The organism is Peribacillus asahii, from assembly GCF_004006295.1.
In the GTDB taxonomy this organism is placed as follows: domain Bacteria; phylum Bacillota; class Bacilli; order Bacillales; family DSM-1321; genus Peribacillus; species Peribacillus asahii_A.
Genome location: NZ_CP026095.1, coordinates 4,725,515 through 4,783,185, shown reverse-complemented (window position 1 = coordinate 4,783,185; position 57,671 = coordinate 4,725,515). Strand labels below are relative to the sequence as shown.

General features: G+C 39.2%; 45 protein-coding genes, 23 tRNA genes, 3 rRNA genes, 3 pseudogenes and 1 riboswitch. Of the genes and pseudogenes, 55 read left to right on the top strand and 19 right to left on the bottom strand.

What is annotated here, in order from left to right:
• Nucleotides 1-61 precede the first annotated feature (61 nt).
• The 3 genes from BAOM_RS23610 (at nucleotide 62) to BAOM_RS23600 (ending at nucleotide 4,264) form a co-directional block, all read left to right on the top strand.
• Nucleotides 62-1,501 (top strand): GntP family permease, encoded by a 1,440-nt coding sequence (locus tag BAOM_RS23610; RefSeq protein ID WP_127762352.1) that lies wholly within the window; start codon nucleotides 62-64, stop codon nucleotides 1,499-1,501.
• Between the two features lie 55 nt (nucleotides 1,502-1,556).
• Nucleotides 1,557-2,342, top strand: a complete 786-nt coding sequence (locus BAOM_RS23605; protein WP_127762351.1) for a 3-hydroxybutyrate dehydrogenase — start codon at nucleotides 1,557-1,559, stop codon at nucleotides 2,340-2,342.
• Nucleotides 2,343-2,836: 494 nt separating this feature from the next.
• On the top strand, nucleotides 2,837-4,264 hold the full coding sequence (locus tag BAOM_RS23600; RefSeq protein ID WP_252282873.1) for a sigma-54 interaction domain-containing protein: 1,428 nt from the start codon (nucleotides 2,837-2,839) through the stop codon (nucleotides 4,262-4,264).
• A gap of 252 nt (nucleotides 4,265-4,516) precedes the next feature.
• On the opposite strand, the gene BAOM_RS23595 is transcribed toward BAOM_RS23600, so the two are convergent.
• A complete protein-coding gene (locus BAOM_RS23595) occupies nucleotides 4,517-4,735 on the bottom strand; it encodes a hypothetical protein (RefSeq protein WP_127762350.1) in 219 nt (72 codons plus the stop codon).
• Between the two features lie 163 nt (nucleotides 4,736-4,898).
• Here BAOM_RS23595 and BAOM_RS23590 point away from each other — a divergent pair, with 163 nt between their 5' ends.
• The 3 genes from BAOM_RS23590 (at nucleotide 4,899) to BAOM_RS23580 (ending at nucleotide 8,127) form a co-directional block, all read left to right on the top strand.
• Complete coding sequence (locus BAOM_RS23590; protein ID WP_127762349.1) at nucleotides 4,899-5,981, top strand: CotH kinase family protein; 1,083 nt, start codon at nucleotides 4,899-4,901, stop codon at nucleotides 5,979-5,981.
• Nucleotides 5,982-5,994: 13 nt separating this feature from the next.
• Nucleotides 5,995-6,366, top strand: a complete 372-nt coding sequence (locus tag BAOM_RS23585) for an SET domain-containing protein (RefSeq protein ID WP_127762348.1) — start codon at nucleotides 5,995-5,997, stop codon at nucleotides 6,364-6,366.
• Between the two features lie 444 nt (nucleotides 6,367-6,810).
• Complete coding sequence (locus tag BAOM_RS23580) at nucleotides 6,811-8,127, top strand: sensor histidine kinase (RefSeq protein WP_127762347.1); 1,317 nt, start codon at nucleotides 6,811-6,813, stop codon at nucleotides 8,125-8,127.
• Nucleotides 8,128-8,258: 131 nt separating this feature from the next.
• On the opposite strand, the gene BAOM_RS23575 is transcribed toward BAOM_RS23580, so the two are convergent.
• Complete coding sequence (locus tag BAOM_RS23575) at nucleotides 8,259-9,650, bottom strand: branched-chain amino acid transporter BcaP (protein ID WP_127762346.1); 1,392 nt, start codon at nucleotides 9,648-9,650, stop codon at nucleotides 8,259-8,261.
• A 373-nt stretch (nucleotides 9,651-10,023) separates the two neighbouring features.
• Between BAOM_RS23575 and BAOM_RS23570 the strand changes: the two genes are divergently transcribed.
• Complete coding sequence (locus BAOM_RS23570; RefSeq protein WP_127762345.1) at nucleotides 10,024-10,365, top strand: zinc ribbon domain-containing protein YjdM; 342 nt, start codon at nucleotides 10,024-10,026, stop codon at nucleotides 10,363-10,365.
• A gap of 75 nt (nucleotides 10,366-10,440) precedes the next feature.
• Here BAOM_RS23570 and BAOM_RS23565 read toward each other — a convergent pair whose 3' ends face one another.
• From BAOM_RS23565 to BAOM_RS23555, 3 genes are all read right to left on the bottom strand, one after another.
• On the bottom strand, nucleotides 10,441-11,583 hold the full coding sequence (locus BAOM_RS23565; protein ID WP_127762344.1) for an NADH-dependent flavin oxidoreductase: 1,143 nt from the start codon (nucleotides 11,581-11,583) through the stop codon (nucleotides 10,441-10,443).
• A gap of 148 nt (nucleotides 11,584-11,731) precedes the next feature.
• Nucleotides 11,732-12,574, bottom strand: a complete 843-nt coding sequence (locus BAOM_RS23560; protein WP_127762343.1) for an aldo/keto reductase — start codon at nucleotides 12,572-12,574, stop codon at nucleotides 11,732-11,734.
• A gap of 83 nt (nucleotides 12,575-12,657) precedes the next feature.
• On the bottom strand, nucleotides 12,658-13,833 hold the full coding sequence (locus tag BAOM_RS23555; RefSeq protein ID WP_127762342.1) for an MFS transporter: 1,176 nt from the start codon (nucleotides 13,831-13,833) through the stop codon (nucleotides 12,658-12,660).
• A gap of 206 nt (nucleotides 13,834-14,039) precedes the next feature.
• Between BAOM_RS23555 and BAOM_RS23550 the strand changes: the two genes are divergently transcribed.
• Entirely contained in the window at nucleotides 14,040-14,411 is a 372-nt protein-coding gene (locus BAOM_RS23550) for a winged helix-turn-helix transcriptional regulator (RefSeq protein WP_127762341.1), read from the top strand.
• Nucleotides 14,412-14,579: 168 nt separating this feature from the next.
• On the opposite strand, the gene BAOM_RS23545 is transcribed toward BAOM_RS23550, so the two are convergent.
• A complete protein-coding gene (locus BAOM_RS23545) occupies nucleotides 14,580-16,031 on the bottom strand; it encodes an NAD(P)-binding domain-containing protein (protein WP_127762340.1) in 1,452 nt (483 codons plus the stop codon).
• Nucleotides 16,032-16,648: 617 nt separating this feature from the next.
• A riboswitch (purine riboswitch) is annotated at nucleotides 16,649-16,748 on the top strand.
• A 40-nt stretch (nucleotides 16,749-16,788) separates the two neighbouring features.
• On the opposite strand from BAOM_RS23545, the gene BAOM_RS23540 reads away from it, so the two are divergent.
• A complete protein-coding gene (locus BAOM_RS23540; protein ID WP_127762339.1) occupies nucleotides 16,789-18,078 on the top strand; it encodes an NCS2 family permease in 1,290 nt (429 codons plus the stop codon).
• A gap of 128 nt (nucleotides 18,079-18,206) precedes the next feature.
• Here the strand turns inward: BAOM_RS23540 and BAOM_RS23535 are convergent, their stop codons facing one another.
• A complete protein-coding gene (locus tag BAOM_RS23535) occupies nucleotides 18,207-19,415 on the bottom strand; it encodes an MFS transporter (protein WP_127762338.1) in 1,209 nt (402 codons plus the stop codon).
• A complete protein-coding gene (locus tag BAOM_RS23530; RefSeq protein ID WP_306821283.1) occupies nucleotides 19,412-19,855 on the bottom strand; it encodes a MarR family winged helix-turn-helix transcriptional regulator in 444 nt (147 codons plus the stop codon). Before BAOM_RS23530 ends, BAOM_RS23535 begins: the two co-directional genes overlap by 4 nt.
• 298 nt (nucleotides 19,856-20,153) lie before the next feature.
• On the opposite strand from BAOM_RS23530, the gene htpG reads away from it, so the two are divergent.
• Nucleotides 20,154-22,034 carry a molecular chaperone HtpG gene (gene htpG, locus BAOM_RS23525; RefSeq protein ID WP_127762337.1) on the top strand — a complete coding sequence of 627 codons (1,881 nt, stop codon included), beginning with the start codon at nucleotides 20,154-20,156 and terminating at the stop codon, nucleotides 22,032-22,034.
• Between the two features lie 19 nt (nucleotides 22,035-22,053).
• Here htpG and BAOM_RS23520 read toward each other — a convergent pair.
• Nucleotides 22,054-22,194: pseudogene (locus tag BAOM_RS23520) on the bottom strand (iron chelate uptake ABC transporter family permease subunit); the annotation flags it as partial.
• 106 nt (nucleotides 22,195-22,300) lie between these two features.
• Between BAOM_RS23520 and BAOM_RS23515 the strand changes: the two are divergent.
• Complete coding sequence (locus BAOM_RS23515; protein WP_127762336.1) at nucleotides 22,301-23,350, top strand: NAD(P)/FAD-dependent oxidoreductase; 1,050 nt, start codon at nucleotides 22,301-22,303, stop codon at nucleotides 23,348-23,350.
• 151 nt (nucleotides 23,351-23,501) lie between these two features.
• Entirely contained in the window at nucleotides 23,502-23,987 is a 486-nt protein-coding gene (locus BAOM_RS23510; RefSeq protein ID WP_127762335.1) for a PaaI family thioesterase, read from the top strand.
• A 91-nt stretch (nucleotides 23,988-24,078) separates the two neighbouring features.
• Here the strand turns inward: BAOM_RS23510 and BAOM_RS23505 are convergent, their stop codons facing one another.
• From BAOM_RS23505 to BAOM_RS23485, 5 genes are all read right to left on the bottom strand, one after another.
• Complete coding sequence (locus BAOM_RS23505) at nucleotides 24,079-24,825, bottom strand: amino acid ABC transporter ATP-binding protein (RefSeq protein WP_127762334.1); 747 nt, start codon at nucleotides 24,823-24,825, stop codon at nucleotides 24,079-24,081.
• 15 nt (nucleotides 24,826-24,840) lie between these two features.
• A complete protein-coding gene (locus BAOM_RS23500; protein WP_127762333.1) occupies nucleotides 24,841-25,497 on the bottom strand; it encodes an amino acid ABC transporter permease in 657 nt (218 codons plus the stop codon).
• 72 nt (nucleotides 25,498-25,569) lie between these two features.
• Nucleotides 25,570-26,364 (bottom strand): amino acid ABC transporter substrate-binding protein, encoded by a 795-nt coding sequence (locus tag BAOM_RS23495; protein ID WP_127762332.1) that lies wholly within the window; start codon nucleotides 26,362-26,364, stop codon nucleotides 25,570-25,572.
• A gap of 106 nt (nucleotides 26,365-26,470) precedes the next feature.
• On the bottom strand, nucleotides 26,471-27,013 hold the full coding sequence (gene speG / locus BAOM_RS23490) for a spermidine N1-acetyltransferase (protein ID WP_127762331.1): 543 nt from the start codon (nucleotides 27,011-27,013) through the stop codon (nucleotides 26,471-26,473).
• 347 nt (nucleotides 27,014-27,360) lie between these two features.
• On the bottom strand, nucleotides 27,361-28,443 hold the full coding sequence (locus tag BAOM_RS23485; RefSeq protein ID WP_127762330.1) for a mechanosensitive ion channel family protein: 1,083 nt from the start codon (nucleotides 28,441-28,443) through the stop codon (nucleotides 27,361-27,363).
• A gap of 218 nt (nucleotides 28,444-28,661) precedes the next feature.
• Between BAOM_RS23485 and BAOM_RS23480 the strand changes: the two genes are divergently transcribed.
• Together BAOM_RS23480 and BAOM_RS23475 are read left to right on the top strand one after the other, a co-directional pair.
• On the top strand, nucleotides 28,662-29,288 hold the full coding sequence (locus BAOM_RS23480; RefSeq protein WP_127762329.1) for a DUF305 domain-containing protein: 627 nt from the start codon (nucleotides 28,662-28,664) through the stop codon (nucleotides 29,286-29,288).
• Nucleotides 29,289-29,402: 114 nt separating this feature from the next.
• The gene (locus BAOM_RS23475; RefSeq protein ID WP_164853322.1) at nucleotides 29,403-29,849 is read left to right on the top strand and encodes a LysR family transcriptional regulator; all 447 of its coding nucleotides are present in this window, start codon (nucleotides 29,403-29,405) and stop codon (nucleotides 29,847-29,849) included.
• A gap of 23 nt (nucleotides 29,850-29,872) precedes the next feature.
• Here BAOM_RS23475 and BAOM_RS23470 read toward each other — a convergent pair.
• Nucleotides 29,873-29,986 (bottom strand): annotated as a pseudogene (locus BAOM_RS23470) (IS3 family transposase); the annotation flags it as partial.
• The gene (locus BAOM_RS23465; protein WP_127762327.1) at nucleotides 29,977-31,428 is read right to left on the bottom strand and encodes an alpha-amylase; all 1,452 of its coding nucleotides are present in this window, start codon (nucleotides 31,426-31,428) and stop codon (nucleotides 29,977-29,979) included. The pseudogene BAOM_RS23470 and the gene BAOM_RS23465, both read right to left, overlap by 10 nt.
• A gap of 275 nt (nucleotides 31,429-31,703) precedes the next feature.
• Here BAOM_RS23465 and BAOM_RS23460 point away from each other — a divergent pair, with 275 nt between their 5' ends.
• The 6 genes from BAOM_RS23460 to rbsB are packed head-to-tail and all read left to right on the top strand — an operon-like array spanning nucleotide 31,704 to nucleotide 37,351.
• Nucleotides 31,704-32,681, top strand: coding sequence for a LacI family DNA-binding transcriptional regulator (locus tag BAOM_RS23460; protein WP_127762326.1), 978 nt, complete (start codon nucleotides 31,704-31,706; stop codon nucleotides 32,679-32,681).
• Between the two features lie 6 nt (nucleotides 32,682-32,687).
• A complete protein-coding gene (gene rbsK, locus BAOM_RS23455) occupies nucleotides 32,688-33,572 on the top strand; it encodes a ribokinase (protein ID WP_127762325.1) in 885 nt (294 codons plus the stop codon).
• On the top strand, nucleotides 33,569-33,961 hold the full coding sequence (gene rbsD / locus BAOM_RS23450) for a D-ribose pyranase (protein WP_127762324.1): 393 nt from the start codon (nucleotides 33,569-33,571) through the stop codon (nucleotides 33,959-33,961). Before rbsK ends, rbsD begins: the two co-directional genes overlap by 4 nt.
• A gap of 18 nt (nucleotides 33,962-33,979) precedes the next feature.
• Entirely contained in the window at nucleotides 33,980-35,461 is a 1,482-nt protein-coding gene (locus tag BAOM_RS23445) for a sugar ABC transporter ATP-binding protein (protein WP_127762323.1), read from the top strand.
• A 1-nt stretch (nucleotide 35,462) separates the two neighbouring features.
• Complete coding sequence (locus BAOM_RS23440; protein WP_127762322.1) at nucleotides 35,463-36,416, top strand: ABC transporter permease; 954 nt, start codon at nucleotides 35,463-35,465, stop codon at nucleotides 36,414-36,416.
• Between the two features lie 14 nt (nucleotides 36,417-36,430).
• The gene (gene rbsB / locus BAOM_RS23435; protein ID WP_127762321.1) at nucleotides 36,431-37,351 is read left to right on the top strand and encodes a ribose ABC transporter substrate-binding protein RbsB; all 921 of its coding nucleotides are present in this window, start codon (nucleotides 36,431-36,433) and stop codon (nucleotides 37,349-37,351) included.
• Between the two features lie 145 nt (nucleotides 37,352-37,496).
• Here rbsB and BAOM_RS23430 read toward each other — a convergent pair whose 3' ends face one another.
• Entirely contained in the window at nucleotides 37,497-38,225 is a 729-nt protein-coding gene (locus BAOM_RS23430) for a DUF3784 domain-containing protein (RefSeq protein WP_127762320.1), read from the bottom strand.
• 194 nt (nucleotides 38,226-38,419) lie between these two features.
• Nucleotides 38,420-39,802, bottom strand: a complete 1,383-nt coding sequence (gdhA, locus tag BAOM_RS23425) for an NADP-specific glutamate dehydrogenase (protein ID WP_127762319.1) — start codon at nucleotides 39,800-39,802, stop codon at nucleotides 38,420-38,422.
• A 164-nt stretch (nucleotides 39,803-39,966) separates the two neighbouring features.
• Between gdhA and BAOM_RS23420 the strand changes: the two genes are divergently transcribed.
• From BAOM_RS23420 to BAOM_RS23250, 35 genes and pseudogenes are all read left to right on the top strand, one after another.
• Nucleotides 39,967-40,869: a glutamate biosynthesis transcriptional regulator GltC gene (locus BAOM_RS23420; protein WP_127762318.1), complete on the top strand. Its 903-nt coding sequence runs from the start codon at nucleotides 39,967-39,969 to the stop codon at nucleotides 40,867-40,869.
• A gap of 674 nt (nucleotides 40,870-41,543) precedes the next feature.
• Nucleotides 41,544-42,566 carry a PTS sugar transporter subunit IIC gene (locus BAOM_RS23415; RefSeq protein ID WP_127762317.1) on the top strand — a complete coding sequence of 341 codons (1,023 nt, stop codon included), beginning with the start codon at nucleotides 41,544-41,546 and terminating at the stop codon, nucleotides 42,564-42,566.
• A 132-nt stretch (nucleotides 42,567-42,698) separates the two neighbouring features.
• On the top strand, nucleotides 42,699-43,892 hold the full coding sequence (locus BAOM_RS23410) for a class I SAM-dependent rRNA methyltransferase (protein ID WP_127762316.1): 1,194 nt from the start codon (nucleotides 42,699-42,701) through the stop codon (nucleotides 43,890-43,892).
• Between the two features lie 463 nt (nucleotides 43,893-44,355).
• Nucleotides 44,356-45,905, top strand: a 16S ribosomal RNA gene (locus BAOM_RS23405).
• 167 nt (nucleotides 45,906-46,072) lie between these two features.
• Nucleotides 46,073-49,006: ribosomal RNA gene (locus tag BAOM_RS23400) — 23S ribosomal RNA — on the top strand.
• Nucleotides 49,007-49,071: 65 nt separating this feature from the next.
• Nucleotides 49,072-49,187: ribosomal RNA gene (rrf, locus tag BAOM_RS23395) — 5S ribosomal RNA — on the top strand.
• The 16S, 23S and 5S rRNA genes sit together here with 23 tRNA genes alongside, the layout of an rRNA operon.
• A 24-nt stretch (nucleotides 49,188-49,211) precedes the next feature.
• Nucleotides 49,212-49,286 (top strand) — tRNA-Glu (locus tag BAOM_RS23390).
• A gap of 4 nt (nucleotides 49,287-49,290) precedes the next feature.
• Nucleotides 49,291-49,366: transfer RNA gene (locus tag BAOM_RS23385), tRNA-Val, on the top strand.
• 7 nt (nucleotides 49,367-49,373) lie between these two features.
• Nucleotides 49,374-49,449: transfer RNA gene (locus BAOM_RS23380), tRNA-Thr, on the top strand.
• A gap of 7 nt (nucleotides 49,450-49,456) precedes the next feature.
• Nucleotides 49,457-49,532 (top strand) — tRNA-Lys (locus BAOM_RS23375).
• Between the two features lie 4 nt (nucleotides 49,533-49,536).
• A tRNA-Leu gene (locus BAOM_RS23370) sits at nucleotides 49,537-49,618 on the top strand.
• A 7-nt stretch (nucleotides 49,619-49,625) separates the two neighbouring features.
• Nucleotides 49,626-49,700 (top strand) — tRNA-Gly (locus BAOM_RS23365).
• A gap of 13 nt (nucleotides 49,701-49,713) precedes the next feature.
• A tRNA-Leu gene (locus BAOM_RS23360) sits at nucleotides 49,714-49,802 on the top strand.
• 9 nt (nucleotides 49,803-49,811) lie between these two features.
• A tRNA-Arg gene (locus tag BAOM_RS23355) sits at nucleotides 49,812-49,888 on the top strand.
• Nucleotides 49,889-49,897: 9 nt separating this feature from the next.
• A tRNA-Pro gene (locus BAOM_RS23350) sits at nucleotides 49,898-49,974 on the top strand.
• A 19-nt stretch (nucleotides 49,975-49,993) separates the two neighbouring features.
• Nucleotides 49,994-50,069 (top strand) — tRNA-Ala (locus tag BAOM_RS23345).
• A gap of 29 nt (nucleotides 50,070-50,098) precedes the next feature.
• A tRNA-Met gene (locus BAOM_RS23340) sits at nucleotides 50,099-50,175 on the top strand.
• Between the two features lie 19 nt (nucleotides 50,176-50,194).
• A tRNA-Ser gene (locus tag BAOM_RS23335) sits at nucleotides 50,195-50,287 on the top strand.
• A gap of 30 nt (nucleotides 50,288-50,317) precedes the next feature.
• Nucleotides 50,318-50,391: transfer RNA gene (locus BAOM_RS23330), tRNA-Met, on the top strand.
• Between the two features lie 3 nt (nucleotides 50,392-50,394).
• Nucleotides 50,395-50,471 (top strand) — tRNA-Asp (locus BAOM_RS23325).
• A gap of 22 nt (nucleotides 50,472-50,493) precedes the next feature.
• Nucleotides 50,494-50,566: transfer RNA gene (locus tag BAOM_RS23320), tRNA-Phe, on the top strand.
• Nucleotides 50,567-50,600: 34 nt separating this feature from the next.
• A tRNA-Tyr gene (locus tag BAOM_RS23315) sits at nucleotides 50,601-50,684 on the top strand.
• 13 nt (nucleotides 50,685-50,697) lie between these two features.
• Nucleotides 50,698-50,771: transfer RNA gene (locus tag BAOM_RS23310), tRNA-Trp, on the top strand.
• A 12-nt stretch (nucleotides 50,772-50,783) separates the two neighbouring features.
• A tRNA-His gene (locus BAOM_RS23305) sits at nucleotides 50,784-50,859 on the top strand.
• Between the two features lie 15 nt (nucleotides 50,860-50,874).
• Nucleotides 50,875-50,946: transfer RNA gene (locus BAOM_RS23300), tRNA-Gln, on the top strand.
• A 5-nt stretch (nucleotides 50,947-50,951) separates the two neighbouring features.
• A tRNA-Cys gene (locus tag BAOM_RS23295) sits at nucleotides 50,952-51,025 on the top strand.
• 9 nt (nucleotides 51,026-51,034) lie between these two features.
• Nucleotides 51,035-51,108: transfer RNA gene (locus tag BAOM_RS23290), tRNA-Gly, on the top strand.
• Between the two features lie 4 nt (nucleotides 51,109-51,112).
• Nucleotides 51,113-51,189: transfer RNA gene (locus BAOM_RS23285), tRNA-Ile, on the top strand.
• A 17-nt stretch (nucleotides 51,190-51,206) separates the two neighbouring features.
• Nucleotides 51,207-51,281, top strand: a tRNA-Asn gene (locus tag BAOM_RS23280).
• Between the two features lie 184 nt (nucleotides 51,282-51,465).
• On the top strand, nucleotides 51,466-52,221 hold the full coding sequence (locus BAOM_RS23275) for a threonine/serine exporter family protein (RefSeq protein WP_127762315.1): 756 nt from the start codon (nucleotides 51,466-51,468) through the stop codon (nucleotides 52,219-52,221).
• An 11-nt stretch (nucleotides 52,222-52,232) separates the two neighbouring features.
• Nucleotides 52,233-52,691 carry a threonine/serine exporter family protein gene (locus BAOM_RS23270; RefSeq protein ID WP_373995312.1) on the top strand — a complete coding sequence of 153 codons (459 nt, stop codon included), beginning with the start codon at nucleotides 52,233-52,235 and terminating at the stop codon, nucleotides 52,689-52,691.
• 199 nt (nucleotides 52,692-52,890) lie between these two features.
• Nucleotides 52,891-53,208, top strand: a complete 318-nt coding sequence (locus BAOM_RS25275; protein WP_252282870.1) for a hypothetical protein — start codon at nucleotides 52,891-52,893, stop codon at nucleotides 53,206-53,208.
• Between the two features lie 560 nt (nucleotides 53,209-53,768).
• Nucleotides 53,769-53,870: pseudogene (locus tag BAOM_RS24775) on the top strand (FtsX-like permease family protein); the annotation flags it as partial.
• 134 nt (nucleotides 53,871-54,004) lie between these two features.
• The gene (locus BAOM_RS23255) at nucleotides 54,005-54,676 is read left to right on the top strand and encodes a response regulator transcription factor (RefSeq protein WP_127762710.1); all 672 of its coding nucleotides are present in this window, start codon (nucleotides 54,005-54,007) and stop codon (nucleotides 54,674-54,676) included.
• Between the two features lie 10 nt (nucleotides 54,677-54,686).
• Nucleotides 54,687-55,910 carry a sensor histidine kinase gene (locus BAOM_RS23250; RefSeq protein ID WP_127762313.1) on the top strand — a complete coding sequence of 408 codons (1,224 nt, stop codon included), beginning with the start codon at nucleotides 54,687-54,689 and terminating at the stop codon, nucleotides 55,908-55,910.
• A 37-nt stretch (nucleotides 55,911-55,947) separates the two neighbouring features.
• Here the strand turns inward: BAOM_RS23250 and BAOM_RS23245 are convergent, their stop codons facing one another.
• Nucleotides 55,948-57,606, bottom strand: coding sequence for a glutamine--tRNA ligase/YqeY domain fusion protein (locus BAOM_RS23245; RefSeq protein WP_127762312.1), 1,659 nt, complete (start codon nucleotides 57,604-57,606; stop codon nucleotides 55,948-55,950).
• Nucleotides 57,607-57,671 lie beyond the last annotated feature (65 nt).

The window sequence follows — 57,671 nt, the reverse complement described above, 5'->3', positions numbered from 1 at the left end:
TGATTATAGAAACGTTTATTTAGAAAATGCCCTTTATGGAATTAAATTTAGGGGGATTTATATGGATTTATTAATTATTTTATTAGCGCTCGGATTATTAATGTTTGCTGCTTACCGCGGTTATTCAGTTATTTTATTTGCTCCTATCTGTGCGCTTCTGGCTGTTTTGTTAATCGCACCGCTCCATGTTTTGCCCTTCTTTTCAGGCGTGTTCATGGAAAAGATGGTCGGCTTTATTAAATCGTATTTTGCCGTTTTCTTATTAGGAGCTATTTTTGGTAAGGTCGTAGAAATGTCAGGGATTGCTGAGTCCATTGCTAAGACTATTGTCAGCTGGCTTGGCGCAAAACGGGCGATGCTGACGATTGTGTTGCTTGGTGCAATTTTAACTTACAGCGGTGTCAGTTTATTCGTAGCTGTGTTTGCGATTTATCCATTTGCTGCGCAAATGTTCAGACAAGCAAATATTCCGAAAAGATTGATTCCGGGTACGATTGCTCTTGGTGCTTTTACTTTTACAATGGATGCATTGCCAGGTACACCGCAAATTCAAAACGTTATTCCGATTGCCTTCTTTAAAACAGATATCTATGCTGCACCAATCCTTGGAATCATAGGCGCCATCATTGTTTTATCTGTAGGCTTATTGTACCTAGAGTCGAGAAGGAAAAAAGCTGAAAGAGCCGGTGAAGGCTATTATGGTTTTGAAGCGGAAACAGCCGCTGCGTTGGAAAAGGAGAAGACAGAATCGAAAGAACCTGCTCTTCTCAATTTAACGACCAAGCAATCGTTAGCTAAACAGATCCTTGCCTTTGTTCCACTTATTTTGGTTGGGGTAACGAATAAACTGTTTGTAACGTATATTCCGACATGGTATCCGAATGGCTTTGATTTTACAGCACTTGGTTTAGATGCTTATAAGGTTGATGTAGCTGTATCTGCCCCGATCTGGGCGATTATTATGGCACTGCTCGTAGGGATTGTGACGTCTATTGCTTATGATTGGAGACGGGTAACGGCAAAATTTAAGGATGGTGTGAATGTGGCCATCGGAGGTTCCCTGCTGGCCACTATGAACACTGGTGCTGAGTATGGATTTGGCGGTATTATCGCCGCACTTCCGGGATTTTCGAAAATCAGTGACGGGATATCTACTGCATTTACAAATCCGCTTGTTAACGGTGCGGTTACGACAACTGCACTTGCCGGGATGACAGGATCGGCATCCGGTGGTATGGGTATTGCGCTAGGGGCAATGGCTGATAAGTATAATCAAGCGATTGCTGCTGCTAATATTCCTCCAGAAGTTATGCACCGTGTAGTGGCGATGGCATCAGGCGGTATGGATACTCTCCCTCATAACGGTGCCGTGATAACCTTGCTTGCGGTAACAGGATTAACGCATAAGCAATCGTATAGAGATATTTTTGCCATCACCGTTATTAAAACATTAACTGTATTCGTGATTATTGCTCTTTATACATTCTTCGGAATTGTTTAATAGAATAAAAATTTACTAGACAACTAGATCGTTTAATATTTTAGGAGGTATGAACGTGGGGAAAACATTAGCAGGAAAAACAGCATTTATTACAGGGTCGGCAAGCGGAATCGGCTTAGAAATCGCTAAGACATTTGCTCAAGAAGGGGCAAATATCGTTATTTCTGATTTAAATGCTGAAAAAAGCGAACAAGTGGTGCTGGAGCTAAAAGAACAAGGATTTGAAGCGATTGCTGCTCCTTGTGATGTTACCAATGAGGAAGCGTTTAAGAATAGTCTTCAATTGGCGCACAGCACCTTTGGAAAAATTGATATTTTAGTTAATAATGCTGGACTGCAGTATGTCTCTCCGATTGAGGAGTTCCCAACAGAAAAATTCGAACTGCTTCTAAAGGTTATGTTAACTGCTCCTTTTATTGGGATTAAGCATGTCTTCCCATTTATGAAGGAGCAAGGCTTTGGCCGGGTTATCAACATGGCTTCGATCAATGGTCTTGTTGGCTTTGCCGGCAAAGCGGCCTACAATAGTGCTAAACATGGGGTCATTGGTTTGACGAAAGTAGCAGCATTGGAAGGAGCTCCGCACGGAATTACAGTAAATGCCTTATGTCCTGGCTATGTGGATACTCCGCTTGTAAGAGGACAATTAGCTGATTTAGCCAAGACAAGGAAGGTTAGCCTGGATCGAGCTGTGGAGGAAGTCCTGCTACCGCTTGTTCCACAAAAAAGGTTGTTATCTGTATCGGAAATTGCTGATTATGCTGTCTTTTTAGCAAGTGATAAAGGCAGAGGAGTAACAGGACAGGCTGTCGTACTAGATGGCGGGTATACAGCACAATAAAGTGAAACTTCTACCAGTGAGGGTTTTCCTTCATCCCCCATTGGTGGTTAATCCCGTTCTACGGTCACTAAGACTTCAAGCTTTGCTTTCAATCAAGTAACCGTATGAACCTGATTGGTGAAAGCTTGCCTTTGAAAACCACAAAGGCAAGCTTTCACTGTATTTTATCAATCGGACCTTAACGGGCAGTTGTCCCTCACCTATCTTCTTGGGCTCCTCATAAGCTTAAGGTGGGGGACTTACTGCCCTTTAAATGTGGGATAAAAAGAAAGCTGCCCTGAAAATAAGCAGGGGACTAAGATGAAAATTCTATAGTATGAATAACGCAGCTTATTTCCATGCCTCGCGTTGTGGAATTCGTTAGTGTGAATGCCTCCGTTAAACAATATGATTGATTAGGTAATGGGCGGATTATTTTGGATACGTACCCATACGTAATTTTAGACTGCTTTTGTTATAATAAATAGAACGAGTGCAACAAGGGGGAAGCAAAAGTGAGTCGGGCATTTGACGGAGTACCAATCAGTTGGCATGAGCAAATTATCAATCTGTTAGCAGAACGTGTGGTCATTATCGATGATAACGGAATGATTTTATATATCAATGAGGGATATTGCCAATTTATTGGGACAACTATGGAAAAGGCAATTGGTCAGCCTGTACAGGATGTGATTGAAAACTCGCGAATGCACAGGATGGTCAAAACAGGAAAGGCGGAACTGGCTGCTGTTCAAAAAATCAATGGCAGTGAAATGATTGCCAACCGTTTTCCTATTTTTGAGGATGGGAAAGTTGTTGGCGCTGTGGGAAATGTGATGTTTCGCAATCCTGAGGAATGGCGGATGTATAGAACAAAAATTCAAAACCTCGTCGAAGAATTAAACTATTATCAAGCAAAAGCTCAAAGAGATTTGCGGAGTAAATACAGCTTTGAGGACTTAATTGGCAGCAGCCCTATCTTTCTTGGGGCAAAGACACTCGCCCAAAGAGTATCTGGGAGCAATTCATCGGTGTTATTAATCGGGGAATCGGGCACCGGGAAGGAATTATTTGCTCATGCGATTCACCATAAAAGCACCCGTGCGTCTGCTCCTTTTGTGGCGATTAACTGTTCCTCCATCCCTGAGCACTTATTAGAATCGGAATTGTTTGGCTATGAGGATGGTGCTTTTACAGGTGCGAAAAAAGGCGGTAAGAAGGGACAGTTCGAACTGGCCGGTGGAGGAACGCTTTTCTTGGATGAAATTGGGGACATGCCGCTCTCGATGCAAAGCAAACTATTAAGGGTATTGCAGGAAAAAGAGGTTGTACGTGTAGGCGGCTATAAGTCAATCTCTATTGATGTGCGAATTATCGCTGCTACCCATCGTGATTTAGAAGAGATGGTTGAAAAAGGGGAGTTCCGCCAAGATTTATATTATCGCTTAAATGTCATTAAAATTGATATTCCTCCGCTAAGGGAACGAAAGGCAGATATCCCCCCGATTGCGAAACGGTTATTAAAAAAACTGGAGGCGAGATTTTATCGCAATAGTATTGAGCTGTCTGCTGAAGTAAAAGAAAGGCTGATGCAGCACTCATGGCCCGGAAACATTCGCGAATTGGAAAATGTTTTAGAGCGTTCGATTAATGTGCTGGACGGTAAAACGATTAAGGTATCTGATTTGCCCTTGTATTTGCGCGATTTTGAGCCGGAGGACGGTAGCGCCATTCATTCTAATCAAGAGGTTTCTCCAAGCCTTGTGTCAGCATCGGAACCATTGTTCGTTCAGCCATTGAAGGAGACGCTGGCGCAAGTGGAAAAACAAGCGATTGAACATGCTTTAGCGGTTACGAAAGGCAATAAGCTAGAAGCGGCTCTGCTGCTGGAAATCGGTAAAACGAGTTTTTACGATAAATGTAAGTTATATAATATAAAATAAAGAGATGCTAGTCGTAAAGTTTACTTTTAGTCTAGAGAAATCGCAGTTGGAAATTGGCGTGACATAGGGCCGTTTGATCATCTGAAAATCGAAAATAGCTGTGGTACAGTGGAAACAATAAATCCCCCCTATTAGAAATGGTTTTAGAACTTGTCTAATAAGGGGGATTATTATTTTACGGTAATGTAGATTCTAAATAAACACAAAACAGCTGCCGGGAGGAATTTCCCGACAGCCAGGATAAGGCTAAAATTATCTTTTACCAGGCTTTTTGCCTGTTCCTTTACCAGGCTTTTTACCTGTTCCTTTACCAGGCCCTTTGCCTGTTCCTTTACCAGGCTTTTTGCCTGTTCCTTTACCAGGTCCTTTACCAGTTCCTTTACCTTGTGCTACTGGGTTTTGAGTTAAATACTCACCAAGACCTGCTTTTTTTGCTGTTTCAATTAACTCTAAAATTTGAGCTCCACTCATCGTTAGAACCCCCTTTCCGTAAAATTCCCTTAAAGTGTAAGGTTATGTAGTTTATGAATTCTTTTTTTATTTGTTCTAGGTTTTATTTATTTTATTTATTTTATTATCAAATCCATTCTTCTCTCATAAGATGACAATGTAAAAAAAAAGAGGGAATGATGTTATGCAGCATAATATTCCTACAATGAGTATTTTTTTAGAGCCCAAGCACCTTGAAGTACTGGAAAGCGACATCTGGAACGAGGAGCTTCTTCCTTCCAAGCTATTAGTAAACAACATTCCGTACGAAATCGGTATTACTTATCGTGGAGATCACATACGCAATTTTCCCCAAAAATCGTTTAGAGTCGACTTTGGAACATATAACGAGAGATTTACGGGGCGTGAAATTCACCTTAATGCTGAATATAGTGATCCCTCATTCATTCGAAACAAGCTATCCTTTGATTTTTTTCAAGACATTGGGAGTGTTTCTCCTGATTGTAAGCATGTTTTCGTTGAACTTAATGGAAAGCCTATGGGGATCTACTTACAGATTGAATCGGTCGATGAATGGTTTTTACAAAAAAGGCAGCTTCCATATGGTTCAATTTTTTATGCGACGGAATACCATGCTAATTTTTCTTTATTAACTCCGGAAGAGAATCCGAAACCTTCTCTTCTATCCGGATATGTACGGAAATTAGGTAAGGTTGAGGATGACCTCGATTTAGAAATGCTCATATATAAAATTAATACGATTTCGCGAAATGATTTTGGTAAAGAAATTACAAAATACTTAGATGTTGAAAAATATTTGTTGTGGCTATGTGGAATTGTGTGTACGCAGAACTTTGATGGTTTCATTCACAATTATGCACTATATCGAAATGGGGGAAGTGGATTATTCCAAATAATCCCCTGGGATTATGATGCAACGTGGGGCAGGGATTGGGATGGGGAGATAATGGAATGCGATGATGTTCCCATTGAAGGCTATAATACACTAACTGCACGTTTACTTGATGTAAAGGTATTCCGGGATCAGTACCGTCTTCTCCTTGAGGAAATATTAGAAACCTCATTTACACCTGAGGCATTAGAACCGAAAATTACAACCCTTCATAGACAAATACACCCTTATATAACTTTAGACTCTTATAAAAAGAAGTCCATCGATATATTTGTTAATGAGCCGGAACTTATTCTGGAGTTTATAGCCAAACGTAATAAGTATCTTCGCGAGCATCTAAAAGACTTAACATAAGGAGGGGAATCCTTTGGAACCCATTAGTGTGAGAAATACAAAGAAATATGGCAGAGGGATATTTGCAGAACGTAATATTAAGAATGGCGAGTTCCTTGAGGAAGCGCCAGTAATTGTTATTCCTAAAATTGAATGGAAGCTAATGAGGGAGTGTATTCTTTCAAACTATATCTTCCGTTGGGGAGAGGATAAAGCTCTTGCTTTAGGATACGGTTCTTTATACAATCACTCCTACATTCCTAATGCGAGGTATATTACTAATATTGAAAACCACTCGATAGACTTTTATGCCATGAAAGATATTCATGAGGGAGAAGAGATACTGGTCAATTACAATGGAGACCCAGAGGACCAGTCTCCATTATGGTTTGAAGTTATAGAGTAAAATGCGTGAAGAAAGATAGAATACGTAGATTCAGTTGAAAATAAGAATCTTAAATGATTTTTACTTTTTGATAATTGTAGGAAAGGCGCCAAACGTGTACGCATGTCCCCGCCAACTCGAGTAATCACCTGTAGAATCTTCAATCGATGTAACCTCAAAAAAGAAAACAATCTTTCTTTTAACAAGGAAAAGTTGTTTTCTTCTTCTGATGTTTCCCCTATTTGGTTAATACATCCTTTATAATTATGGCTTATGGATCGAATGTGACAAAAAGGTCATAGTGAATATGGTAAAATAGACTTGCTTTTGCTCAATAGGGACTTTGATATGCCATGCAAATCATATAGCATTTTATTGGGACTCGGCCGATGTATTGGCGGAGGCAGCATAATTAAATGATCGATCTGTTCAATTCTATAAAAAGATGGGGAAGTACAATTTAGTATGAAAGTAAATAAAATAAAATTAATTTGGGTCTTATCTGTTTTTCTATTATTCTTTTTTATAAGTGTAAATATCTTTACTTCTTATGTAAAAATAAAAAAAACGGTTGAGGAATCAATCGCAAACCAAAGTCTGGAGGCAGCAAAGTCAATCGCTGCTTCGATGGATGTAGAAGCGTATAAGCAGTTCCTTCTTAATCCTACAAAAAACAAAGAATATTGGAAAACGAGAAAATACTTGAATGATGCAAGAGAAAAAATAGGGGCTTTATATGTATACACTCTTGTTGTTGATAATCCTAAAGTGTCGACAGCTATGATTATGGGAATGCCTAAAGAAGCTGCAGAGTCTTATCCGATAGGAGAGGCTTGTACCGTACCAGAAGAACAAGTGAAACGAGCGTATGAGGGAAAGACATATGTTACAGGAGTGCTTAAGGACTCTAAATATGAAGACTATTTGTCGGTTGGAGCCCCGATTAAGGATCATGAAGGTAAGATTATTGGATATTTAGGAATTGATATAAGCGCGGATACACTCAATAGTATAGAAAATAAAGTGCTGAAAAATAGTATTTCTAATCTTGCTTTTAACGCTGTATTTGTATTAATCGTATTAGGATCCTTTTTTGTCATGCAGAGATGGTATCAAAGAGAAACAACAAAGGAAATTGAAGATACCGAGGATACATATCAAACAGAAATTAGAACGTTAATATCTTCTGTTCAATCTTTAAGACATGATTTTACAAATCATATTCAGGTTTTACATGGTCTTCTCAAATTAGGAAAAGCAGAGAAAGCGTTAGAGTATTTATCGTCTCTATTTAAAGAGGTTCGTTCTATTGAATCTGTAAAAATAAATATAGATAACCCTGGGCTTTCTGTATTATTTCAAACAAAGAAACTTTCTGCTGAAAACCATAATATCGATATTAATTTTACAGTTTCTAATGTTGCATTCGATACAATTAAAACCATAGATTTAATCAAAATATTATCGAATTTAATTGATAATGCAATTGATGCGGCAATAGTACTGCCTGAGGGTGAGCGGAAAATAAATATTGTATGTAAAGCTAATTCAACCCATTATTTATTTGAAATTACGAATACAGGTCCAAAGATTATTGATAAGGAATTGATTTTTAAAAGTGGGTATTCAACTAAAAAGAAAGAATCGGGAAAAATTAGAGGACAAGGTTTATTTATTGTTAAGGAAATAGTTCATAAATATGATGGGCATATAGTAATGGAGTCAACGGAAACAGAGACTACAGCAACTGTGAATATTCCAATAAAAAAATTCACTTCATGAGCTAAGTGTCATCATCATTTGAACGATAAATCTGCTGTATTGTCACGTGTGAAACCGCAGTTTCACACGAATGAGCAAAAAAATAAAGGTGAGTTACATTGTCTCTGCATTACAATGTAAGCTCACTATTTTTAATTTTTATTCATTAAGCTATGTTTTTTACCATAGCTAAAATAGACGAACAGTCCAATGACAAACCAAATCCCGCATGCAATCCATGTATCAATGGAGAGCTGAGAAAGTAAAAATAAACATAATAGGAATGATACAATCGGTAAGACTGGAAAGAATGGTACCTTAAAACTGCCAGATGGTATACTTTTATCTTTTCGTAAGTAAATAATTCCGATTGATACTACTGTAAATGCAAGTAATGTTCCCATATTCACCAGCTCTGCCAGTTTAGATAATGGAATAAAACCAGCAAAAAAAGCTACAATCACTGCAAAGACCCATGTGTTTTTTATAGGCGTTTTGTATTTTTTATGCAACTCATACATACTTTTCGGAAGCAATCCATCACGACTAAGTGCATAAAGAAGTCTTGTCCCGCCATAGGACATTACAAGTATAACGGTCGTCATCCCAGTAATCGCCCCAAGGGAAATAACTCCAGCTACCCATTCCTGCTGAATAAGTTGCATAGCATAACTAACTGGGTCACTTACATTAAGGCTTGTATATGGAGCAATTCCAGTTAACACAAGAGCAACCGCTACGTAAAGCAATGTACAAATTAATAATGAACCAATAATTCCAATTGGCATACTGCGTTGAGGATTCTTTACTTCCTCAGCTGCTGATGAAACAGCATCAAATCCTAAATAAGCAAAGAAAACAAGGGCTGCTCCACTCGTAACTCCACCTATCCCAAATGGCATAAATGGCTGCCAATTAATAGGTTTGACATAAAAAATACCTACTACAATAAATAAGAGAATAACACTTATTTTAATAAAAACCATGATTTTATTAAATTTCGCAGATTCTTGTACCCCGATTGTTAATAAACCCGCAATGGCTAATACAATGGCTATTGCGGGTACATTTAAATATGTTCCGTTTGCTGGATTAAAAGCTTCAGAAATTGCATTTGGAATCATGATATTAAAGCCTGCTAATAAAGAATGCAGATAGGAAGACCAACCAGTTGCAACCGCAGCCACCGCTAAACCGTATTCTAATAGTAAGGCCCAACCAATTAACCAAGCGATTAATTCACCAAATACAATATAGCCGTATGTATATGCACTACCCGTTACTGGTACAGATGAAGCAAATTCCGAAAAACACATGGCTGCTAATGCGCAGACGATAGCGGCGATTATAAACGATAATATGATAGCTGGTCCAGCATGATTTGCTGCTACTGTGCCAGGAAGAATGAATATGCCTGTTCCGACAATAGCACCAACACCGAGTAAGATTAAATCAAATGATCCTAATGTTTTCTTCAGCTGTGACTCCCCGCTTTTTTTCAATAAATCTCCGATAGGCTTTTTTCGAAATACTTCACTTTTCATTTTTAACACCCTTTTTTAATTATGATTATTTGAGGTTAAAGTGTAGAAAAATCTGCATGCTTAGTATTCTTTAGTATGGATAAATCTATACGATATGTAAGCTGACCTAGTAAAAGGAAACAACAATATAAAGATTTCCTAATTCATATGAGGCAGGGGATAAAATTGCTTTTGATATAAAGAAATAAATGTAGAAGGGGAGGCTTGTCAATATGGGAAGACTATGACAGTATATAAGCATATAACGAACTCTCTATCTGTTTTCTGTGAATTTCAAGTTCGTAGCAGCTCTTCCTATGAAGCAGCAAAAAGGGAATTGAAACTAACTTATACATTAGGAGAGTAACCGATTACGAATGGAGGAAATAGAGTTATGTCAAATTTGCCAAATTGTCCAAAGTGTAATTCAGAATACACATATGAAGACGGCAGCCTTTTAGTTTGTCCAGAATGTGCTCATGAGTGGACGCCAGGCTTAGAAAATGAAAATAGCGAAGAGCAAAAGGTTGTCAAAGATTCAAATGGAAATGTTTTAAACGATGGAGACGCAGTAACGGTTATCAAAGATTTAAAAGTAAAAGGAAGTTCATCGGTTTTAAAACAAGGTACAAAAGTGAAAAGTATTCGTTTAGTCGATGGGGACCATAATATTGATTGTAAAATTGATGGTTTTGGAGCGATGAAATTAAAATCCGAATTTGTTAAAAAGATATAAATGTGATTTTAATATAAAAAATGGTCAGCCCCTAAACCTGGATATCATGATTGTTTGAGGGCTGACCTATTTTAATTAAACACCTGGGAACCAGCCTGGTGTATGAATAATGGCATTCCATAATGGATCAGGTATAACTAATTGTTCCTGTTTACTTTTGTCAATCTGTGTTACGATTTCATCTTCTCTTCCTTCTGCTACTTTTTGCACCCAATCAGGGTCAATAATTAACTCTCTACCAAGTGCTAGTAAAGGGACTCCTGTCTCAAATGCTTTCCGAGCGTCATCAGCAGAATAAATAGAACCTACACCGATAAGAGGAACCCGATTATTAATCGTTTCTAGCAGGTATTCAATGCGTATTTTATTGACATCATCTACGCCTCTTCTAGCTGTAGAAAAGAATTCAGTTAATGAAACATGTAGATAATCTAAGTCTTTATCGGCTAAAGCGTCTACTAAGGCTAGTGTATCCGCCATCGTAATTCCCGGTGTTTCTGGTTCTTCCGGTGAAAAACGATATCCAACAATAAATGGAGATTGAGCATGCTCCTTAACTACATTCTTTACCTTATCTACTACAGCTAAAGGGAAGGTCATACGCTTTTCGAGACTACCCCCAAATCGATCTTCACGACGATTAGAATGTGGGGAGAAGAATTGTTGAATTAAATATCCGTTTGCTCCATGAATTTCAACTCCATCGAATCCTGCTTCAATCGCACGTCGAGTCGTTTCTCCAAAAGCATGAATAATCTCCTCAACTTCTGATTCTGTCAAAGCTCTTGGCTTTACAGCTGGTTCTTCTGTTGAAGCGCCGCCTTTTTCTGCAGGTATATCACTTGCACTTACAATTTCACCATTAGGGACTAGCTCTGGAGGACACATTCTTCCACCATGGAACATTTGTAAGACAGCTTTAGCACCTTGATCTTTAATTCCTTTTGCTAACTGCTTTAAGCTTGGTATCATTTCATCACTGTCACCACCAAATTCACCATGAAACCCTTTTCCATTTGGCGTAACATATGTACAAGCAGTAATCACCATGCTGACTCCTTTAGAGCGGCGAGCGTAATAATTTACTTCTGCCTCTGTTACTGTTCCATCCGGATTAGACGAGAAGTTTGTCATAGGTGCCATAACAATTCGATTTTTTAACTCAACTCCATTTGTAAATGTATATGGAGATAATAAATGTTGGTCATTTTTATTCATGCTTACTTTCCCCCTTCATTAAGATATAGTTAACATACTAAATAAAATAAATATTTTACAATGTTATGCTTAGCTAATAATCTGAATCTTATTAAAAATAGACGCTGCCTTATGAAAGGGGAGCGCCTATTTTGGGATGTTCTATATTTTAAAAATCAAAGTTGTCAGGGTCTGGTCCTACTCGATGATTTTGATTTAGTTCATCAATTCTCTGCATTTCTTCTTTCGTTAACTCAAAGTCAAATACAGTCGAGTTTTCAACAATTCGATGTTCTTTCGTAGATTTCGGAATGGTTACAACACCGTTTTGTAAATCCCAACGTATAATAACTTGAGCGATGGTTTTATTATGTGTATGAGCAATTTCTTGTAGAACCGGGTTATCCAGTAATTGACCTTGCATTAAAGGTGACCAAGCTTCTAACCGAATTCCGTGTTCTTGACAAAAGGCTTGAACTTCTTTTTGCGTTAAACGTGGGTGATATTCTACTTGGTTAACCATCGGTTTAATTTCTGCATCTTTCATTAAGTCTTCAAGATGATGGATTTGGAAGTTACTTACGCCGATTGCTTTTACTTTCCCTTCCTTATAAAGAGTTTCTAATGCTCGCCATGCTTCTTTGTATTTCCCTTCTACAGGCCAGTGAATAAGATATAAATCTAAATAATCTAGACCAAGTTTCTTTAGGCTCGTTTCATAAGCGGCAATCGTTGATTCGTAACCCAAATCAGAATTCCACACTTTCGACGTAACAAATAATTCTTCTCTAGAAATGCCCGTTTCATCTAGCCCTTCGCGGATAGCTTGGCCAACTCCTTCTTCATTTTCATAAATGGCAGCTGTATCAATACTACGATATCCATGTTTAATGGCGAATTTAACAGCATTCACTAATTCAGGGCCTTCTTCTACTTTAAATACTCCAATACCAAGCCAAGGCATTTTAACACCGTTATATAAAGTTGTTGTATCTTGTAAGTTTCTAGTCATTATCAATAAACCTCCCATTGTTGTTATAAGAAAATAGAGTTGTTCTATACTTGTTTAATATTTGGTCAACCACCTCCTTTAATTTATCTTTTTTCAAGAATTCTACTCCAACCTGTAAGTATTGCGGCCATTAGTACCATTAGTGCTCCTATCCAAGAAGTATGAATTAGTCCGATAGAGTTTGTGATAACCCCACCTAAATACGATCCAAGCGCAATTCCAGCATTAAATGCAGCGATGTTAATAGCTGATGCCACATCGACTGCTGTTGGTACGAAACGCTCTGCTAACATGACTACATAGACTTGTAAGCCTGGCACATTCATAAAAGCCATAAGTCCCATTAAGAAAATGGTCATTAATCCTGCTATTTTAAATGGTGCCGTGAACATTAAGATAAATAGTATAACAGCTTGTACAATAAACATATAAAATAATGCTTTAATCGGATTTTGATTAGATAGCTTTCCGCCTACCATGTTACCAATTGCAATCGCAATACCGTAAATAAACAGAATCACTGCAACGGTTCCTTCCTTAAATCCTGTGATAGTCTGCAGTAATGGTGATAAATAAGTAAAGACAACGAATGTTCCTCCATAGCCTAAAGCGGTAATGATAAACATAAGCAGTAAGCGACCGTTTGTTACCAACTTGAACTGATCCTGCAGTGTTGTACGCTTGCCCTTTCGCAGATCAGATGGAACCAGGATACTATTTGCGATTAGTGCAAGAACACCCACCGCTACTATGACGATAAAGGCCATTCTCCAGTCGAATTGCTGACCGATGAATGTTCCGAATGGGACTCCTGTAACGGTAGCTACTGTCAGCCCAGTGAACATAATGGATATTGCACTAGCCCGCCGATTTTCTGGTACTAAATCAGCGGCAATCGTGGAGCCAATTGACATGAAAATACCATGTGAAAAGGCAGAAATCACACGGGCTGCAAGTAAAACCCCAATACTGGAAGCTCCAGCAGCGATACTGTTTCCTATAATAAAAATAACCATAATCCAAAGCAATAAAGCTTTACGTGACATCCTCGAAGTAAGAGAGGTGAGAATGGGTGCTCCAAATGTTACTCCTAAAGCATATAAAGAAACAGTTAAACCAGCTGTTGTAACAGGTATTTGTAAATCCTTCGCGATGAGAGGCAGTAGACCAACACTGATAAATTCTGTCGTTCCAATTGCAAATGCACTGACTGCTAATGCAAGCAGTGCGAATGTACTTCTTTTTTTATCTATAGACATTTTTTTCCCTCCAAAGTGATTGTGACACTGTATTAATGAAGTCAGTTAAAGTAAACTATATAAATTAATGAATACGATAACTTTTAACTGGCAAATGTTATTATGGGATATATATAAGTTAAAGAAAAGTACGTACTTTAAAGTAATATAGATACCTAAAGGTTCTATAGGTACTTTTAAGTACCTATTAATTTGGAGGAGAAATTATGAAGAAAAAGAAATACAATATATCAGTAGAAGCGACATTAGAAGTGATAGGCGGGAAGTGGAAATGTGTGATTCTATGCCATCTAACCCACGGAAAGAAACGAACTAGTGAATTGAAGCGTCTTATGCCAGATATTACTCAGAAGATGTTAACCCAGCAATTACGTGAATTAGAAGCGGATGGAGTGATTAATAGAATTGTGTATAATCAGATTCCTCCGAAAGTGGAATATGAGTTAAGTGAATATGGGTGGAGTTTACAAAGTATTTTAAATTCTCTTTGTGCGTGGGGAGAAAAGCATATTATGAAAGTATACGGTGATAAATTTGCTGTGTTAGAAGAGAATGTTTTAAATGAACATTTGAAGTAAGGAGATCTTAGCTTTATCATAAAATCCTTGGCTGTAAATGATTGAAAGGCCTACTGCTGAATATACACAACAGTAAGCCTTTTTTTAGTGATATTGTACAAGGATATTCATTTAAATGTTCCACTTGTCATAGGTCAGGTACTGTTTAAGTTTTTAAGACGGAATCTTTTATTTCTGGGAAGCTAGAGTGGCATTAAGTGCCTGCCCTTTTTTTGGCCAGTCACCGATAAACTCAAGTTCATTATAAGTAAAGTAGTTATGAAGAATTTCCTCGCGATTATCTAAGAAAAGCTGATCTGCTACGGCTGATACGAGCTTAGGGATACCAAACTTCATACCCGAAAGCGCAGAGGCTGAAATGCCGCAACTGATTAATGCTGAATAGTTAAAAGCAAAAATTCCATGAAGGAACTTTTTATTCCTTTCATCACGGCTTAGGAAAGCAAAGCCAGGACTGAGATAAGGATGAGCATTGAGCAAAGGATTGCTTATCTCTTCTGGTGCTTTATATCGATCCTCCCAGCGAGCGATATAGTTTTCAATTAGTCTCAATTCTGGACGTAAAGCAGGGTTAGTTAGAAGACCAGTGCTGATGAGGAGGAAATCAAAGGTGAACGTTCCTTGAGGCGTAGCGACTACCGCACCTTCGTCTGCTGCTTCTACATTAACCCAAGGTGCTCCTATATGCAGCTGAAAACCGGACCACGAGGATGCACGTTCAAAAGTATCATTAGTCGGTGGTTGATTATGTTTAAAGAAGTGAACCATAGCAGCGTATTTATCGGTGTCCGATAGACTATGGAAACGTTCAATCATCCCTGAGACTTCCATCTGGCGAATTGGGTTGATACGTGGAAGCTCCTTGCGACGAACAAAGACATGCGCTTCGGCTACACCTTGGGATAGTGCAAAATTGGCATTATCAAAAGCCGAGGCACCCCCTCCCAAGATTCCAATTTTTTTATCTTTAAGTGTTTCAAAATCAATAAATTCAGAGGTATGAGTATAAAGCTGACGTGGTAACTTCTCGGAAATCATAGGTGGTACATGCCATTCACCGCCACCTTGAATACCAGTAGCTAGAACGACTTTACGTGCAAGTAATAGATTAGATGGAGTTCCTGGCCCTTCGATATGCAATCGGTGAATGCCTTCGTCTGTAGGTTCAATGAGCTTAAGCGTTACTTCATTCATGACGGGGAGATTGAGAACCTTTCGATACCAGCGTAAATACTTCATCCAGTCACTGCGGGGGATTTTCACGATTTGTTCCCAGCCCTCTGATCCAAATTGTGCTTCCCACCATGAACGGAAAGTAAGTGAAGGGATTCCGAGGTCAATGGAGGTTAGATGTTTGGGTGTTCGCAATGTCATCATACGAGCGTAGGTTTCCCAAGGCCCTTCTAGACCTTCCTGGTTTTCATCGATTACAAGGATATTAGATATTCGCTCACGCATAAAACCAAAAGCAGCACCTAAGCCACTTTGACCGCCGCCGACAATGACTACATCATAAACATGTCCTTCAGAATGATTGAGTGGGCGAACCCAATCTTCACCTCCAAAGGCAAGATAGGAAAGGTCTCTTTTTACTTGTTCGTTTAAAGCCTCTAATTCCATAGTTTGTTCATTCCTTTCAATTGTATGTTTAATCGATACTCTAATTCTTTTCTTTCTTTCATTCGTTTTAATCTGTAATAATGGCTTTTTTAACTGTATAAAAAGTGTTTTTCTCTAAATTAGAATTCATTATTGAGAAGAATAGGAAACAAAATGTTCTGTTAATTAATATACTAAGCAATGTTATTTTTTATAACATAGTTTTGTTTGTGTTCTTATAGTATCATGTTTATTTTCATATTTCATTGTAATTTCATCTAAAATTTCCTTTTTTTATTGTGCAAATATACTAGATTTATAATTTTTTTGTCATAACAGATAAAGTAGAGGTTAAAGAAAATTGTAAAATGATCAAAAACAATATTTTATGTTATAAAATATGACGTGATAATTGTTGGATAGGTAATTTTTGTGGCAAATGCTTTAATCTTTGATAAAAAAGGTATATCGATACCTAATGAAGCGAACCCTATAGTTTAAGTAATTTTATTCGTGTTTTTTATACGGTTATCTAAAATTAAACTCGTCAATGGTGAAAATAAACATAATAAAACGAACGATGTGTATTGACGTAATTTTAATATTCGTTTAATATAATTTGCGGAGTTAAAAAATAAAAAAGAAAAATCATGTTCATTCGTATATTCTCAGTGATACGGTCTGAGAGTTTCTACTAGGAGCCGAAAATTCCTAACTACGAATGGGTAGTTCAACCTGCCCATTTATAGTTAGGAATTTCTTTTATTAGGGAGGATATATGGAACGTTTATTTAGATTGCGCGAATTAGGAACAAATGTAAGGACGGAAATATTAGCTGGTTTTACAACCTTTTTAACGATGGCTTACATTATTGTTGTGAATCCTGCCATCTTGTCCGCTGCGGGTGTGCCATTTAATCAAGTATTCATTGCGACCATTTTGGCTGCAGCTATTGGAACATTAATCATGGCTCTCTTAGCAAATTATCCGATTGCTATTGCTCCTGGTATGGGGATGAATGCTTATTTTACAAGCGTTGTTGCTACCCAAGGAGTAAGTTACCAAGTTGTTTTTGGTACGGTTTTTTTAGCAGGGATTTTATTCATCATCTTGTCGTTGACTAAATTTCGTCAATTGCTTATTGAATCAATGCCTACTTCCTTAAAATATGGAATTACAGCAGGGATTGGTTTATTTATTGCATTTATTGGATTGAAAATGTCGGGGATTGTTGTAGCGGACCCTAATTCGGTTGTAGTTTTGGGTGATTTACATAAGCCTGTTACAATCTTATCGATTGTTGGCCTGTTTATCACATTCATTTTAATTGCTCGTAAAATAAAGGGTGCTTTGTTTATTGGTATGCTTATTACGGCAATTATCGGTTATTTTATGGGGATGTTACAAATGGAAGGCGTTGTATCCACACCACCGGCAATTGTATTTTTTGATTTAGATATTACAGGTGTTTTTTCGAATTCGTTATATACAGTAGTGTTTGCCTTTTTGCTTGTTACTATTTTTGATACAACGGGAACAATGGTTGGAGTAGCGGAGCAAGCGGGTCTAATGAAAGATGGAAAGCTGCCAAGAGCTAAATCAGCTCTTGCTGCAGATGCTGTTGCGACAACCGTTGGTGCGACGCTAGGTACGAGTCCATCTAGTGCTTATGTTGAATCATCGTCAGGGGTGGCAGCTGGAGGTCGTTCTGGACTGACTGCTTTCGTAGTTGCGATTCTTTTCTTAATTGCTCTATTTTTCTCACCATTAGTAGCAGCTATTTCATCACTTTCAGCTATTACAGCTCCAGCTTTAATTATTGTTGGCTGTTATATGATGGAAGGGTTAGCTAAAATTGATTGGAAGGAATTTGATGAAGCATTCCCGGCTTTTGCGGTTATTTTGACTATGCCTTTAACGGGGAGTATTGCAACTGGAATTGCAATTGGATTTATTACATATCCAATTATTAAGCTTGTAAGTGGTAAAGGGAAAGATGTACATCCAATCATTTATCTTTTCGGAATTATTTTTGTCATTCAGATGGCCTTTTTTCCAGGGCATTAAGTCATGAGATATTCTCATAATACATGCTTTATGAATAACACCGATATAGTGAATCGTATTATATTAAATGATGGAAAGTGAAAAGAAAAAGGGATACCCTATCTAGGGTATCCCTTTTTCTGTCTTTCTTAGGCTGAAATTTGATGTTCAGATTCAGATCTTATCATTTTTTCTTTCTTACCATGTAGAAGGAAATAAAGAATAGATGCGACTAAGCTGAAGATACCTAAAATGATATATAAATTTCTATAGCCAGTCATTGGGATAATAAACCCAAGTACATAAGGACCGAAACCGAGTCCTGCATCTAGAAAGATAAAGAAAGTCGATGTAGCTAACCCCATACGATGAGATTCAGTCAATTTTACGGCAATAGCCTGAGTGCAGGATTGCATATTACCAAACCCAAGACCGATAAGGGCACCGGATAATAATAAAGTGATGCTGTTATTTGCTGTACTAAGGAGCAGCAACCCAGCTCCAAGGAAAACAAAGGCAGGGTACATCACAATATTTGCTCCCTTCACGTCCATTAAGCGACCTGTGAAAGGACGTGACACTAATACTGCAACAGCATATACAATGAAGAAAAAGCTAGCCGCATTGACCAAGTTAATTTCAATTGCATAGAAGTTGATAAAGGAAAGGACACTGGAATAACAGAAGGCTACTGCTAGCGTAACAAATGCAATGGGCAGTGCCTTAGGCTCAATAAAGTCCGAAAGTTTGAATCCTTTTACCTCTGATTTTTTTGCTGATTTCTCTAAGATCGGTACATATACAAAGAAGGCGGTAATTAAACTAATTATTCCTAAGGCAAGGCAGAAGCTAAAAATCATATGAAAGCTTGTATGTTGGCTCATATATAGCCCAATAAAAGGACCGATTGCGGTAGCGAGTGTCGCACTCATACTAAAGTAGCCAATCCCTTCTCCCTTTCTTGTCTGCGGAATGATTTGGGCTACAATTGTACCAGCCGCTGTACTTGCCATTCCTAACGTTACACCATGTATAAAACGATTAAACAGCAAGAAGGTGATACCGTAATTTAAAAAATATAAAAATGTCGTCAAAATGAAGAAAATTAAGCCGATAATTAATGTTTTTTTACGGCCAATCGAATCAATAGCACGACCGATAAATAATCGTCCAATTAATGTTCCTATAATGAAAATTCCTGTTACGAGTCCTGCTTGGCTTGTCGAAGCGTCGTATTCATTCACGGCATACACGGCAATGGTAACCATTAATAAATAAAAGATTAACGTTAAGAGAAAATTAACAGAGGAAACAATAATGAAATCTTTTGTCCAAAGTTTAGGTCTTGATGAAGTCAATTTTTATCCTCCCATTCTATAAGGTTATTGTGTATTTCCTTCATGATATGGATAGCATTGAGCTGCTCTTGTTCCGAGATTCCTTTTAAAATGTCCTTCTCAAATTGATCAATTGTTATACGGACATGCTTGTATACTTCTTTGCCTAGCTCTGTAAGCTGTATTCTTTTCTCCCTTTTGTCCTTGCTTGGAATTTGCTCGACATATCCTAATTCCTCTAGGCGGTTTATGGTTCTAGTAACGGTAGGCTTTTCTACGCTTAAATAGTTAGAAAGCTCTACAAGTGTTATTGAACCGTTAAGGGATAAATAGTATAAAATCGTCCATTGCGCTCTTTGGATCTGATGCTGGTTAAGCAGTATATTTAATTTGTTTTCAAAAGGGCGGTATAAAAGCGTGAATTGATGGAAGAATTTTTGAAATGCCTTTATGGGAAACACCTCCTGTATATAGTTAGTTAAGGTAATTATTACTCAAGGTAACTAATTTGATATAACAGAATTCAAGGTGTGTGTCTATGGAATAACAAATTTTTACACAAAATTTGTTATTGCTCAAAATATAGGATAATCGTTTTGTTATGCAAGAAATTTAATTTCATGCAACCTATATATTGACATTTTCCTTTATTATATGTTATTTAAATAATGGTTAGCACTCTAGTATAAAGAGTGCTAATGGCAGCTAATATAAGTATGGATGTTAAGTTACTTTGATTATGAAAGGAGACCCTTTAATATGGCAAAAAAGCAGTTTAAAGCAGAATCTAAAAGATTATTAGATATGATGATTCACTCCATTTATTCTCAAAAAGAGATCTTCTTACGAGAGTTGATTTCGAATGCTAGTGATGCAATCGATAAAATTTATTACAAAGCATTAACAGATGATACATTAACGTTTGATAAAGATAGTTACTACATAAAGGTCTCAGCGGATAAAGAAGGCCGGACATTGACAATTACAGATACTGGAATCGGGATGACCAAAGAGGAACTTGAGCAGCATCTTGGAACCATTGCAAAGAGTGGATCTCTAGCTTTTAAAAGTGAAAATGAATTAAAAGATGGCCACGATATTATCGGTCAATTTGGTGTAGGATTTTATTCCGCTTTTATGGTTGCAGATGTTGTAACGGTCATCAGTAAAGCTTTAGGCAGCGATGAAGCATATAAGTGGGAGTCCGAAGGGGCTGATGGCTATAAAATTGAGCCATGCGAGAAAGAAACAGTCGGCACAGAGATTATTTTAACCATTAAAGAGAATACCGAAGATGAGAAGTATGAGGAGTATTTAGAAGAGTATCGTCTGAAGGGAATTATTAAAAAATACTCTGATTTTATCCGCTACCCAATTAAAATGGATGTTACTGGCCGAAGATTAAAAGAAGGCAGCGAAGATGAATACGAGGACTATCAAGAAGAACAAATAATTAATAGTATGGTTCCTATTTGGCGAAAGAATAAAAATGAACTGACTGCTGAGGATTACGAAAACTTTTATCAAGAAAAACGGTACGGCTTTGATAAACCAATTAAGCACATTCATGTAAAAGTTGATGGTACGGTAAGATATAATGCGATTTTATTTATCCCTGAAAACATTCCTTTTGATTATTATTCAAAAGAGTTTGAAAAGGGATTAGAGCTATATTCTAACGGTGTGTTAATTATGGAAAAATGTCCGGATTTAATTCCAGACTATTTTAGCTTTGTAAAAGGGATGGTTGATTCAGAAGACTTATCGCTTAATATATCCCGGGAAATTTTGCAGCAAGATAAACAATTAAAGTTCATCGCTAAAAATATTAAAACGAAAATTAAGAAGGAACTAGAAAGTTTATTAAAACATGACCGTGAAAAATATGAAGCATTTTATCAATCATTTGGCAGACAATTAAAATTTGGTGTGTATAATAATTTCGGACAAGAAAAAGACGTTTTACAAGATTTATTGATGTTCTACTCATCAAAAGAGAAGAAATTAGTAACGCTAGATGAATACGTATCAAGAATGCCTGAGGATCAAAAGTATATTTATTATGCAACAGGTGAAACAAACGAACGAATTGAAAAAATGCCGCAAACCGAGCTAGTTGCTGATAAAGGATATGAAATTTTGTACTTTACAGATGATGTGGATGAATTTGCGATTAAAATGTTGCTGAACTATAAAGAGAAAGAGTTTAAATCCGTATCCAGCGGTGATTTAGGAATTGAAGAAGAAAACGATAATAAGCATGAAGCAGAGGAGAAGGCAAATAAAGAGCTCTTTGACTTGATGAAAGAGGTATTATCGGAAAAAGTAACAGATGTGAAAGTATCTAAACGATTAAAAACCCATCCAGTCTGTTTATCAGCTAATGGCGAATTGTCAATTGAAATGGAAAAAGTACTGAATATGATGCCGAATAACCAACAGGTTAAAGCAGATAAAACCTTAGAAATTAACGTAAACCATGAGATTTGGAAGTCACTCAAATCAGCTTTTGAACAGGACGATAAAGAAAAGGTTCGATTATATACAAATCTCTTATATAATCAAGCACTGTTAATAGAAGGTTTACCAATTCAAGATCCGTTAGAATTTACAAATGATTTGTGTAAGCTAATGGTGTAATAAACGAAGCAGAGACTGTCTAAGTAAGACAGTCTCTGCTTCGTTTATTTTTTAATAACAAATACATAAAATAAGGGGCACCAATTAAGGCAACGATAATGCCTGCTGGAATTCCGTCAGGTTCGACTACATTCCGTCCAATTATATCGGCAAGTGCAATTTGGTTTTGGGTCAATAATTTTCTGGTTGTAAAAACAAGGGAAAAGGGGTATATTTAAATGAGAATGATAATCATTTTATGTTTGATTACCAAGGAGTGAACGGAAATGGAACAATTCGAATTATTTGATGTGACGGTGATTGGGGGAGGACCAGCAGGTCTTTACTCCACTTTTTATAGCGGACTTCGAGAAATGAAAACAAAGCTTATAGAATACCAACCACAACTAGGTGGGAAAATTCATGTATATCCAGAAAAAATGATTTGGGATGTTGGAGGAATTACTCCTGTTCCTGGAGCAAAATTAATAGAGCAACTTGTAGAGCAAGGACTAACGTTTCACCCGGAAGTCGTGTTAAATGAGAAAGTAGAATCCATTACACGTAATGAAGACGGGATTTTTATTTTACATGCTGCATCTGGAAGAAAGCACTTTTCGAAAACGGTTATTATGGCCGTTGGGGGAGGAATTTTAAATCCACAAAGGCTAGCAATAGAAGGTGCTGAGAGATTTGAAGTATCTAATTTAAATTACACAGTAAAGTCTTTAAAGCGTTTCAAGGATAAGACAGTCATTATTTCAGGCGGTGGAAACTCGGCAATCGATTGGGCCAATGAATTAGAGCCTATTGCGAAAAAGGTATATTTGACGTATCGAAAGGATGTTTTAGCAGGACATGAAGCGCAAGTCACACAATTAATGAATAGTTCGGCTGTTTGTTTTCTGAATACGTCTATTACAAAACTAATCGCTGATTCTAGTCATGAGACAATTGAACGGGTGCAATTAACGAATCATGAAACAGAAGAGGTAACGTATGTGTCGATTGATGAGGTCATCATTAATCATGGATATGAACAGGATAAAATGTTACTTGAAAACAGTAAACTGGATATTAAACTAGTGGATGATTACTATATTGAAGGGAACGCATCTAGCGAATCTTCAGTGGAAGGATTGTATGCGGCAGGGGACATTTTAAAGCATGATGGAAAAGTCCATCTAATAGCGGGTGCTTTTCAAGATGCTGCAAATGCTGTAAATAGAGCAAAGCAATTCATTCAACCTGATGCTAGTCATGCTGGAATGGTCTCTTCGCATAATGAAGTTTTTAAAAAGCGAAATCGAGAGTTAGTTCAAAAAATGATGAAGTAGTAGACTCGTAAGGTATTCAAAAGAAGGACGAAACTTTAATGATAGAGAGCTATCTAGCATTAAAGTTTCGTCCTTTTTGTAAGATTAATGGTTATTATGTAAAAATATAGAATTTTTTATGTTATACTATAGTCTAAAAGGGGGAGATATTATGGAGGAAACATTGGTAAAGGCTATTCAAGATGAATATCCAGATGATTTTGCTTGGTGTTACGGGTGTGGAAGATTAAATAAAGAGGGGCATCATTTTCGAACTGGCTGGGAAGGGGAAAATACGCTGACTATTTACATACCGAAGCCGGAACATACAGCAATTCCGGGATTTGTTTATGGAGGTTTGATTGCTTCGTTCATTGATTGTCATGGAACAGGTTCAGCTTCATTAGCCTTGCACCGTAAAAATGGACATGAACTAGGAGATGGAATCGTACCGCCACCACGGTTTGTAACAGCTGCATTAAATGTAGAATTTATGAAACCAACTCCACAACATGTTCCGTTAAGAGCGGTTGGGAAAGTGACAGAGATTCATCCGAAGAAATGGAAAGTGGAAACGGAAGTATTTGCAAATGATACACTTTGTGCACGTGGAGAAGTGATTGCTGTTGTAATGCCAGCCACTTTCACACAAAAATAAAGAACTAAGTAAGCGTTTTCAGCATATTTTTAATAAGAACGGCAGGGTGTATGCCCCCTGCCGTTCTTATTATATGAAAAAGTATCAACTCTTACTTTAAGTTGCGGTTTAAGAATGCTTTTGTTCGCTCAAATTGCGGATTATTAAATAACTCTTCTGGATGCCCAGATTCGATAATTTCTCCATTATCCATGAACATGACTCGATTGGCTACTTCCTTGGCAAAGCCCATTTCATGTGTTACGACAATCATCGTCATTTGTTCTTCCGCAAGGTCCTTCATAACCTGTAAAACTTCCCCTGTTAATTCTGGATCCAAAGCGGAGGTAGGCTCGTCAAACAGCAAAATTTCAGGATTCATCATCAGTGCTCGGGCAATGGCTACTCGTTGTTTTTGTCCACCAGAGAGATTGGCCGGGTATGCTGTTGCTCGATCAGATAGTCCAATTTTCTTGAGGAGCTCAGCGCTTCGTTGTTGAATGGCTGATATGGGTTCTATTTTTAACATTTTAGGCGCAATTTCTAAATTTTCTTTTACCGTAAGATGCGGGAAGAGATTGAAATGCTGAAAGACCATACCCATTTTGGAAGTGATTTTTTTAACTTCCTGCGCTTTTGAATAAACGCCGTCTTTCACTAAATAGTCGCCTGTTACACGAATGCTGCCGCCGTTAATTTCTTCAAGATGAATGAGACTGCGGAGCATCGTACTTTTACCAGAACCAGAGGGACCGATTACAGCCACTACATCATTTTTATTTACATCAAAAGTAATCTGTTTGAGTACATCTAATTTGCCGTATGATTTTTTGAGATTGGATACTTCAATGATAGCCATATTCACCACTCCTTTTTATTCGAATTTGAATCGTTTTTCGAGCCATTTAAAGAACATCGTTAAGACGAGTGTAATTAAGAGATAGATTATACCCGCGATAAAGAATGGCACGATTGTAAAGTCGCGGTTTACAGCCGTCTGAGCAAAGTGTAATAATTCCGGTACGGCAACAGCATAGAGAAGAGCCGTATCCTTAACTAGCGTAATCGATTCATTTGAAACAGAAGGAAGGGCGATACGGAACATTTGCGGTAAGATAATCCGTATCGTCGTTTGCCATTTATTTAAACCGAGTACTTTAGCAGCTTCATACTGGCCTTTATCAATAGAAAGAAGACCGCCGCGGAAGATTTCAGCAAAATACGCTGCATAGTTTAAAATAAAACCTAAACAAGCCGCAACGAAACGATCCAAAATTAGATATTCCCCGATTACAGGAATAAGCGGCAGACCGAAACAAATTAACAATAATTGCAGTAACAGCGGTGTACCGCGCATTAAATAAATATAGGTTTGCGCAAGCCAGGATAATGGTTTAAAACGGCTATTTACAGCTAGTGTGAGTAGAAAGCCTAGTGGAATGGAGACAGCGATAGCGATTAAAAATAAGAGAATCGTCATCTTTGCCCCTTCCAGCATAGGCATAATCATTGTATTGAAATAATCGGCCATGAAAGGATTCCTCCAAAACAAAACAGGGTTTCCAGAGGAAATCCTGTTTTTGTCATAATTTGTTCAGTCTGTTTACTTTAATACTTTATCTTCGCCAAACCACTTTTCTGAGATTTCAGCAGCTGTACCATCTTCATTCATCTCATCAAGTGCTTTTTGAAGTTTTTCTAATAATTCTTCATTTCCTTTTTTCACACCTACGCCATATTGTTCCGGCGCAAGCGATTCGTCAAGTAGTTTAAATGTATCTTTTTCTTTAGACATATAATAATTAATAACAACCTCATCAATAACGACTGCATCTATACGGCCTGTTTTTAAATCGCTTAGTGCAAGTACATTATCTTTAAACTCTGTTACTGTTTTGATTTTTGATTTAATTGGATTAGCATTTAGGGCATCAGATGCAGAAGAAAGAGCTTGAATACCTACAACTTTGCCTGATAAATCATCCAGTTTTTTTAGCTTTGAATCGGTTAAAGTCACAACAACCTGTGCATTTTCTAAGTATGGTTTTGTGAAAAGAACTTTTTCTTTGCGTTCATCTGTAATCGTATATCCGTTCCAAATCAGGTCAATTCGTCCACTGCTTAGTTCGGATTCTTTTGTTTTCCAATCGATTGGTTGGAATTCAGCTGTCATACCCATTTTTTCAGCAGCAGCTTTAGCATAATCGATGTCGAAACCAACAATTTCATTATTTTTATCTCGGAAGCCCATTGGAGCAAATTGGTCGTCAATCCCGATAACTAAAGTATCTTTTTGGTCTTTAGCTTGATCCGTTCCTTTATCCTCCGCTGTACCGCAAGCCGTAAGGATGGAGAACATAGCTACTAAAGTCAAAATCATAGTTGCTATACGTTTCATATTGAAGAAATTCTCCTTTGTCTACGTTATAATATTCCTTTAGTACGTTACCATGTTATTATGATACCATAATTTTAGGGGGAGCAGTACCCATAATATTATGTTCTTAATTTTGGAAATTTTCTTGCTCCTTCATTTCGATATATTGTTCTTGGAAGATGCACATTCTTAATGCATCATGATATTTACCAGCGACAAAGAATTCATCCTGTAATTCGCCTTCTATTTGAAAGCCGGCTTTTTGGTAAACATGAATGGCTATTTCATTGGTTTTATCAACAATCAAATATAGCTTATGTAAATTTAAAATGAAAAACGCATAATTCATCGCCAAACGAGTAGCGGTTAGTGAATGTCCACAACCTTGGTATTTCGGATCAATAATAATTTGGAATTCAGCTCTGCGATGGATGTAATCAATTTCTACTAGCTCGACTAGACCGAGAATTTCCGTTCCTTGTTGAAGGATAAAGCGGCGTTCCCCTTGATTATGGATATGTTTATCGAACAAGTCCTGTAATTCAACAAAGGCTTCATACGGTTCCTCAAACCAATAAGACATAATTTTAGCATTATTATTCAGTTTATGGACAAATTTCAAATCTTCTCTTTCTAATGGTCTTAATCGCACTTCCTCGTGATTAATCATTGTTTACCCCCTCCAATGTACGCATAGTTCTTATCGAATAAATTTTGTATATCGTGCTCTTTTTATTATTCGTTTTTGCTTAATTATCATGCTTAGAGTACAAATTCTATATAGATGTATGGAATAATTTTACTACCAAAGAAAAAGGGTTGCAAATATTGATACATTAAACTATAGGAAGCAGTCTCGATGAAAAACTATATAGGTTCAACTTGTTAAACCGATAGAAAAGTGTTTATTTGAATACGCTGTTGATTTTTAGCTCCTGCTCGTGTGAGAGATGTCAGAAAATCAAATGGGCTTTATATATAGAATAAACAGGCCTAATAATAAATAGGGCCTGTTTATTATGAGTTTGACACTTGACTCGTCTGTGCCGTTTTATCTTGTTCCACAATAATCGTACTAGTAGGGAAGGCAAGGGATACATGTTCTTCTTCAAGAATTTCCATAATGGCATAGTTGATGTCTTCTTTTACTGTTAAATAGTCTCCAAGCTGTGTCGAATTCGTAAAGAAGTTAATGTAGATCATAAGGCCGCTTATATGTAGCTGTTCCAACTTAACTAAAATAGTTTCTTGGTGAACGCCTGGATGATTACGTAATTCAAATTCTATTTTTTCTAAAACATTTTTTACTTTATGTCTTGGAGTATCGTATTTCAACTCAGGTCTAAAGGTAACACTTCTTTTCCCCATCTTGCTCCAGTTGGTAATGACTTCATTGGATAGTGCTGCATTTGGCACGGTTACTACGGCTTGGGAGAACGCTCTTATAGAAGTACTTCGAAATGTGATATCTTCAACAATTCCCTCTACACTTGCTGTTTGAATCCAATCCCCGATCGAAAAAGGTTTTTCGATAATAATGACAATCCCACCGAAGAAATTGGCAATAGCGTCTTTTGCAGCTAAGGCAAAAGCAAGACCGCCCAGCCCTAATCCTGCTACAAACCCGTTTACGTCATAATTAAACTCTTGGGCAATAATACTGAAACTAATCGCGATAATGATAAAACGTAAACCCTTTGATAAAAATGGGATAAGGATTTGGTCCATATTAATATCAAAGCGGTCTCTTATCTTTTCAAATAAGATTGATGAAGCAGAAGACATATTATATAATCCCCAGCTAATAATAAAAATTACGCTGGCACGAAAGAACTTTAAGAATAATGGATCTTTTTGGTCTAAATAAGGGAAATAACGAAGTGCTACATATACACCAATTACGATGAATAACCAACGAATCGGCTGTTCAAAAGAATTAAAAACATGCGTAAAGAAATTGGTCGGAGATTTTTTGCTGATTTTTAAAATGAATTTAAAGATATATGTAGTAAATATCTTTCTTAACAACAAAAATAAGAGTAGAATCCCGATGGAAATCCCAAGGTTCGTTAATTTGTCTATATCATAATTTAAGGCCATATTACTTTCTCCTCCACATTGCATCGCTTCTTTGTTCTTTCGTTATATAAAATCGTATCGTTTGGCGGGAATAATTTTAATCTATTCCTATACCAAGCTTTTCACACGTGTAAAATTTGTACAAGTAACAGCGACGTGTTTCCTTTTGCGTTTTGTTCAGTATAAGCCCAATCTTTTTCTTCCATAATAAAATCGAGTTAATGATAAGGGGGACTTAGATGAGAGGCTGGACTAAGCGTTTATGGATTGGACTTATAGTTTGGATTGCATTAATAGATAGTGTTGACGCAAAAATGAATTCAAAGGAAGAAGCGTATTTCGATTATTATCATATTGCCTTACAAATGATGAAAACGAAGGTAGAGAATGTTCCAAACACTGGTGATGCAACACTTGATTTCTTGTATGAAATGATTCCGCTTCATGAAGCGTCCATTGCTATGTGTGAAAATATCATGAGGTTTAGTGACCATTCAGAAGTAAAACGGATTGCCAAAAAGATAGTCCATAATCAACTTATTGAATTAGATAAAATGAAGGTACTTTTAGAGGAAATGAAAGAACATCCCAATATAGAGTTAGAAAAGGAAGCAGCTTATTTGGAAGTATATAGAGATTCATTTCAACAAATGATTAAGAAAATGGAAAGAGCTAAAACTAAAGGGGATATTCACCAACATTTTTTAGAAGAGATGATTTCTCTTCATGAAGGAACGGTTGAAATGGAGATTACAATTTTACAATTTACCAACAATGGGGACTTGAGACGTATTGCACGAACGATGCTTGTTGACCAAAAAACACAACTTATACAGATGCAAAGAGTAATGAAGATCATTGAGTAATAGAGAATGGTGTTCTATAAAAATAGACAATAAAAGCAATGGCTGATAAACTTAAATTTGATAATGATTATCATTATCACATTTAAGTTTATCTTTATGGGAAGGGGAGTAGAGATGAATACATTAGAGAAAATGGAGTCCTTTATTGTTTTAGCTGAATGTCATTCTTTTACGGAAGCTGCTCGACGATTGTATTGTTCCCAGCCTACAATTAGTCATCATATAAATAAATTAGAAGAAAATTTTGATTCTAAGCTATTCCATCGTTCTGGAAAAAAAGTAGAGTTAACGAAGCAAGGTGAAATTTTACTGCACTATGCGAGGGAAATTATGAATCTTGTTGATGAAGCGTCAGAAAAGATTAAGAAAGCCGACTATTATGAGCAAACATTTCCAGTGTATGTTAGTCACTATATTGCGGAGAATTACTTTTCAAAGATTATGAGTCAACAGCAACTTGATTCGACATCTCAACAATATTACGAGATTAATAGTCACTGTTATGCTGATTTAAGAAGAAGTCTTCAGGAGAAACAAACAAAATTTACTATTATGAAGTGAACCCAAAAAGGTAGACACAAATGTTAGGCAACCGCTTGGGCATGATTTTGGTATTGTACTGGACTCATGCCCTTTAGTTTTACCTTAATCCGTTTGTGATTATAGTAGTAAATGCCATTCTTTAACTTTAGTTTAAAGCCCAAACAGACACGCTTTTTGCTTGAACAGGGAAAGTAGCAAATCCGTCTTTTTCGATTGTGATTTTTGCAGGGTGAGCGTCTGTGAGGTCGACCCACACTTCTCCAGCGCGCTGTTTACCGACAAACATGCGCTTTTCGGTAGCTTTGTCATTAGAAAGGATAACAGCACATCCAGACTTTTGAATCGAAGGCTTTCCAAATCGAACCCAGCCAATAGCATGGGGATTATCAAAATAGTCTTTTTGTTTTCCATATGCTTTTTCATAACGTGCATATAATAAAGAGTCGAGCATCTCTTTTTTGCCTTGGACTGGTACAGGGCCGCGAATGCCATAATAGTCGCCGAAAAATACGCAAGGGCGGCCAGAGCGTCTTAGCAAAATAAGGGCATAGGCTAGTGGTTTAAACCAATCTAGTACCCAAGATTCAAGTGATTCATAAGGTTGGGAGTCGTGATTATCAACAAATGTAACGGCATGTGAAGGGTGTGATTGAACGAGGGTCTGATGAAAAATAGTTCGTAAGTCGAAGTCGGTGCCAGCTTTGGCGGCATCATAAAATTTATAATGAAGAGCGACATCAAATAAGTTTAATTGATAGTTTGTTTGCTTTAAATAGTGTTGAAGTACATGAGCATCTGCTTGCCAAAACTCTCCTACGATATAAAAGCGTTTATGTGTATGAGAATGGACTGCTTGTAACCATTCATTCATAAAGTCGCTATTAATATGTTTAACAGCATCTAAGCGAAAGCCGTCGCATTTTAATGTATCGATGACCCACTTTGCCCATGAAATCATTTCATGACGTACTTCGAGAATATCATAATCAATATTTGCAAACATGAGATAATCATAGTTGCCTAATTCATCGACAACGTTCTTACTCCATCCTTTATGTTCACCTAGCAAGCGGTAAATTCCAATTTTTTTAGTTCTCTCATCGTAATCCGTTCCGTTGAAATGATGGGCATTCCATGTAAATGAGGAGTATTGTTGATTTCTACCTGGGAATGTAAACTTCGTCCATCCTTCTATTTCAAATGGCTTCGATAGTTCAATCATTCGGTTTTCTGGATCCACTTCGACAACATTGAATAGTTCTGTTTCATCTGCCCCTGCTCTATGGTTCATGACGATATCGATATACACACGGATTTCCTCATGGCGGCAAACTTCAATTGCTTCAAGGAGCTCTTGCTTTGTCCCGTATTTAGTACGAACAGTGCCTTTTTGATTAAATTCCCCAAGGTCATAGCCGTCATAGATCCCGTACCCATTGTCGTTTGCTGATTGCCCTTTTGAAACAGGCGGCAGCCAAACAGCGTTAATGCCAACTGCTTTTAACTGAGGTGCAGCACGCCTTAATCTTTGCCAATGACAGCCATCTGCTGGTACATGCCATTCAAAAAATTGCATCATCGTATCGTTTCTTTTCATTCATTTCCCTCCTTTTTATCTATTTTTGTATATTTTTGTAATTATCATACTGAATATTGTCTGATTAGTAAAAAGCGATTGTTCCCTTTTTCACACTCTTATATGAAAAATACACCATTACCTTCATATAAATAGTAGTCCTGTTTTTTATCTTCTTGATAATGGTCTAAGTTCAAAAATAATGTATAAAAAGAGTTATTGATATCTAAAATAAATCATGCTATCTTTAAATAATGTGGAAACGGTTACACATTTTCAAGATTGAGGTGAGAGATTTGGCAACAATTCGGGATGTAGCAAAGGAAGCTGGCGTATCTGTTGCAACAGTTTCACGCGTGATAAATGGCAGTGGCTATGCTCATGAAGATACAAGAAAGGCTGTAATTGCAGCTGTTGAAAAACTGCAGTACAAACCGAATGAAGTAGCGAGGTCTTTATATAAACGAAAATCAAAACTGATCGGCTTGATTCTCCCTGATATTACAAATCCGTTTTTCCCCGAAATGGCAAGGGGAATTGAAGATTATTTACAACGGGAAGGATATCGTCTCATTTTCGGCAATAGTGATGAAAATAGAAAAAAGGAAAGAGAGTATCTAGATACCTTTTTGCAAAACAATGTCGTTGGCTTGATTATATCGACTAATGAACAAGATCATACGATATTTGATAATTTAACGATTCCAGCTGTATTGCTTGATCGTACAGCAGGACATTTGCCGGCTGTGTATGCCGATCAACAACAAGGTGGTAGACTTGCTGCAGAGATATTACTAGCACGAGGTGCAAAAGAAATCACGATTATTAGAGGGCCTGTTGAAATTAAAACAGTCTATGAGCGATATTTATCAGCATTAAGTGTGCTCGAAGATACTGATGTGAAAGTTCATATCTTAGATTCCACACTCTCTTATCAAGGAGCAAGAAAGTGTGCTAAAGAAGTATTGGCGAAATATCCGGAGACAGATGGCATTATCGCTTGTAATGATATTGTGGCGGCAACCATTTTGCAGGAAGCTTTAGCAATGGGAAAACGCGTGCCGGAGGACATTCAAGTAATTGGTTATGATGATGTTTCATTTACAGCTTTATTACACCCTGCGTTGTCCACTATTCAACAGCCAGCCTATGAAATGGGAGCCAAGGCTGCGGAAATTTTAATTAAAAAAATTAATCAGGAAAAACTAGAAGAGATACACACCGTATTTCCTGTGTCATTTATAGAAAGAGAAACAACAAGAGAGGTGGAGTAGTCAACAATGGTGAAAATAGCAGTTGTCGGAAGTGTGGCCATAGATTTAGTTGTGACAGCAAATAAACGTCCCATCGCAGGAGAAACTGTTCTAGGTGATTCATTTAGAACGGTCCCTGGCGGAAAAGGAGCTAACCAAGCTGTTGCAGCGGCGCGTTTAGGAGCAGAGGTTAGTATGATTGCTTGTGTAGGAGATGATGTTTACGGACAAGCGATTAAAAATAATTTACGAGATAACGGTGTTGATATAACGTATGTGGAACCGGTTACAGGTGTTGCATCGGGTACAGCTCACATTACGCTTGCAGAAGGAGACAACAGTATTATTGTCGTAAAAGGGGCAAATGATTCCGTTACTCTACAATTTGTTCAACAAGCTCAGCCAGTTATTGAACGTGCAGATATTATTTTAGTACAACAAGAGATTCCAGAAGAAACCGTTGTTTATTTAGCGGAACTTTGTACAAAACTGGGTAAAAAATTATTGCTAAATCCAGCTCCTGCGCGTAAAATCAGTGAGGTTGTTATTGAACAGTCCGCTTATATTACACCAAATGAGCATGAATTTGCGCTTTTATTTGAAGGGGAAAATCGTGCTGACGTACTTAAAAGATATCCTAATAAAATTTTCATTACAGAAGGAAAGAATGGCGTTCGCTATTTTGACGGAAATGAAGAGAGGGTTATTTCTAGCTTTATTGTAGAAGCGATAGATACAACGGGAGCCGGAGATACGTTTAATGGTGCGTTTGCGGTAGCTGTTGCAGAAGGAAAGAGTTATGAAGAAAGCGTAAGATTTGCGAATCGAGCAGCTTCACTTTCCGTAACAAAGTTCGGTGCTCAAGGCGGTATGCCGACAAGAGCCGAAGTGGAAGGGAGCTTGAATGGATGAAACGTCACGGCATATTAAACAGTGCTATTGCAAAGGTTCTAGTTGATTTAGGGCATACTGATTATATCGTGATTGGCGATGCCGGATTACCTGTTCCTTCTCATGTACCGAAAATTGATTTAGCGTTAAAAGCAGGCACGCCTACTTTTCAAGAAGTAGTTCGCCTTGTACACGAAGATATGGTCGTAGAGCAAACGATTGCAGCCGAAGAAGTGAAGGAACAGAATCCTGTGCAGCATCAGTTTATCGAACAACAATTTCAAGGCAATGTGGTCTATGTGTCACATGAAGAATTTAAAGAGCTGACGAAAAAGGCGAAGGTCGTTATTCGTACAGGAGAAATAACACCTTATTCCAATTGTATCTTACAGTCTGGTGTATTTTTTTAATGAAACGAGGTGCAGAAGATGAAAATCGAGATGCGCGATATTTATAAAGCGTTTGGTCAAAATAAGGTGCTAGAAGGTGTGGACTTTGATCTGGAACCAGGTGAGGTCCATGCACTTATGGGTGAAAATGGTGCTGGAAAATCAACCTTGATGAATATCTTAACCGGCCTTCATAAACAAGATAAAGGAACGATTAAGATTAATGGCGTAGAGACGGTGTTTAAAAACTCGCTTGAAGCTGAGCGTTCAGGATTAGCCTTCATTCGCCAAGAATTAAATATTTGGCCAGAAATGACTGTTTTAGAAAACTTATTTATTGGTCGTGAGCTTACAAATGCATTTGGTGTTTTAAAAACAAAAGAAATGCAAAAAATCGCGAGTGACATTTTTAAGACGTTAAATATTTCGCTTCCATTTGATAAAGAGGCAGGTCTTTGTTCTGTTGGAGAACAGCAAATGATTGAGATTGCGAAAGCGTTGATGACGGATGCAGAAGTCATTATTATGGATGAGCCAACGGCCGCTTTGACGGATCGAGAGATTGATAAGCTGTTTGAAATCATGAAAGAGCTTACAGCTAAAGGTGTCTCGCTTGTTTATATTTCACACAGAATGGAAGAAATCTTTGCAATCTGTGATCGGATTACCGTAATGCGCGATGGTCAAACCGTAGATACGACTCCTATTCCAGAGACAAGCTTTGAAGAAGTGGTAAAGAAAATGGTTGGCCGTGAGTTAGAAGATCGTTTCCCGCATCGTGAAGCAAAGCTAGGTGAAACGGTTTTAGAGATTAAAGGGTTAAGTCGAAAAGGCGTATTTAACCATGTCGATATGTCTGTACATCGAGGAGAAATTCTTGGTGTTGCAGGGTTGATGGGAGCAGGTCGAACAGAAATTATGCGTGCTCTCTTTGGAGTGGATCAGGCCGATAGCGGTGAGGTTTTCATTGAAGGAAAGAAAGTAAGCATTCGTCAACCGATAGATGCGGTAAAACATGGACTGGCTTTTATTACCGAAAATCGTAAAGATGAAGGCCTTATTCTAGACTTTTCAGTTCGAGAAAATATAGGGTTACCGAATTTAGGAAGCTTTGCTCCAAATGGTATTGTGAAAGCAAACGAAGAAAAGCAGTTTGTGGAGATGATGGTGAAACGTCTTTCCGTAAAAACAGCTTCGCCAGAAACCATTATCGGTAATTTATCTGGAGGAAATCAGCAAAAAGTAGTTATTGCCAAATGGATTGGTACGTCTCCTAAAGTATTAATTATGGATGAGCCAACAAGAGGGATTGATGTAGGTGCGAAACGAGAAATTTATGAACTAATGAATGAACTTACAGAGCGTGGCTTAGCGATTATTATGGTTTCTTCCGAGCTTCCAGAAGTTCTTGGAATGAGTGATCGAATCTTGGTTATTCATGAAGGGAAAATTGCTGGTGAATTAGCTAGACAAGAAGCAACACAAGAAAAAATTATGGCATTAGCGACAGGAGGGAACTAGGTTGAGTACACAAGGAAAACTAAATGATGGTAATACATCGATTTGGCAAAAGTTTGGACCGCTATTCGCATTGCTGCTTTTATTTGTTGTCATCGCAGCATTAAATCCATCCTTTTTGGAACCTTTAAATATTATGAACTTATTGCGTCAAACATCGATTAATGCACTCATTGCATTTGGGATGACCTTTATTATTTTAACAGGTGGGATTGATTTATCTGTTGGTTCTATTTTAGCGTTATCTAGTGCATTAATGGCGGGTATGATGGTGTCTGGGATGGACCCAATTTTAGCTATATTAGTTGGGGTCTTACTGGGTACACTAATGGGTGTATTAAATGGATTGCTTATTACAAAAGGAAAGATGGCACCATTTATTGCAACCCTTGCAACGATGACTATTTACCGTGGTTTGACACTCGTTTATACAGAAGGTAAGCCCGTTACAGGATTAGGGGATTCAGAGTTATTCCATATGCTTGGTCGAGGGTACTTCTTTGGAATACCTGTTCCGGTAGTCATTATGATTATTGCCTTTTTCGTATTATGGTTCCTGCTTCATAAAATGTCTTTCGGAAGAAAAACATATGCAATTGGTGGGAATGAGAAAGCGGCACGAATTTCTGGTATTAAAGTAGACCGTGTCAAAATTATGATTTACGGGATTGCTGGAACAATGGCCGCGTTGGCAGGAGCAATCTTAACATCTCGTTTAAATTCTGCACAACCTACAGCTGGTCAAGCATATGAAATGGATGCGATTGCTGCGGTTGTATTGGGCGGTACAAGCTTAAATGGCGGGAAAGGCCGCCTGTTCGGTACATTAATTGGTGTGCTAATTATCGGTACACTGAATAATGGTCTAAACCTGTTAGGTGTCTCATCTTTCTATCAACAAGTGGTGAAAGGTGTAGTTATCATAGTTGCGGTCTTATTAGATCGTAAAAAATCTTAAAAGAGGTGCATACAATGAAGAAGTTATTCTCAATTTTGATGGTTCTTTCGCTCATGGTTTTAGCAGCTTGCTCATCTGAGTCTAATTTAGAGAACAACAAGGCTGAGCCAAAAGAATCAATGGAAGATGTAACTGTGGGTGTAAGTATTTCAACATTAAATAACCCATTCTTTGTCTCATTAAAAGAAGGTATTGAAGCAAAGGCAAAAGAAAAAGGAATGGAAGTTTCTGTTGTTGATGCTCAAGATGATACAGCAAAACAAGTTAGTGGAATTGAAGACTTAATTCTGAAAAAAGTAGACCTTTTAATTATCAATCCTACAGATTCAGCTGCGATTTCTTCAGCTGTTCAATCAGCTAATGATGCAGGAATCCCGGTTATTACAGTTGACCGTTCTGCAGATGAAGGAGAAGTTGTAACATTTATCGCTTCTGATAACGTAGCTGGTGGAGAACAAGCGGCTAAATATATGGTAGAACAACTTGGTGAAAACGCAAAAGTAGTTGAATTAGAAGGTGTATCAGGTGCTTCTGCTACTCGTGAACGTGGTGAAGGTTTCCATAATATTGCGGATAAGCAACTGGATGTTTTATCAAGCCAAACAGCTGAATTTGACCGTACAAAAGGTCTTAATGTAATGGAAAATATGCTTCAAGGAAATAAAGATATTCAAGGTGTATTTGCTCATAATGATGAAATGGCTTTAGGTGCAATCGAAGCAATTAAAGCAACAGGTAAAGATATTCTTGTTGTTGGTTTTGATGGCAATGAAGATGCACTAAAAGCTGTTGAAGCAGGAGACTTATCAGCAACAGTTGCGCAACAACCTGCTTTAATCGGTGAAGAAGCAATCGCAGCTGCTGAAAAAATCCTTAAAGGTGAAAAAGTAGAAGAAACGATTTCTGTACCATTGAAATTGGTAACAAAAGAATAAAACAGTAAAAAGCAGGCTTTCTTAAAGTTCGTTCTTTAAGGAAGCCTGTTTTTTTGAGGCTTTGTTATATGACGCTGTTGATTGAACACAGCCTTTTTGAAATTGTTTTATTAAGTAATATGGCTGATAAAATAGATAGGTGGATTTATTTATATGTAACTGACTGTAGCTGTTTATACCAGGCTTTGGTTTCTTCTGCATTCTCGCCATTAATGAAGATGTTCTTTCCGTCGACTTCTATGTGTAGAACTTGAGTCGATCCATCTTTATGAATGAACAGTATACTGCGGTTATAGCCCTCTACTTTAAAAGAGCCCTTTGCAACTCGTTCGGTGCCAAAGCCATTTAACTTGGATGTAACTGTGGGCATTTCATTTAGTAAATTCACTTCTGTGATGTCTGAGTAAGACCACTCATCCCCAGACATACCGGTAATCTCAAATGATGTCTTCTTTAAAATGAATTCACTCTTTTTTTCTCCAATAAGAAAAAGTGTGACAACGAACCCTACTATAATGACAAAGAGGATAGAATAAATAATATAGCTTCGCTTACGCTTTGCTGGCAGCTCATATTTCGATAGATAAATGCTACCACTTAATGTGAAAATAAGGAGAAAGCCAAATTGAACTTCGAATGCATAAGGGAAAGACGTAAAGGATAAAGGCAGTAAAATGAGCAAGCCCATTCCAGTGAGCAGAAGCCAAGAGCCTGTTTTTTGAGGATAGCCATTTTGAATTAGCTGTTGTTGTTCTGCATCTGAGCGATTATTAAAGCCGGATATTAACCAATATGCTTTTTTGTGTCGAATACTCCAGCCAAGCAGCAACAATAGGAAAGCTACCCCTAAGTGTACAATCATAAGCCCTGACATGATAGAGCACCCCCTTTTAGGTTTATTTCACCCATATTACCATTCATTTCATGAAATGGTGCATATAAAAGATTCCATTCAGTTTATAAAAGGCTTTTAGCTTGTTTCATGTGAAACAACGTTTTATAAATAGATCAAAATCAATAAAAAAACTGCCGAGAAAATCTCGACAGTCTTAACTAAGTTATATGAAATTAAACAAGTCCTTGGAACATCATAGCGTCTGCTACTTTAAGGAATCCGGCGATGTTAGCACCTACTACTAGGTTACCAGGTTGGCCGTATTCTTCAGCTGCCTCAACGCTGTTTTTATAGATATTTTCCATGATTGCGTGTAGTTTTGCATCAACTTCTTCAAAGCTCCAAGCAATTCTTGCACTGTTTTGAGCCATTTCAAGAGCAGAAACTGCAACACCGCCAGCGTTAGCTGCTTTTGCTGGTCCGAAAAGGATTCCGTTATTTAAGAAGACATCGATTGCTTCAAGTGTTGAAGGCATATTCGCACCTTCACCAACAGCTTTTACGTTGTTTTTAACAAGTAATTTTGCCGATTCTTCATCAATCTCGTTTTGAGTTGCACATGGAAGAGCGATATCACAAGGAATAGACCAAATACCTGTGCTTCCTTCATAATATTCTGCTTCAGGATGAGCATCTACATATTCGCTTAAACGTTTTCTTTCTACTTCTTTTAAGCGTTTTACTGTATCAAGGTTGATTCCGTTTTTATCGTAGATGTAACCGTTGGAATCACTACATGCAACTACTTTTGCACCTAGTTGAGTTGCTTTTTCGATTGCGTAGATTGACACGTTACCTGATCCAGATACAACAACTGTGCTGCCGTGGAATTGTAAGCCTTTATCTTTTAACATTTCTTGCATAAAGTAAACTGTACCGTATCCAGTTGCTTCTGTACGAGCTAAGCTTCCACCGAAACCAAGACCTTTACCTGTTAAAACACCAGCTTCATAAGCGCCGCGCATTTTTTTGTATTGTCCGAACATATAGCCGATTTCGCGACCGCCAACACCGATATCACCTGCAGGTACGTCTGTATCTTGACCAATGTGACGACCTAGTTCAGACATGAAGCTCTGACAAAAACGCATGATTTCTGCATCTGATTTACCTTTAGGATCGAAGTCAGATCCACCTTTACCGCCGCCGATTGGCTGTCCAGTTAATGAGTTTTTGAAAATTTGCTCAAATCCTAAGAATTTGATAATACTTGCATTAACGGATGGGTGGAAACGTAATCCACCTTTGTAAGGTCCGATTGCGCTGTTGAATTGTACACGGAAACCACGGTTTACATGTACTTTACCTTGATCATCTGTCCATGGAACACGGAAAGTAATCATGCGTTCTGGCTCAACGATACGCTCTAGAATACCAGCTTCCATATATTTAGGTTGTTTAGCGAAAACAGGAATTAATGAAAGGAAAATTTCTTTAACAGCTTGGTGAAATTCACTTTCATTTGGATTTCTGTCTTTTACTTGTTGGTATACAGTGCTTACATAATCTTTAGCGATTTGAAGTTCTTGTTGGTTTGTCTCTTGGATAGTTGCCATTTTGTCTGTCTCCCCTTAATTTAATAATTTGGTTATTATATAATGTAAACAAAAGTTATTAATTTAATGTTTTTGATATATGTATCGTATCGTGTAGAATTAATAATAACAATCTGAATATTAGATAAATAAAATGCCGTTTTAAGATGAAAGAGGTTACATATATGGAACTAAGACAGATTGAATACTTCATAGAAGTAGCAAAAAGAGAACATATGACGGAAGCAGCCGCGGCTTTACATGTTGCTCAATCTGCTGTGAGTAGACAAATATTTAATTTAGAAGCTGAATTAGGTGTACATTTATTTTTCCGTGAAGGTCGTACAATTAAACTTACACCAATTGGTAAAACATTCTTAAATCATATGCAACAAGTCGTTGGTGTTATTAATGAGGCGAAAAGGGAATTAGCGGAAAGTCTTGATCCAGAAAAGGGGACTGTTCGAATTGGTTTCCCCAGTAGTTTAGCTGCGAATGTACTACCTAATGTAATTTCTGCCTTTCGAAAGCAATATCCAAATGTTCGTTTTAAATTAAAGCAAGGTGCGTATGTTCACTTAATTGATTCGGTCATTAAAGGTGATATAAGTATGGCGTTACTTGGGCCAACACCACCGAGTGATAAAAAAATTGAAAGTGAAATATTTTTCACAGAAGAACTGGTGGCGCTTGTTTCAGAAAATCATCCTTTAGCTCAGAAATCATCTTTAAATTTAAGTGAACTTCAAAATGATTCTTTTGTATTGTATCCAACGGGATTTATTTTAAGAGACGTGGTGATTGATGCTTGTCGTCAGCACGGGTTTGAACCGAACGTTGCCTTTGAAGGAGAAGATACTGATGCAATTAAAGGCTTAGTAGCAGCAGGACTTGGTGTAACGTTAATTCCAGAAATTACACTAGTGGATAGTTTGCCGCGCTCAACGGTGAAATTACGAATTAAAGATCCTCAAGTAAGGCGCTCTGTAGGGGTGATTATTCCAATTGATAGAAGTTTGATGCCTACGGAACAACTTTTTTATGATTTTATGAGGGACTTCTTTAATCAATTACAAGGGTTTCAATAATATTAGGGGAGAATTCATCTTAGATGGATTCTTTTTTTGATTAGTTGTCTTAGACAATATGGTTGATAAAACGATGGGGGTCTCTCATGTTTTATGAGACCAGAGCGAGCAGAAGCCAAAAATCAACCGTTTTCTATAACAAAGCCTTTTGATTAAAAGTGACTTTTCTTTTTTAGGGATGGATTAGAGAATTGTTCTATAAAGATAACATTGAAAAAAGTTAGTGCTTTTCCTGTATTATATTGGAGTAATTCTTGAGGAAAACTAATAATTATATCGAAATATATCGACGAGTAATTGTTAAACGCAGGATTTTCTGTAAAATGTTTATAAATCAATGGTTTAATGGTTATTATGTAAGCGTTTTTATTTTATCAGAATAGAATTTGTTATTTACATTTTCAGAATATTAATGCTATTATAACAACAGACATTATGGAAGGGGAACATTTCGGTGAGTAATCATACGCATACAGCTACTAATATTATTATTCTCTTATTATGTTAAAAGGACTGAAACAACCATAACATGGAATTGTTTGAGTCCCGCTTATCATTGTTTTACGAAGGCGCTCAAGCAGTAATAAGTGAAAGCGAGCGCCCATCCAAAAGGACGGGTTTTTATTTGATTATATAGGTTTGAAAATTCAGAAAATTCCGGGAGTTGGAATAAGATGAAAGAACGAGGATATGTTAGTGATCGAATGTATAAAGCTTCGACAGGAATTGCGAATGCGGTATTGGTCACGTTAGGAATTGGTTTATTATTCGAATCATTTGGTAAGTATTTAGGATGGGATGTCTTTTTGGCAATCGGTGGCGCAGCGAAAGTTCTATTAGGGCCAGCTATCGGTGCTGGAGTTGCCTATCAGTTAGGTGGTAACTCATTAGTAATCTTTAGTGCAATGGCTTCTAGTGCGGTCGGTGGCGCGGCGATTCAGCGAACAGCTGAGGGTGCTTTTACGATTGTCACAGGACAACCAATTAGTGCGGTCATCGCAGCATTAATTGCAACGTATATTGGGAAACGTTTAGAGGGTAAAACAATCCTTGATATTATGGCAATTCCATTTGCAGCTGTGTTAGTTGGCGGAGTATCTGGTTATTATTTAGCGTTAGTTGTAACACCGTTTTTAAACTGGTTAAGTAGTCAAATTACAATGGGTGTTGAAGGTTCACCGTTAATCGGTTCAATGGTTATTTCTCTTGTATGGAGTATTCTTTTAATGACCCCCGCATCCTCTGCTGCGCTAGCGATTGCTTTGCAGATGGATCCAGTATCAAGTGCAGCGGCGTTAATTGGATGTACAGTGCAATTTGTAGGCTTTACAGCTATGTCTTTAAGAGATAATGATTTAGGCGGTTTCTTAGCTCAATCAGTTGTTACACCGAAAGTTCAGTTTCCGAATTTAATTCAAAATCCGCTGTATGTGATTCCGACGTTTATTGCTGCAATCGTTTGTGCACCAATTGCCACGATGTTATTTGATTTTCAAGTATCGTATGAGTTGGCTGGCATGGGATTAAGCTCATTAATTGCACCGATTGCGATTATCACAACACAAGGATTAACAACATTTTTAATTTACGTAGCAGTTGGTATGGTATTGCCTATTATCATTACACTTTCTATTCATCGTTTATTAAAAATGATGGGGAAAGTAAAAGCAGGAGAATTACATTTAGAAGTACGATAGAATAGAAAATAATAAGAGCAGCTTGATGGAAAACATCAAGCTGCTCTTATTATTATACATGAAGATTTTTGTTCATTTTAGGGTAGAATGGGAAAGGACAGAAATTGAGAAAGTAGAGAAGAGATGGAATCAATGAATGTAGAGATGCAGATTCAAGTAAAAGCAAAATTTGTTCCTAAGTATGAAAAAGGGTATCCGTTGATTATGAAGGAGTCTATCTTAAATAATCAGGATCTTCAAGATGAAGGGACCATTATTAGGCTGGTAGATGAGCGTAATCACTTTATTGCTAGAGGATACTTTGGAAAGCAAAATAAAGGATACGGCTGGCTGCTAACGCGAAGCGAACATGAAAGTATCAATACCGAATTTTTTGTGAAAAAAATTCGTCAAGCCTTTCAGAATCGTCAAGCTTTCTTTGAAAATCCTGAAACGACTGCCTTTCGTTTCTTTAATGGAGAGGGAGATGGCATCGGCGGCATAATTATTGATTATTATGACGGTCACTATGTAATTAACTGGTATAGCAAAGGGATTTATACATTTAAAGAGTATGTGATTAATGCGTTACAACAAGTTGTTAAAGTGAAGTCAATTTATGAGAAAAAGCGCTTTGATACGAAAGGGCAGTATGTGGAAGGTGATGATTTTGTTCTGGGTGAGCAGCCGGAATTTCCATTACTTGTGAAAGAAAATGGTGTTCGATTCGCTGTCTATTTGAATGATGGAGCGATGGTGGGGGTTTTCCTTGATCAACGGGATGTACGTCGTACGATTCGTGATCAATATGCAAAGGGGAAGCATGTGCTCAATATGTTCTCTTATACAGGGGCTTTTTCTGTATTTGCTGCACTAGGCGGAGCGACAAGAACGACAAGTGTGGATTTAGCCAATCGCAGTTTACCAAAAACGGAGGAGCAATTTCGTGTAAACGGTATTGATCCTGAAAAACACAATATTGTTGTAATGGATGTATTCCATTATTTTAAATATGCAATAAAAAAGAATTTAAGATTCGATATGGTCATCCTTGATCCACCAAGCTTTGCAAAATCAAAGAAATTTACATTTAGTGCAGCGAAGGATTATCAAAATTTATTAAAAGAAACGATTCAAATTACTGAAGATCATGGAATAATTGTAGCCTCGACCAATTGTAGTACATTTGATATGAAGAAATTTAAACAATTCATTGATGGAGCTTTTCGTGAGAGTAATGAAAGGTATAGAATACTTGAACAGTTTTCTTTACCAGAGGATTTTAAAACAATTTCTGAATTTAAAGAAGGCAACTATTTGAAGGTAGTGTTTATTCAAAAAGGGTGAAAAGGGACATACATGCCGATATAGGGGGCATGTATGTCTTTTTATATATGTTGAGAGTTAAATCAGGGATAATCTTTATAGAAGATAAATGGTATGAGCCACTTTATTTTTCGTTGTGAATCTTGATTAATTTATTGAAGAAGTAACAATAATATAGATGCAATGAAAAAGTGCTTCGACCAATTGTATAAGTTTTATATCTTTCTTTAAATAAAGGTAAGTTTATTTTTTAAAAAAAAGATGTTGACTTTATTATGTGAGGAGAGTATTATAAAGAAGTCGCCAAGAGAGAAGGCGATTTAATAAACCAGAAAAACTTCGTAGAAGTTGACAACTATTCATTCTTGTGTTAAGATGAAAAAGTTGAAAGGTTGCTCTTTGAAAACTGAACAAAACAAAGCGCCAACGTTAATTTTTTAAGTGAGCACACACTATAAAAAGTGCAACATGAGCAAGTCAAATTCTATCGGAGAGTTTGATCCTGGCTCAGGACGAACGCTGGCGGCGTGCCTAATACATGCAAGTCGAGCGAATCAACGGGAGCTTGCTCCCTGAGATTAGCGGCGGACGGGTGAGTAACACGTGGGTAACCTGCCTGTAAGACTGGGATAACTTCGGGAAACCGGAGCTAATACCGGATACTTTCTTTTCTCGCATGAGAGAAGATGGAAAGATGGTTTCGGCTATCACTTACAGATGGACCCGCGGCGCATTAGCTAGTTGGTGAGGTAACGGCTCACCAAGGCGACGATGCGTAGCCGACCTGAGAGGGTGATCGGCCACACTGGGACTGAGACACGGCCCAGACTCCTACGGGAGGCAGCAGTAGGGAATCTTCCGCAATGGACGAAAGTCTGACGGAGCAACGCCGCGTGAGCGAAGAAGGCCTTCGGGTCGTAAAGCTCTGTTGTTAGGGAAGAACAAGTACGAGAGTAACTGCTCGTACCTTGACGGTACCTAACCAGAAAGCCACGGCTAACTACGTGCCAGCAGCCGCGGTAATACGTAGGTGGCAAGCGTTGTCCGGAATTATTGGGCGTAAAGCGCGCGCAGGCGGTCCTTTAAGTCTGATGTGAAAGCCCACGGCTCAACCGTGGAGGGTCATTGGAAACTGGGGGACTTGAGTGCAGAAGAGGAGAGTGGAATTCCACGTGTAGCGGTGAAATGCGTAGAGATGTGGAGGAACACCAGTGGCGAAGGCGACTCTCTGGTCTGTAACTGACGCTGAGGCGCGAAAGCGTGGGGAGCAAACAGGATTAGATACCCTGGTAGTCCACGCCGTAAACGATGAGTGCTAAGTGTTAGAGGGTTTCCGCCCTTTAGTGCTGCAGCTAACGCATTAAGCACTCCGCCTGGGGAGTACGGCCGCAAGGCTGAAACTCAAAGGAATTGACGGGGGCCCGCACAAGCGGTGGAGCATGTGGTTTAATTCGAAGCAACGCGAAGAACCTTACCAGGTCTTGACATCCTCTGTCAACCCTAGAGATAGGGCGTTCCCCTTCGGGGGACAGAGTGACAGGTGGTGCATGGTTGTCGTCAGCTCGTGTCGTGAGATGTTGGGTTAAGTCCCGCAACGAGCGCAACCCTTGATCTTAGTTGCCAGCATTCAGTTGGGCACTCTAAGGTGACTGCCGGTGACAAACCGGAGGAAGGTGGGGATGACGTCAAATCATCATGCCCCTTATGACCTGGGCTACACACGTGCTACAATGGATGGTACAAAGAGCTGCGAACCCGCGAGGGTAAGCGAATCTCATAAAGCCATTCTCAGTTCGGATTGTAGGCTGCAACTCGCCTACATGAAGCCGGAATCGCTAGTAATCGCGGATCAGCATGCCGCGGTGAATACGTTCCCGGGCCTTGTACACACCGCCCGTCACACCACGAGAGTTTGTAACACCCGAAGTCGGTGAGGTAACCTTTTGGAGCCAGCCGCCTAAGGTGGGATAGATGATTGGGGTGAAGTCGTAACAAGGTAGCCGTATCGGAAGGTGCGGCTGGATCACCTCCTTTCTAAGGAAACATGAAGAATTTCGGTTCTTCATTAAAGAGGCGCTTTTGTTTTGTTCAGTTTTGAATGAGTAATTCATTCAGAACTTTGTTCTTTGAAAACTAGATAATAGATAGAAGGCAATATTTTTTGCGTCAATTTTCAAAACACCGAGTAAGATTTTTTGAATGGTTAAGTTAGAAAGGGCGCACGGTGGATGCCTTGGCACTAGGAGCCGATGAAGGACGGGACTAACACCGATATGCTTCGGGGAGCTGTAAGTAAGCTTTGATCCGGAGATTTCCGAATGGGGAAACCCACTGTTCGTAATGGAACAGTATCTTTACCTGAATACATAGGGTACTGAAGGCAGACCCGGGGAACTGAAACATCTAAGTACCCGGAGGAAGAGAAAGCAAACGCGATTTCCTGAGTAGCGGCGAGCGAAACGGAATTAGCCCAAACCAAGAGGCTTGCCTCTTGGGGTTGTAGGACACTCTACATGGAGTTACAAAGGAACGGGGTAAATGAAGAGATCTGGAAAGGTCCGTCAGAGAAGGTAAAAACCCTGTAGTTGAAACTTCGTTCCCTCCTGAGTGGATCCTGAGTACGGCGGGACACGTGAAATCCCGTCGGAAGCAGGGAGGACCATCTCCCAAGGCTAAATACTCCCTAGTGACCGATAGTGAACCAGTACCGTGAGGGAAAGGTGAAAAGCACCCCGGAAGGGGAGTGAAAGAGAACCTGAAACCGTGTGCCTACAAGTAGTCAGAGCCCGTTCATGGGTGATGGCGTGCCTTTTGTAGAATGAACCGGCGAGTTACGATTTCATGCAAGGTTAAGTTGATGAGACGGAGCCGCAGCGAAAGCGAGTCTGAATAGGGCGAATGAGTATGAGGTCGTAGACCCGAAACCAGGTGATCTACCCATGTCCAGGGTGAAGTTCAGGTAACACTGAATGGAGGCCCGAACCCACGCACGTTGAAAAGTGCGGGGATGAGGTGTGGGTAGCGGAGAAATTCCAATCGAACTTGGAGATAGCTGGTTCTCTCCGAAATAGCTTTAGGGCTAGCCTCGAGATTGAGAGTATTGGAGGTAGAGCACTGATTGGACTAGGGGCCCCCATCGGGTTACCGAATTCAGTCAAACTCCGAATGCCAAATACTTATACTCGGGAGTCAGACTGCGAGTGATAAGATCCGTAGTCAAAAGGGAAACAGCCCAGACCACCAGCTAAGGTCCCAAAGTTTATGTTAAGTGGAAAAGGATGTGGAGTTGCTTAGACAACCAGGATGTTGGCTTAGAAGCAGCCACCATTTAAAGAGTGCGTAATAGCTCACTGGTCGAGTGACTCCGCGCCGAAAATGTACCGGGGCTAAACATAACACCGAAGCTGTGGATGGACATCTACGATGTCCGTGGTAGGAGAGCGTTCTAAGGGCGTTGAAGCTAGACCGGAAGGACTGGTGGAGCGCTTAGAAGTGAGAATGCCGGTATGAGTAGCGAAAGAAGGGTGAGAATCCCTTCCACCGAATATCTAAGGTTTCCTGAGGAAGGCTCGTCCGCTCAGGGTTAGTCGGGACCTAAGCCGAGGCTGAAAAGCGTAGGCGATGGACAACAGGTTGATATTCCTGTACCACCTATACATCGTTTGAGCGATGGGGGGACGCAGGAGGATAGGGTAAGCGCGCTGTTGGATATGCGCGTCCAAGCAGTTAGGCCGGAAACGAGGCAAATCCCGTTTCCATCAAGGCGGAGCTGTGATGGCGAGGGAAATATAGTACCGAAGTTCCTGATTCCACACTGCCAAGAAAAGCCTCTAGCAAGATGTAGGGTGCCCGTACCGCAAACCGACACAGGTAGATGAGGAGAGAATCCTAAGGTGTTCGAGAGAACTCTCGTTAAGGAACTCGGCAAAATGACCCCGTAACTTCGGGAGAAGGGGTGCTCATTAGGGTGTTAAAGCCCAGATGAGCCGCAGTGAATAGGCCCAGGCGACTGTTTAGCAAAAACACAGGTCTCTGCGAAACCGCAAGGTGAAGTATAGGGGCTGACACCTGCCCGGTGCTGGAAGGTTAAGAGGAGAGGTTAGCGCAAGCGAAGCTTTGAATTGAAGCCCCAGTAAACGGCGGCCGTAACTATAACGGTCCTAAGGTAGCGAAATTCCTTGTCGGGTAAGTTCCGACCCGCACGAAAGGTGTAACGATCTGGGCACTGTCTCAACGAGAGACTCGGTGAAATTATAGTACCTGTGAAGATGCAGGTTACCCGCGACAGGACGGAAAGACCCCGTGGAGCTTTACTGCAGCCTGATATTGAATTTTGGTACAGCTTGTACAGGATAGGTAGGAGCCTGTGAAGCCGGAGCGCCAGCTTCGGTGGAGGCGTTGGTGGGATACTACCCTGGCTGTATTGACATTCTAACCCGCACCCCTGATCGGGGTGGGAGACAGTGTCAGGTGGGCAGTTTGACTGGGGCGGTCGCCTCCTAAAAGGTAACGGAGGCGCCCAAAGGTTCCCTCAGAATGGTTGGAAATCATTCGTAGAGTGTAAAGGCACAAGGGAGCTTGACTGCGAGACCTACAAGTCGAGCAGGGACGAAAGTCGGGCTTAGTGATCCGGTGGTTCCGCATGGAAGGGCCATCGCTCAACGGATAAAAGCTACCCCGGGGATAACAGGCTTATCTCCCCCAAGAGTCCACATCGACGGGGAGGTTTGGCACCTCGATGTCGGCTCATCGCATCCTGGGGCTGTAGTCGGTCCCAAGGGTTGGGCTGTTCGCCCATTAAAGCGGTACGCGAGCTGGGTTCAGAACGTCGTGAGACAGTTCGGTCCCTATCCGTCGTGGGCGCAGGAAATTTGAGAGGAGCTGTCCTTAGTACGAGAGGACCGGGATGGACGCACCGCTGGTGTACCAGTTGTCTTGCCAAAGGCATCGCTGGGTAGCTATGTGCGGACGGGATAAGTGCTGAAAGCATCTAAGCATGAAGCCCCCCTCAAGATGAGATTTCCCATAGCGCAAGCTAGTAAGACCCCTGAAAGATGATCAGGTTGATAGGTCAGAGGTGGAAGTGTGGCGACACATGGAGCTGACTGATACTAATCGGTCGAGGACTTAACCTATTGTTTTGATAACACGCAATGCTTTCCTATTATCTAGTTTTGAAGGAACAACGTTCCTTATATTGTTTGGTGACGATAGCGAAGAGGTCACACCCGTTCCCATTCCGAACACGGAAGTTAAGCTCTTCAGCGCCGATGGTAGTTGGGGGTTTCCCCCTGTGAGAGTAGGACGTCGCCAAGCAAGCCCTTATTTTGGGTTAGGTATGGCCCCTTGGTCAAGCGGTTAAGACACCGCCCTTTCACGGCGGTAACACGGGTTCGAATCCCGTAGGGGTCACCATTTTGGAGGATTAGCTCAGCTGGGAGAGCATCTGCCTTACAAGCAGAGGGTCGGCGGTTCGATCCCGTCATCCTCCACCATTTATATGCCGGTGTAGCTCAATTGGTAGAGCAACTGACTTGTAATCAGTAGGTTGGGGGTTCAAGTCCTCTTGCCGGCACCATTTGGACGAGTCATTAGCTCAGTTGGTAGAGCATCTGACTTTTAATCAGAGGGTCGCAGGTTCGAATCCTGCATGACTCACCATATTGCGGGTGTGGCGGAATTGGCAGACGCACCAGACTTAGGATCTGGCGCCGCAAGGCGTGGGGGTTCGACTCCCTTCACCCGCATTATTATGCGGAAGTAGTTCAGTGGTAGAATACAACCTTGCCAAGGTTGGGGTCGCGGGTTCGAATCCCGTCTTCCGCTCCACTTTTCGCAAAGTGCCGGGGTGGCGGAACTGGCAGACGCACAGGACTTAAAATCCTGCGGTAGGTGACTACCGTACCGGTTCGATTCCGGTCCTCGGCACCATTTTAATATGCGCCCGTAGCTCAATTGGATAGAGCGTCTGACTACGGATCAGAAGGTTATGGGTTCGACTCCTTTCGGGCGCGCCATATTATATGCGGGAAGTAGCTCAGCTTGGTAGAGCACTTGGTTTGGGACCAAGGGGTCGCAGGTTCGAATCCTGTCTTCCCGACCATGATACTTATAAATGATATGGGGCCTTAGCTCAGCTGGGAGAGCGCCTGCCTTGCACGCAGGAGGTCAGCGGTTCGATCCCGCTAGGCTCCACCATAAATTCATTCAATTTTATCCTTAAGTTTGGCGGTGTAGCTCAGCTGGCTAGAGCGTACGGTTCATACCCGTGAGGTCGGGGGTTCGATCCCCTCCGCCGCTACCAATTATTAAGGTTTTAATACGGAGGTATACCCAAGTCCGGCTGAAGGGATCGGTCTTGAAAACCGACAGGGGGGTCAAACCCCGCGGGGGTTCGAATCCCTCTACCTCCTCCATTTTTTTTACAATATTTAATTTTTTACCGTCGCGGGGTGGAGCAGTCCGGTAGCTCGTCGGGCTCATAACCCGAAGGTCGCAGGTTCAAATCCTGTCCCCGCAATATGGTCCGGTAGTTCAGTTGGTTAGAATGCCTGCCTGTCACGCAGGAGGTCGCGGGTTCGAGTCCCGTCCGGACCGCCATATTATTTATCTTAAATGTTTTGGCTCAGTAGCTCAGTCGGTAGAGCAAAGGACTGAAAATCCTTGTGTCGGCGGTTCGATTCCGTCCTGAGCCATCTTCTTATTTACCCTTATCTTATAAGGCAATATGGAGGGGTAGCGAAGTGGCTAAACGCGGCGGACTGTAAATCCGCTCCTTCGGGTTCGGCAGTTCGAATCTGCCCCCCTCCACCATTTTATTGTTTATAGGGGTATAGTTTAAAGGTAGAACTAAGGTCTCCAAAACCTTCAGTGTGGGTTCGATTCCTACTACCCCTGCCAATTATAATTATGGCGATTGTGGCGAAGTGGTTAACGCATCGGATTGTGGTTCCGACATTCGTGGGTTCGATTCCCATCAGTCGCCCCATTTCATTTTTACTGTTGGGCTATAGCCAAGCGGTAAGGCAGCGGATTTTGATTCCGTCATGCGAAGGTTCGAATCCTTCTAGCCCAGTCAACGGCAGCATAGCCAAGTGGTAAGGCAGAGGTCTGCAAAACCTTTATCCCCGGTTCAAATCCGGGTGTTGCCTCCAATTTCATATGCGGGTGTAGTTTAGTGGTAAAACCTCAGCCTTCCAAGCTGATGATGAGGGTTCGATTCCCTTCACCCGCTCCAAAATGGGCCTATAGCTCAGCTGGTTAGAGCGCACGCCTGATAAGCGTGAGGTCGGTGGTTCGAGTCCACTTAGGCCCACCATTTATACTTTTTATTGTTCCGCAGTAGCTCAGTGGTAGAGCATTCGGCTGTTAACCGAACGGTCGTAGGTTCGAGTCCTACCTGCGGAGCCATTTTTATAGTTAAGAAGTAATACATTAATCCTAATAAGGGTTATTTTTTTTGTCTAATAATAGTAAAGAATCAGCCTCTTTGAAGAAGTGTTGGTTCTTTTTTTATTTTATCAATTGCAAATATACGTTATGATGTAGAGAGCTTTGTATATAATAATGGATAATTATATGATGGAGAGATTAGATGGAAGATCAGAGAAGTTTGAACAGCATTATAGATGTATGTTTATTAGCAGGAAAGATTATGCTTGAGAATGGGGCGGAGACATATCGAGTAGAAGATACGATGATTCGGATTGCATCTGCATTTGGATGTAAGGAGTCTCAAAGCTTTTCAACGCCAACGGGGATTATTTTCTCTCTAGATGGTGATTATCCTATTTCTAAAGTAATTCGAATCTCTCATCGCTCGACAGATTTACATAAGGTAACGTTGGTTAATAGCATTTCAAGGAGTGTTACGAATAAGGAGTTAACAGTAAGAGAAGCCTATATCAAACTGAAGGAATTGGAGAAAGCAAATGTAGCTTACCCTCTTTGGATTCAGATTTTTGCAGCGTTTATTTCAAGTGGCTGTTTTACTATTATGTTTAATGGACAGTGGAATGATTTTATCTGGGCTTGCATAGCTGGCGGGTTAGGATTTGCGTGTTTACTTCATTTACACCGACTATTGGAAGTAAGGTTCTTTGCTGAATTTATTGCTTCTTTTGTAATTGGGGTAGCAGCGTTTTGGTTTATGTACATAGGCCTTGGTAGTGAGTTAGATAAAATTATTATCGGCGCTGTGATGCCGCTTGTACCAGGGCTGTTAATTACAAATGCTGCTCGAGATTTAATTGCAGGGCATTTAGTTTCAGGTTTAGCGAAGGGAGCCGATGCAGGCTTAACTGCTTTAGCAATTGGAGCAGGAATTGCCGTTGCTTTCGTTATTCTATGAGGAGGGAAAGGGTGTTTGAACAGGTTGTAACTAGTTTTATTGCCTCGGCTGCTTTTGGCGTTCTCTTTAATGCTCCAAAGCAGTCTTTAATAAAATGCGGGCTTGTTGGTATGATTGGATGGGTTTTATATTATGGACTGGTTGAGATAGAATATGATAGTATTTTTGCTACTTTAGTGGCAGCTTTTGTTGTTGGGGTTATTAGTCAGTTTTTTGCAAAAAGATATAAAATGCCAATTATTATTTTTACCATTGCAGGCATTATTCCGCTTGTGCCGGGCGGCTTGTCCTATGATGCGATGAAGCATTTTGTTGAAAATGATTACAATGTGGCTGTTCAATTGGCTGCGAAAGTATGTATGCTGGCTGGAGCAATTGCGATGGGGATTATTTTTGCAGAAGTAATGAATCAATTAATGATTAAATATAATAGAAGAAAACAAAGTGAGAAAGGGGCTCCGTTGAAATAACGGGCCCCTTTCTCTATTACAGATTTCCCGAACGAGAAAGCCCACTTCTTTAGAGGTGGGATGATAGTGAGGTCGAACCAGGCGTGTCTCGTGACACGTTAATAGTTCGATTTTTTTCGTGTTGTGGGCGTACTTCTTGTGGACGGAACGTACGTTCTCGTATAATGGTTTTATAGAAAACAAGAGAGGAGGAAAAAACATGTTTGTCACACACTCATTTCGTATTCCCTATGAGAAATATCTATATGAAGAATTGAGAATGATGCAGAGAGAAGCGGCTTCTGTATGGAATGATATCGTTCGAGAAGCGACTTCTTATTATGTTTCTCGTAAAAAGTGGTTAAGTAAAACAGAGATTCAATCTGTTCGAAAACAAACGTATCAGCTCCATTCTCAGACTGTTCAAGCCATTGCGGATAAGTATGAAGCGAATCGAGAAACGATTCGACAGCTTCGAAAAACGGATAAAAAAGCGAAGTATCCGTGGAGAAGAAAATACTATTATTGCATCCCATAAAAAAAAGCATCGATGGATATAACCAAAGATACCATTTCGATAAAAAAGGCATCCTATGGATTTTCACTTCCTGAATTGTTGACTAAAAAGAAAAAGAAGAATTGGAACGAAAAATTCCCCAGAAATCCATCGTGATGTAAACGGAGCACAAAATATTGCCCGTAAAAAACATACGATGGCAGTCCAACCTCTTCATTCGATCCTATTCAAACAATCGATTTGGTACAAACGCTTTTTGTCTGAAGAAATCAGACAAAAAACGAAACATCCAAAGGATAAACCGAAGAAAGAACCAAGTATCGCCAGTCGAATGGCGTAGTGGCACCGACCTTGCCCTTTTGAAAGACTGTTTTTCTCTCAAAAGTTGCTCGCCTAAGTTTCACCCCTACATCTTCCTGTGGAAGTTTGTAAGTGGAATGTTTGCGAGAAAGAACCCCACTGTCTTCAGTCGTGGGAGTGGTCAGGAGATACTCTGTTCAACGAGGGAATGTTGAAAGGAGCTTGTTTATGAAAAAATGGAAACGCTGAGTTCTGTTTCGGATACGATGATGTTGATGCTTGGAGGGATAGCGAGTATTTCATTGCTTGTTGGTGGAATTGGCATTATGAATATTATGCTTGTGTCAGTTTCGGAGCGGACAAAGGAAATTGGAATTAGAAAAGGGAAAGTGCCTTGGTCAGTTTCACTTTATTAATCAGAAAGCAGGCTTTATCTAGTCTGCTTTCTTTCATATAGAGGAAAAGATACAATAATAACACAGTATCTGTTGGAAAACTTGTGAGGAGGGGAGTTATGTTGAAGGTATTAGTTGTAGAAGATAATGCTGCACTGCTACAATCGATTAAACAAATCTTAGCCGATGAGTATGAAGTAGATGCAGCGGACAATGGTGATGATGGTTTATTTATGGCACAGCAAAATATTTACGATGTGATTCTTTTAGATGTGATGCTGCCGGGGATGGATGGATTCGAAATTGTTCAACGAATGAGGAAAGAGAAGATTAATACAAGTGTTCTTTTTTTAACAGCGAAGGATGGGTTGGAAGATCGCGTACGCGGATTAGAGATGGGGGGCGATGATTATTTAGTGAAGCCATTCCAAGCACCCGAATTAAAAGCGAGGATTCGCGCGCTTTTAAGGAGAAGTGGTATTCTATCATTAGAAGCGAACATTACGTATCGCGGTATCGAACTACAGGGAAAAGAAAAGGACATTCTCGTAGATGGCGATTCGATTAAGCTGACGATGAAACAGTATGAATTACTTGAATATTTAATTCAAAACAAAGGGAAAATTTTGACTCGTGAACAAATTTTTGATCGTATTTGGGGGTTTGACTCGGATACGACCATTGCCATCGTCGAAGTGTTTGTACATCATTTACGGAAAAAACTTGAACCATACCAGTATCATAAAGATATTCAAACGGTTCGAGGAGTCGGTTATATGCTAAACCAAGCTTAAGGGGACGAATATGTTTCAAAAGACACGGCTTCGTTTAACGATTTTAAATTCGATTGTTTTTATTATTATTATTATTTTACTAAGCAGGATTATTTATTTTTATACGGAAACACAAGTATATCGTGAGGTTGATGAATCGCTTCTGCAGCAAATGGATCGAGGAAGGTTAAAGTTGCCTCCAGGAGAATTTTTATTAGGGCCTGGCCCGAGTGTGATTATTTGGAGTCCTGAACAGACGATTTTAGAGCCGCGATTAAGTGATGATAACTTCTTTAAAGTAAATGAGAATCAGTTTTATCCAGCCCAATTTGATGAAATTGAAGAGATTCGGGTTCAAGGAGCAACGTATCGGGCCTTGTCTACAAAGGTAGATACAGAATATGGGGAGATGACCATTCAATTTATTCGAAATGTGGATGCGGAGCGGGTGATGTTGGATCAGTTATTCATGATTTTGTTAGTGGGCGGTGGTTTAGGCAGTTTAGTCGCTATTGCAGCAGGTTACTTTTTGGCAGGAAGGGCACTTATCCCCATTAGGAAATCATGGGAACAACAACAACGCTTTGTTTCTGATGCTTCACATGAAATTCGTACACCACTTGCCGTTATCCAATCAAGAACCGATTTGCTCTTTCAATCACCAAATGCCACGATTCAAGAAAAAGCGGTCGATGTTTCAATCATTTCAAAAGAAGTACGCCGCTTAAATAAATTAGTGAACGGATTACTGACATTGACGAGAACAGACTCTAATCAAATGGAAGTGAAAAAAGCCAATTTCTTTTTAGACGAGTTGATTGCAGAAATTGTAGAACATTATGCAGATATTGCATCTTTTCAGGAAAAAATGATGACGAAATATGTACCAGAGCAGATTGTTTTTCTAGGTGATAAAGAACGTATTCATCAATTGCTCGTTATCTTAATTGATAATGCGTTAAAGTTTACTCATGAAGGCTGTGAAATTCATCTTTCTTGTACGAAAAATGCTTCTTTCATTCAGCTTGTAGTTGAAGATAATGGGCAAGGCATTCCGCAAGCTGACATTTCAAAGATTTTTGATCGTTTTTATCAAGTGGAGCAATCGCGTACAGCTAATGAAGGCTCTGGACTTGGTTTATCGATTGCGAAATGGATTGTAGAGACTCATCAAGGAACAATTAAAGTAACGAGTGAAGAAAATAAAAAAACGCGGTTTGAAATAAACTTCCCGCGAAATCAGAAGAATAAATAAGGAACCTGCTGACAAACAGGTTCCTTTTCTTATGCACTTAGATTTTAAATGAGCTTTTTAATTCAACAATTTGGTTAAAGACGATGTGGTCAGCTGTTGAAAGCTTCGGATCAACATTATAGTAACCATGACGGAAGAATTGATATTTAGCTTGTGGTTGAACGTCTTTCATATTTGGCTCCACAAATCCTTGGAAAACTTCTAATGACTTTGGATTGACTAGCTCTAAGAATGTTTTTTCTTCTTGTTCTTCATCCTCACCATTTTCATCTAAAATTAATGGTTGATAGTTACGGAATTCAGCTGGTACAGCATGAGTAGCATCTACCCAGTGTAATGTCCCTTTGACTTTACGGCCTGTAAAGCCTGAGCCGCTCTTTGTTTCTGGATCATATGTGCAATGAAGTTCTACTACATTGCCATCTTGGTCTTTAATCACTTCTTCACATTTAATGAAGTAAGCGTGCTTTAAACGCACTTCATTTCCTGGGAAAAGGCGGAAGTATTTCTTTGGCGGGTTTTCCATAAAGTCATCTTGTTCAATATAAATTTCACGAGAAAACGGAATTTGGCGAGTCCCCATTTCTGGAACTTCTGGATTGATTTCTGCCTCTAACCATTCCACTTCTCCTTCTGGATAGTTCGTAATCACCACTTTAAGCGGTTTGATAATCCCCATTGTTCTCGGTGCTTTTAATTTTAAATCTTCACGGACAAAGTGGTCGAGCATTCGGCTATCCACCGTTCCCGATGTTTTGGCTACACCGATTTCATGACAAAATGCACGAATCGCTTCCGGTGTATAGCCACGTCTTCTTAACCCTGAAATGGTTGGCATACGAGGGTCATCCCAGCCATCCACGAATTTTTCATCGACAAGTTGCTTTAACTTACGTTTACTCATAACGGTATTTGTTAAGTTGAGACGACCAAACTCATATTGACGAGGCACGCTCGGCATTTCACAATTTTCAACTATCCAGTCATAGAAAGGACGTTGATCCTCAAATTCTAACGTACAAATAGAGTGAGTAACCCCTTCAATAGCATCTTCAAGAGGGTGGGCAAATGCATACATTGGGTAAATGCACCACTTGTTCCCTGTATTATGATGTTCTGTATGGCTAATACGGTAAATAACAGGGTCACGTAAGTTAATATTCGGTGAAGCCATATCAATTTTTGCACGAAGGACTTTTTCACCGTTCGCAAATTCACCGCTGCGCATTCTTTCAAATAGTTCAAGGTTTTCTTCGATTGTACGAGTACGATAAGGGCTATCTTTTCCCGGCTCTGTTAGCGTGCCGCGATATTCACGGATTTCATCTGCATTTAAGTCATCGACGTAGGCTAAGCCCTTTTTAATAAGTAAAATGGCTCTTTCATACATTTCGTCAAAGTAATTAGATGCAAAGAATAAGTTATCCCAATCATAGCCGAGCCATTTAACATCTTCTTTGATAGAGTTCACATATTCGATGTCTTCTTTTACTGGATTGGTATCGTCAAATCGTAGATTCGTTTTGCCGTTAAACTCATCTGCAACACCGAAGTTTAAAATAATAGATTTAGCATGACCGATATGTAAATAGCCGTTCGGTTCTGGAGGGAATCGTGTGATGATATGATTATGTTTTCCAGATTCTAAATCTTCTTTAATGATATTTCTGATAAAATTCGAAGAGTTATGTTCCAACTAATTCGACCTCTTTCATTTATATACTTCTTTTAATTTTACCTGTATATGTATCATAAATACAG

Excerpts from the sequence above, each read along its gene's own strand:
- BAOM_RS23500 (WP_127762333.1), bottom strand. The coding sequence starts at position 25,497 with ATGGCCGATTATTTCAATACAATGATTATGCCTATGCTGGAAGGGGCA.
- BAOM_RS23515 (WP_127762336.1), top strand. The coding sequence starts at position 22,301 with ATGGAACAATTCGAATTATTTGATGTGACGGTGATTGGGGGAGGACCA.
- BAOM_RS23250 (WP_127762313.1), top strand. The coding sequence starts at position 54,687 with ATGTTTCAAAAGACACGGCTTCGTTTAACGATTTTAAATTCGATTGTT.
- BAOM_RS23480 (WP_127762329.1), top strand. The coding sequence starts at position 28,662 with ATGAGAGGCTGGACTAAGCGTTTATGGATTGGACTTATAGTTTGGATT.
- BAOM_RS23275 (WP_127762315.1), top strand. The coding sequence starts at position 51,466 with ATGGAAGATCAGAGAAGTTTGAACAGCATTATAGATGTATGTTTATTA.
- BAOM_RS23610 (WP_127762352.1), top strand. The coding sequence starts at position 62 with ATGGATTTATTAATTATTTTATTAGCGCTCGGATTATTAATGTTTGCT.
- BAOM_RS23590 (WP_127762349.1), top strand. The coding sequence starts at position 4,899 with ATGCAGCATAATATTCCTACAATGAGTATTTTTTTAGAGCCCAAGCAC.
- BAOM_RS23565 (WP_127762344.1), bottom strand. The coding sequence starts at position 11,583 with ATGAATAAAAATGACCAACATTTATTATCTCCATATACATTTACAAAT.
- BAOM_RS23495 (WP_127762332.1), bottom strand. The coding sequence starts at position 26,364 with ATGAAACGTATAGCAACTATGATTTTGACTTTAGTAGCTATGTTCTCC.
- BAOM_RS23510 (WP_127762335.1), top strand. The coding sequence starts at position 23,502 with ATGGAGGAAACATTGGTAAAGGCTATTCAAGATGAATATCCAGATGAT.
- BAOM_RS23485 (WP_127762330.1), bottom strand. The coding sequence starts at position 28,443 with ATGGCCTTAAATTATGATATAGACAAATTAACGAACCTTGGGATTTCC.
- BAOM_RS23595 (WP_127762350.1), bottom strand. The coding sequence starts at position 4,735 with ATGAGTGGAGCTCAAATTTTAGAGTTAATTGAAACAGCAAAAAAAGCA.
- BAOM_RS23430 (WP_127762320.1), bottom strand. The coding sequence starts at position 38,225 with ATGTCAGGGCTTATGATTGTACACTTAGGGGTAGCTTTCCTATTGTTG.
- BAOM_RS23570 (WP_127762345.1), top strand. The coding sequence starts at position 10,024 with ATGTCAAATTTGCCAAATTGTCCAAAGTGTAATTCAGAATACACATAT.
- gdhA (WP_127762319.1), bottom strand. The coding sequence starts at position 39,802 with ATGGCAACTATCCAAGAGACAAACCAACAAGAACTTCAAATCGCTAAA.
- BAOM_RS23410 (WP_127762316.1), top strand. The coding sequence starts at position 42,699 with ATGAATGTAGAGATGCAGATTCAAGTAAAAGCAAAATTTGTTCCTAAG.
- rbsB (WP_127762321.1), top strand. The coding sequence starts at position 36,431 with ATGAAGAAGTTATTCTCAATTTTGATGGTTCTTTCGCTCATGGTTTTA.
- BAOM_RS23540 (WP_127762339.1), top strand. The coding sequence starts at position 16,789 with ATGGAACGTTTATTTAGATTGCGCGAATTAGGAACAAATGTAAGGACG.
- BAOM_RS23505 (WP_127762334.1), bottom strand. The coding sequence starts at position 24,825 with ATGGCTATCATTGAAGTATCCAATCTCAAAAAATCATACGGCAAATTA.
- speG (WP_127762331.1), bottom strand. The coding sequence starts at position 27,013 with ATGATTAATCACGAGGAAGTGCGATTAAGACCATTAGAAAGAGAAGAT.
- BAOM_RS23580 (WP_127762347.1), top strand. The coding sequence starts at position 6,811 with ATGAAAGTAAATAAAATAAAATTAATTTGGGTCTTATCTGTTTTTCTA.
- BAOM_RS23465 (WP_127762327.1), bottom strand. The coding sequence starts at position 31,428 with ATGAAAAGAAACGATACGATGATGCAATTTTTTGAATGGCATGTACCA.
- rbsD (WP_127762324.1), top strand. The coding sequence starts at position 33,569 with ATGAAACGTCACGGCATATTAAACAGTGCTATTGCAAAGGTTCTAGTT.
- BAOM_RS23445 (WP_127762323.1), top strand. The coding sequence starts at position 33,980 with ATGAAAATCGAGATGCGCGATATTTATAAAGCGTTTGGTCAAAATAAG.
- BAOM_RS23560 (WP_127762343.1), bottom strand. The coding sequence starts at position 12,574 with ATGACTAGAAACTTACAAGATACAACAACTTTATATAACGGTGTTAAA.
- rbsK (WP_127762325.1), top strand. The coding sequence starts at position 32,688 with ATGGTGAAAATAGCAGTTGTCGGAAGTGTGGCCATAGATTTAGTTGTG.
- BAOM_RS23550 (WP_127762341.1), top strand. The coding sequence starts at position 14,040 with ATGAAGAAAAAGAAATACAATATATCAGTAGAAGCGACATTAGAAGTG.
- htpG (WP_127762337.1), top strand. The coding sequence starts at position 20,154 with ATGGCAAAAAAGCAGTTTAAAGCAGAATCTAAAAGATTATTAGATATG.
- BAOM_RS23420 (WP_127762318.1), top strand. The coding sequence starts at position 39,967 with ATGGAACTAAGACAGATTGAATACTTCATAGAAGTAGCAAAAAGAGAA.
- BAOM_RS23555 (WP_127762342.1), bottom strand. The coding sequence starts at position 13,833 with ATGTCTATAGATAAAAAAAGAAGTACATTCGCACTGCTTGCATTAGCA.
- BAOM_RS23415 (WP_127762317.1), top strand. The coding sequence starts at position 41,544 with ATGAAAGAACGAGGATATGTTAGTGATCGAATGTATAAAGCTTCGACA.
- BAOM_RS23575 (WP_127762346.1), bottom strand. The coding sequence starts at position 9,650 with ATGAAAAGTGAAGTATTTCGAAAAAAGCCTATCGGAGATTTATTGAAA.
- BAOM_RS23545 (WP_127762340.1), bottom strand. The coding sequence starts at position 16,031 with ATGGAATTAGAGGCTTTAAACGAACAAGTAAAAAGAGACCTTTCCTAT.
- BAOM_RS25275 (WP_252282870.1), top strand. The coding sequence starts at position 52,891 with ATGTTTGTCACACACTCATTTCGTATTCCCTATGAGAAATATCTATAT.
- BAOM_RS23475 (WP_164853322.1), top strand. The coding sequence starts at position 29,403 with ATGAATACATTAGAGAAAATGGAGTCCTTTATTGTTTTAGCTGAATGT.